This window comes from Lutibacter litoralis (assembly GCF_014646675.1).
GTDB lineage: Bacteria > Bacteroidota > Bacteroidia > Flavobacteriales > Flavobacteriaceae > Lutibacter > Lutibacter litoralis.
The window spans coordinates 588,240-634,169 of record NZ_BMNS01000001.1 but is presented as its reverse complement, the minus strand read 5'-3'; the positions used below and the strand labels follow the sequence as shown (position 1 = coordinate 634,169).

Annotated in this window: 40 protein-coding genes (1 of these 40 cut by a window edge); 12 read left to right on the top strand and 28 right to left on the bottom strand. The window is 30.4% G+C overall.

From position 1 onward, the window contains the following. The first annotated feature begins 92 nt into the window (after window positions 1–92). Window positions 93–320: a hypothetical protein gene (locus tag IEW75_RS02820; protein ID WP_134248521.1), complete on the top strand. Its 228-nt coding sequence runs from the start codon at window positions 93–95 to the stop codon at window positions 318–320. A gap of 837 nt (window positions 321–1,157) precedes the next feature. Here the strand turns inward: IEW75_RS02820 and IEW75_RS02815 are convergent. The 5 genes from IEW75_RS02815 to IEW75_RS02795 all read right to left on the bottom strand — a co-directional run bounded on the left by IEW75_RS02815 (window position 1,158) and on the right by IEW75_RS02795 (window position 7,535). Continuing rightward, a complete protein-coding gene (locus IEW75_RS02815; protein ID WP_134248520.1) occupies window positions 1,158–3,626 on the bottom strand; it encodes a DEAD/DEAH box helicase in 2,469 nt (822 codons plus the stop codon). Further along, window positions 3,623–5,386, bottom strand: coding sequence for a site-specific DNA-methyltransferase (locus IEW75_RS02810; protein WP_134248519.1), 1,764 nt, complete (start codon window positions 5,384–5,386; stop codon window positions 3,623–3,625). Before IEW75_RS02810 ends, IEW75_RS02815 begins: the two co-directional genes overlap by 4 nt. After that, window positions 5,386–5,586, bottom strand: coding sequence for a helix-turn-helix transcriptional regulator (locus tag IEW75_RS02805; protein ID WP_134248518.1), 201 nt, complete (start codon window positions 5,584–5,586; stop codon window positions 5,386–5,388). The genes IEW75_RS02810 and IEW75_RS02805 overlap by 1 nt, the downstream gene beginning before the upstream one ends. A 332-nt stretch (window positions 5,587–5,918) precedes the next feature. Then, complete coding sequence (locus tag IEW75_RS02800; protein WP_134248517.1) at window positions 5,919–6,896, bottom strand: DUF3644 domain-containing protein; 978 nt, start codon at window positions 6,894–6,896, stop codon at window positions 5,919–5,921. 138 nt (window positions 6,897–7,034) lie between these two features. Continuing rightward, entirely contained in the window at window positions 7,035–7,535 is a 501-nt protein-coding gene (locus IEW75_RS02795) for a hypothetical protein (RefSeq protein WP_134248516.1), read from the bottom strand. A gap of 168 nt (window positions 7,536–7,703) precedes the next feature. Here IEW75_RS02795 and IEW75_RS02790 point away from each other — a divergent pair, with 168 nt between their 5' ends. Beyond that, complete coding sequence (locus IEW75_RS02790; protein ID WP_134248515.1) at window positions 7,704–7,922, top strand: hypothetical protein; 219 nt, start codon at window positions 7,704–7,706, stop codon at window positions 7,920–7,922. Between the two features lie 133 nt (window positions 7,923–8,055). Here IEW75_RS02790 and IEW75_RS02785 read toward each other — a convergent pair whose 3' ends face one another. The 7 genes from IEW75_RS02785 to IEW75_RS02755 form a co-directional block, all read right to left on the bottom strand. Beyond that, window positions 8,056–8,421 (bottom strand): hypothetical protein, encoded by a 366-nt coding sequence (locus IEW75_RS02785; RefSeq protein ID WP_134248514.1) that lies wholly within the window; start codon window positions 8,419–8,421, stop codon window positions 8,056–8,058. Between the two features lie 336 nt (window positions 8,422–8,757). Then, a complete protein-coding gene (locus tag IEW75_RS02780) occupies window positions 8,758–9,210 on the bottom strand; it encodes a DUF3800 domain-containing protein (protein ID WP_134248513.1) in 453 nt (150 codons plus the stop codon). Between the two features lie 150 nt (window positions 9,211–9,360). Next, complete coding sequence (locus tag IEW75_RS02775; RefSeq protein WP_134248512.1) at window positions 9,361–10,272, bottom strand: exonuclease domain-containing protein; 912 nt, start codon at window positions 10,270–10,272, stop codon at window positions 9,361–9,363. A gap of 158 nt (window positions 10,273–10,430) precedes the next feature. Continuing rightward, window positions 10,431–10,976: a hypothetical protein gene (locus IEW75_RS02770; protein WP_134248511.1), complete on the bottom strand. Its 546-nt coding sequence runs from the start codon at window positions 10,974–10,976 to the stop codon at window positions 10,431–10,433. Between the two features lie 143 nt (window positions 10,977–11,119). After that, window positions 11,120–11,647: a hypothetical protein gene (locus IEW75_RS02765; protein WP_134248510.1), complete on the bottom strand. Its 528-nt coding sequence runs from the start codon at window positions 11,645–11,647 to the stop codon at window positions 11,120–11,122. A 153-nt stretch (window positions 11,648–11,800) separates the two neighbouring features. Then, window positions 11,801–12,373 carry a hypothetical protein gene (locus IEW75_RS02760; protein ID WP_134248509.1) on the bottom strand — a complete coding sequence of 191 codons (573 nt, stop codon included), beginning with the start codon at window positions 12,371–12,373 and terminating at the stop codon, window positions 11,801–11,803. 143 nt (window positions 12,374–12,516) lie between these two features. Beyond that, a complete protein-coding gene (locus IEW75_RS02755; RefSeq protein WP_134248508.1) occupies window positions 12,517–13,434 on the bottom strand; it encodes a hypothetical protein in 918 nt (305 codons plus the stop codon). Between the two features lie 772 nt (window positions 13,435–14,206). Here IEW75_RS02755 and IEW75_RS02750 point away from each other — a divergent pair. Continuing rightward, window positions 14,207–14,518, top strand: coding sequence for a hypothetical protein (locus IEW75_RS02750; protein WP_134248507.1), 312 nt, complete (start codon window positions 14,207–14,209; stop codon window positions 14,516–14,518). Between the two features lies 1 nt (window position 14,519). On the opposite strand, the gene IEW75_RS02745 is transcribed toward IEW75_RS02750, so the two are convergent. Both IEW75_RS02745 and IEW75_RS02740 read right to left on the bottom strand, forming a co-directional pair. Then, window positions 14,520–14,861 (bottom strand): hypothetical protein, encoded by a 342-nt coding sequence (locus IEW75_RS02745; RefSeq protein WP_134248506.1) that lies wholly within the window; start codon window positions 14,859–14,861, stop codon window positions 14,520–14,522. Between the two features lie 183 nt (window positions 14,862–15,044). Further along, on the bottom strand, window positions 15,045–16,226 hold the full coding sequence (locus tag IEW75_RS02740; RefSeq protein ID WP_134248505.1) for a tyrosine-type recombinase/integrase: 1,182 nt from the start codon (window positions 16,224–16,226) through the stop codon (window positions 15,045–15,047). A gap of 420 nt (window positions 16,227–16,646) precedes the next feature. On the opposite strand from IEW75_RS02740, the gene IEW75_RS02735 reads away from it, so the two are divergent. After that, window positions 16,647–17,048, top strand: coding sequence for an HU family DNA-binding protein (locus IEW75_RS02735; protein ID WP_134248504.1), 402 nt, complete (start codon window positions 16,647–16,649; stop codon window positions 17,046–17,048). 66 nt (window positions 17,049–17,114) lie between these two features. Here the strand turns inward: IEW75_RS02735 and IEW75_RS02730 are convergent, their stop codons facing one another. The 5 genes from IEW75_RS02730 to IEW75_RS02710 all read right to left on the bottom strand — a co-directional run bounded on the left by IEW75_RS02730 (window position 17,115) and on the right by IEW75_RS02710 (window position 20,347). Next, complete coding sequence (locus tag IEW75_RS02730) at window positions 17,115–17,918, bottom strand: TPM domain-containing protein (protein ID WP_134248503.1); 804 nt, start codon at window positions 17,916–17,918, stop codon at window positions 17,115–17,117. Next, entirely contained in the window at window positions 17,919–18,356 is a 438-nt protein-coding gene (locus IEW75_RS02725; protein WP_134248502.1) for a TPM domain-containing protein, read from the bottom strand. Further along, entirely contained in the window at window positions 18,356–18,964 is a 609-nt protein-coding gene (locus IEW75_RS02720) for a LemA family protein (RefSeq protein WP_134248501.1), read from the bottom strand. The genes IEW75_RS02725 and IEW75_RS02720 overlap by 1 nt, the downstream gene beginning before the upstream one ends. 79 nt (window positions 18,965–19,043) lie before the next feature. Beyond that, window positions 19,044–19,376 (bottom strand): MerR family transcriptional regulator, encoded by a 333-nt coding sequence (locus tag IEW75_RS02715; protein ID WP_134248500.1) that lies wholly within the window; start codon window positions 19,374–19,376, stop codon window positions 19,044–19,046. Beyond that, window positions 19,376–20,347, bottom strand: a complete 972-nt coding sequence (locus tag IEW75_RS02710) for a M23 family metallopeptidase (protein WP_134248499.1) — start codon at window positions 20,345–20,347, stop codon at window positions 19,376–19,378. Before IEW75_RS02710 ends, IEW75_RS02715 begins: the two co-directional genes overlap by 1 nt. A 402-nt stretch (window positions 20,348–20,749) precedes the next feature. On the opposite strand from IEW75_RS02710, the gene alaS reads away from it, so the two are divergent. Beyond that, a complete protein-coding gene (gene alaS, locus IEW75_RS02705) occupies window positions 20,750–23,365 on the top strand; it encodes an alanine--tRNA ligase (RefSeq protein WP_134248498.1) in 2,616 nt (871 codons plus the stop codon). A gap of 222 nt (window positions 23,366–23,587) precedes the next feature. Continuing rightward, window positions 23,588–24,559 (top strand): GSCFA domain-containing protein, encoded by a 972-nt coding sequence (locus IEW75_RS02700; RefSeq protein WP_134248497.1) that lies wholly within the window; start codon window positions 23,588–23,590, stop codon window positions 24,557–24,559. A 78-nt stretch (window positions 24,560–24,637) separates the two neighbouring features. Here the strand turns inward: IEW75_RS02700 and IEW75_RS02695 are convergent, their stop codons facing one another. From IEW75_RS02695 to IEW75_RS02680, 4 genes are all read right to left on the bottom strand, one after another. Next, the gene (locus IEW75_RS02695; RefSeq protein ID WP_134248496.1) at window positions 24,638–26,008 is read right to left on the bottom strand and encodes an efflux transporter outer membrane subunit; all 1,371 of its coding nucleotides are present in this window, start codon (window positions 26,006–26,008) and stop codon (window positions 24,638–24,640) included. 96 nt (window positions 26,009–26,104) lie between these two features. After that, window positions 26,105–29,245, bottom strand: a complete 3,141-nt coding sequence (locus IEW75_RS02690; RefSeq protein ID WP_134248495.1) for an efflux RND transporter permease subunit — start codon at window positions 29,243–29,245, stop codon at window positions 26,105–26,107. 24 nt (window positions 29,246–29,269) lie between these two features. Next, entirely contained in the window at window positions 29,270–30,346 is a 1,077-nt protein-coding gene (locus tag IEW75_RS02685) for an efflux RND transporter periplasmic adaptor subunit (protein WP_134248494.1), read from the bottom strand. Continuing rightward, window positions 30,330–30,857 carry a GbsR/MarR family transcriptional regulator gene (locus IEW75_RS02680; protein ID WP_134248493.1) on the bottom strand — a complete coding sequence of 176 codons (528 nt, stop codon included), beginning with the start codon at window positions 30,855–30,857 and terminating at the stop codon, window positions 30,330–30,332. Before IEW75_RS02680 ends, IEW75_RS02685 begins: the two co-directional genes overlap by 17 nt. A gap of 188 nt (window positions 30,858–31,045) precedes the next feature. Here IEW75_RS02680 and IEW75_RS02675 point away from each other — a divergent pair, with 188 nt between their 5' ends. Further along, window positions 31,046–31,405, top strand: a complete 360-nt coding sequence (locus IEW75_RS02675; RefSeq protein WP_134248492.1) for a hypothetical protein — start codon at window positions 31,046–31,048, stop codon at window positions 31,403–31,405. Window positions 31,406–31,523: 118 nt separating this feature from the next. Here the strand turns inward: IEW75_RS02675 and IEW75_RS02670 are convergent, their stop codons facing one another. Together IEW75_RS02670 and IEW75_RS02665 are read right to left on the bottom strand one after the other, a co-directional pair. Then, complete coding sequence (locus IEW75_RS02670; protein WP_134248491.1) at window positions 31,524–32,345, bottom strand: ZIP family metal transporter; 822 nt, start codon at window positions 32,343–32,345, stop codon at window positions 31,524–31,526. Window positions 32,346–32,348: 3 nt separating this feature from the next. Further along, the gene (locus tag IEW75_RS02665; protein WP_134248490.1) at window positions 32,349–33,014 is read right to left on the bottom strand and encodes a metal-dependent transcriptional regulator; all 666 of its coding nucleotides are present in this window, start codon (window positions 33,012–33,014) and stop codon (window positions 32,349–32,351) included. A gap of 89 nt (window positions 33,015–33,103) precedes the next feature. Here IEW75_RS02665 and IEW75_RS02660 point away from each other — a divergent pair, with 89 nt between their 5' ends. After that, a complete protein-coding gene (locus IEW75_RS02660; protein ID WP_229714377.1) occupies window positions 33,104–35,407 on the top strand; it encodes a TonB-dependent receptor in 2,304 nt (767 codons plus the stop codon). A 117-nt stretch (window positions 35,408–35,524) separates the two neighbouring features. Here IEW75_RS02660 and IEW75_RS02655 read toward each other — a convergent pair whose 3' ends face one another. Together IEW75_RS02655 and IEW75_RS02650 are read right to left on the bottom strand one after the other, a co-directional pair. Continuing rightward, a complete protein-coding gene (locus tag IEW75_RS02655; protein WP_134248489.1) occupies window positions 35,525–36,445 on the bottom strand; it encodes a DMT family transporter in 921 nt (306 codons plus the stop codon). A gap of 114 nt (window positions 36,446–36,559) precedes the next feature. Beyond that, complete coding sequence (locus tag IEW75_RS02650) at window positions 36,560–37,330, bottom strand: patatin-like phospholipase family protein (protein WP_134248488.1); 771 nt, start codon at window positions 37,328–37,330, stop codon at window positions 36,560–36,562. A gap of 118 nt (window positions 37,331–37,448) precedes the next feature. Here IEW75_RS02650 and IEW75_RS02645 point away from each other — a divergent pair, with 118 nt between their 5' ends. The 4 genes from IEW75_RS02645 to IEW75_RS02630 all read left to right on the top strand — a co-directional run bounded on the left by IEW75_RS02645 (window position 37,449) and on the right by IEW75_RS02630 (window position 43,523). Then, window positions 37,449–40,664: a class I tRNA ligase family protein gene (locus IEW75_RS02645; RefSeq protein ID WP_134248487.1), complete on the top strand. Its 3,216-nt coding sequence runs from the start codon at window positions 37,449–37,451 to the stop codon at window positions 40,662–40,664. A gap of 188 nt (window positions 40,665–40,852) precedes the next feature. Beyond that, window positions 40,853–41,110 carry a SemiSWEET family sugar transporter gene (locus IEW75_RS02640; RefSeq protein WP_134248486.1) on the top strand — a complete coding sequence of 86 codons (258 nt, stop codon included), beginning with the start codon at window positions 40,853–40,855 and terminating at the stop codon, window positions 41,108–41,110. Between the two features lie 174 nt (window positions 41,111–41,284). Further along, complete coding sequence (locus IEW75_RS02635) at window positions 41,285–42,745, top strand: sensor histidine kinase (RefSeq protein ID WP_134248485.1); 1,461 nt, start codon at window positions 41,285–41,287, stop codon at window positions 42,743–42,745. Window positions 42,746–42,749: 4 nt separating this feature from the next. Next, window positions 42,750–43,523 carry an enoyl-CoA hydratase/isomerase family protein gene (locus IEW75_RS02630; RefSeq protein ID WP_134248484.1) on the top strand — a complete coding sequence of 258 codons (774 nt, stop codon included), beginning with the start codon at window positions 42,750–42,752 and terminating at the stop codon, window positions 43,521–43,523. A gap of 67 nt (window positions 43,524–43,590) precedes the next feature. Here the strand turns inward: IEW75_RS02630 and IEW75_RS02625 are convergent, their stop codons facing one another. Beyond that, window positions 43,591–45,930, bottom strand: partial view of a S9 family peptidase gene (locus IEW75_RS02625; protein WP_134248483.1) — the 3' portion only. It continues 192 nt past the right edge of the window; only the last 2,340 of its 2,532 coding nucleotides appear in the window; the start codon falls outside the window, past its right edge; it ends in the stop codon at window positions 43,591–43,593.

Sequence of the window (45,930 nt, the reverse complement as noted above, 5' to 3'; positions counted from 1 at the left end):
ACAAAAATTTAAGCTTAGAATACTAGTGAACAAAATTAATGAAGAAAAAACTTGTTTTTTAGCTCAGTTCTTTGTTGTGTGCAGTTTTTATTATGATGACAGCAAACGAAAAAGCAAATGACTTAGTAAATCAGTATAGAATGATATTAATGAATGAAGATACTGATTGTGGTAACGAAATTCTTTGTAGCCTTATAGCAATAAAGTCAGCAAAAATAACCGCTAATGAAATGATTAAGTATATTTCAGAAAGTGCTGATTATGATGGATACAAAGTAAGATATTGGAAAGATGTAATTAATGAGTTAGATGCTCTTTAAATTGCACACAACGGCTTAGTATTATGATTTCGTTGCGATTAGTCGTAAGACTTATCGTAAAGAAAATCGATGTTTAAATTTAGTGTTTTTTGTCGTAAAACGGCAAAACTAGCAATGAATTATATACATTGTTGCCATTTAGCTGTTTTTTATCATTATGTTTAAATCGTTTTTCAGAGTTACAATCTTTATCATTATTGAATTTTAATCATTCTTATATTCCTTAACGTTTTTCTTACGTTCCTTATAGTCATTATTGTACTCCTTAACGTTCATCATGCGTTCCTCCGAGTCATTCTTGTATTCCTCCACGTTCATCATGGGTTTTCGCACGTCACTTTTCCATTTTCGTACGTTCATCATGCGTTCCTTACAGTCATTGTTGTATTCCTCCACGTTGTTTTTCCATTTTCGCACGTTCATTATGGGTTTCCGCACGTTATTTTCCTCTTTTCACGATTCATTGCTAAAATCTGACCGATTCAATTGTCAATCCGATAGAGTGGAAGTCAATTTAAAATTTATCGGAAGAGTAAAATTTTACTTTTAAAGAACTTTATTATCTGGAAAATCGAAATTTCGCAGTTAATGGCAACGTTTAGTATATGAAAAGTAGGCGATTTCGAAGCACGAAACTTTCGTTTAAACACAAACTTTGAAACGAGCCAAAAACCTTGAATTTATTACTATTCCGCCTATTTTTTATATACATTGTTACCTGCTGGCTTTATTTTTTCGTTCGTCTTTCAGCGTTGGCAAAGACATACTCTTTTGCAATTTTGGGCTTGTGTGTCGGCTGGTGCGAATTGCAAATGTGTATGGCTTTAAGCGTGGGCATTAGTCAAACAGTTTATTAAATGGTTTCCAATTTTCTGTCAATTTCCCTGGCGTATAATCGTAGTCAAATTTCGCTCCGTATTCCGCTTTCGGTTCTTCAACTCCGTTTAATCTCGGTTCTAACAAATATTTTTCGTTATTGAAATAATACCATTGGTTATTCTCTAACACTACAAGTCCGCCAACATATTTTCCGCCATTTTCATTTAATTCTTTCAGTTTGTTAGCAAGTCCTTCAGCACGTCCTTCTGGGTTTTGTGCTGTCTGTCCACTTTTCGTGTCAAATATTCCAATTCTACCATCTTTGAATTTTAAAATCCAATCAGGATAAAAGAGTGCTTCTTCTTTTTTGGCTGTGTTGTAGTATTTCAAGCAATAAAATTCTTTACCTGAATCTCCATTTTTAAACCACCAATCCAACTTATCTTTTTTCTGTTCGAGGTAATTCAAGAATTTCAGTTCGTTATCTCTTCCTTTATATTCCTTTTTTAAGTAGAACGGTTGAATTGCACTTAATTCTGAAATTCCTTCTTGAGCGGTTAATTCAGCATAATCTTCTGTAAATGTATATTCTTCCTTAATTTCAAAAAGTGGTGCTTCTCGTTTTTCTATGTCTTTTTTACGCTTTTCAAGATATTCTTTTTTAACAGGATAATATTCTTTCAAAGTTTTGGTCAAGGCTTGTCTGAAAATACTTGACTGCTCTTCGTTTAAATCATTAATTAAAATGCGATAGTACAAATTACTGTCTTGGTCAAAAATACTCTTAAACCAAACTCTAAATGCTGATTTCAAAGGTGACCAAGAACGAGAAACGTTTGAAACCTTGGCTTCTGCTTCCGTTTGTTCAGATAATAGTTGAAAGCAATACCAATTAAATATCTTCTCGACATCATTTCTTGATATTTCGTAATCTTCTTCGTGTCCTTTTTTTGCAAAGTCTAAATTGATTTTGTCGTAGTCCGTAAATTCTGCATCAACAATTAGCTTGTTTGTTAAAGTCGGATTTATATCAATTCCCTTTGCTTCAATTTTTTCACGCATTATGGCTGGATGGTCTTGCTCGTCAAAGCCGAAGTAATTGTCAAATGATTTTAAAAAACCATTTTGAAATTTTACTGCGTGACCTAAATCTCCATAATCCACACGAGAAACAAAGTCAGAAAATAATCCTTGTATATTTTCTAAATCTTCTTTTCGTTTTGAAGTGTAGATAAACGGTTTGTTTTTAGCTCCTTGGTCTGGAATTTCTACATCATTTCGTTTGTAGTTTGTGTATAAATATCCTGTTCTTAAATTCGGATTGTTTTTGAAATCATCTTTACGATTAGGTTCTGCCATTCGTAATATTCTACCAATAGTTTGAACATAAAAAGAAGCCGAATTTATCTCTCTGAACATTACTAAAATATGTGCTCTTGGACAGTCCCAACCTGTTCCTGCTGCTTGTTTGAATAGCATAAAATCTACATCACTTTCATTGTGGGTAATGAAGTCCATATTTTTTTGCTTTCCGTCAAACCATAAAGCAACTTTTCTATCAATGTCTATTTTCTTTTTTCGTAGGTAGTCCGTGACAATTTCCTCTTTGGTTTTTTGTCCTGCATCTTTCAAACGACTATCGTCATTAGGTAATTGGATTAAAACTAAAGGATTTATGTCTTTACCTAAAGTTTTATACTCTGCTTTGAGTTCTTGTTGACGTTCAATTGCTAAATCTAAAAGCAACTCGTCTAAATCTTTATTCTTGTATTTAGCTAAATCTTCCTCTGTTTGAACTGCAATTTTTTCTTTGATTAAACCTTCTTCTACAACTTCCTCACGTTTTACGCCAACATATCCTGCTGTTCCGTCTTCTATTTCATCAATTCCGGGAACGTTTTTTGGTGTAGCCGAAACATTGAGAATTACTTTTGGATTTATAACGTCTATAACCTCTTGTGCTAAATTCGTGTCTCGATTTTTGTGGCTTTCATCTATGATTAATACAAACTCTCTATTTTCTTTATGCGTGTTTTCAATTAAATCATCAAAGTAATATCCTTGCTCTTTTAAATTCACTTCTTCGTCTGGTCGTCTCAATAATCGGTTGTCTTTTTTTGAAGCAACCAATTTTTGCCAATTGATAAAAAGAATATCGTTTTTGTATAATTTTCCTTGCTTAAAATCATTTACGGTTAGTAAACCGTTTTCAAGATTAGTATCAAAATATTCTTGAAACTTGTCTTTGCTTTGCATTGCCAAATCTTCTGAAAATGTAATCCAAATAAAGGCTTTGTCATAATCCCAAGTTGGCATACCGTTCAAACTATGCACAAAGTTGGCAACCATAAATGTCTTACCACTTCCTGTGGGCGATTTAAACGCCAAAAGTCTTTGCGATTCTGAATTTCCCCACAATTTTGTGAATGTGGAAACTAATTTATCTATGGCTTTCGTTTGAAAGTTTAATGGACTATATCTGCTCATACGGTTACTATATTGTATATCCTCTTGTATATTTCTAAAATGGGTTGCGGAATGGTTTTAATGGTAATGTGTTCCAAATGGTCAAACAAAGCCTCAAACTCACTTCTATTTCCCCAACTAAAAAGATACAATGCGATTGGTTTTTTTATATTTTCTACTTTCTCTAAAAAAGCTTCCATTTCAGTCATTTCTTCTTTAAAATAAATAGCAGTTACTTTTTTATCATTTTCAAACAGTTGATAGCAACTGCTTAATTCTATTTCTTCTAATGTGTTTTCTGCAATGGAAAGCAAATAGCCTGCTTTATGAGCCAATGAAGATTTATCTTCATCTGTTGCTGAAAGAATATTGTTTGAACCAACAAAATCAGTCTTGTAGTATTTTAAAGAGTTACCAAGACCTTGTATAACTTCTTCCTTTCTATTGGTATAACCTGAAATAACTTTTGAAACTCTCGGATAACATACATCATCAATGATTTTGCCGTCTCCATTATTGTTTTCATTGTTTGTTGCAATGATAAATTTGATTTGCTTTTTATCTTCTTCATTAAGTTCTAAAACTGCCTGTGCAGTTGTTCCTGAACCCGCAAAAAAGTCAAGTACAGTAAAACTATCTTTAAAAAATGAAATAGATTTGATTAGCTTTTTTATTAAATTCACAGGTTTTGAATAACTAAAAGGTCTGTCTTTATCAAAAATATCTTTTAGTAAACCATAAGCGTCTTCATTTGTAGCTTTAAAATCTCTACCGTCAAGAAATGAAGGCATTGCTTTAAATGAATTATTATTTGTTCTAATAACTCGTGGTTGGAAACTGGAAGTATTTATCAATACTTTAGTTTCATCCTTAATTTCTTCGTCTAAAAATTCTTGACTCCAAGTAAAAGGTGCTTCTAAAGAGAATCCTGTCTTGATAATATTGTCTTTTACGACAATATCGTTTTGCAATATTGTGGAAGTAGTTCCTTTTCCATATTTTCCTGCTTTGTAAACTCCATCTTTTAATTTTGTCTGAACAAAATTTTCAGGAAACACAAGGGTTTTTACAGCATTTGTTCTTTTTACAATAGGTTGAGATTCTGTTTTGTCTGTTTCTCCACCAAATAGTTTCACTCCATCTTTTTTGCAATAGACCAAAACATACTCGGTTAAACTTACAAGTTTGTTTGAGAGAAAAGAACCTTTTCTTTTTTTAAACCAAACTATGTTTCCGATAAAGTTTTTTTCTCCAAATATTTTATCACAAAGAAGTTTTAATTGTGCTAATTCATTGTCATCAATTGATATAAAAATTAAGCCTGAATCAGATAATAAATCTTTCGCTAATTCCAATCTTTTATTCATAAATGAAAGCCAATAACTATGTCGTAAAGGATGGTCTTTTGGAACTTCTGAACCATCAGGATATTTATCTAATACGCGTTTGTCTTTATATGTAAAACCGTCAGAACCTGTGTTGTAAGGTGGGTCAATATAAATAAGGTCAATTTTACTTTTGTGCGTGTAGTTTAAACAAGTAAGTGAATGGTAGTTGTCGCCCTCAATTAATATGTGAGTTGGTTTTCCGTCCTCATTTTTTATGGCTTTTTCTTTTACCTCTGTCAAAATAGGAAGTTGGTTTTCACTTTCTTCCTCAAATGCTTCGGGAACGTCTAACCAAGTAATACCGTATTTTTCTGTTTTAATTCGGTTGTTGGCAATTTCTAATTTCTTTTTTAGTGCCTCTATTTCAGCATATAGTTCCTTTTCTGTTGCCATTAGTTATTCTCTTTGTTAGATATTATCAAATCTTTCACGTCAATGTCCAAAATGTTTGCAATGTCCATTAAGGTTTCCAATCGTGGTTGTTGTCGGTTTTGTGCATAAGCATTTACCATATTGTAACTCTTTCCAAGTTTTTCAGCCAACCAAGTTTGCTTTATCCCTTTCTGTTCCAACACTTCCTTAATTCTGTTCATTTCAGACGTTGTTTATGTAGCCGCTAATTTAATACGATTATTTTAATTATCTCAAAAAGTTGTGTATAAAGTGTAAATATTCTGTTTGGGTGGCGGTGGGGAAGGGCAAGCTCTTTTGGTTTTTCAGCGTTGGGTTTAGCGTTGGCAAAAACCAAATGTGCTTGACCGTGCGGTGGCTCTTTTTTCAGCTTGCAGGTAACGGTTTAAGGTATGGAAAGTTGCGATATTGTAATCGTATTTTTCCGATGTTTAAATTTAAGTTATTTATGTTTTAGAAACATTCTATTTTATTGAATTTAGCAATTTTTTATACCTATTGTTAGGGCACGTTTTTAATTCAATTGTTCTTTATTTTCAATACAATAATTTTCAACAAATTTCACCCAATTATCATACCAATACCATTGGTCTTCCACGTTAACACCAAAATTCTTTTTAGGATCTTTCGCATCGTTTTCTTTCCATAACAATGTGTTTTTGTGAATTGAAAATTTAGAAAATCCTTTTTCAATCATTAGTTCTTTAATATGCTTTGGTAGAAATTTTTTTCTTTCTTTTTCTTTAATTAAAACATACTCTTTATTTAATCCTTTTGCCTCTGGAGAATTTGCAGGAATAAATTCAATTACTTTATCAGCTTGACCTTTTCTATTTGCTGATTTCGGAACATATAGTACTCGATATGAAAATCGGATATCATTATATAATTCATCTGATAGGTTTTCATCGAAATCGTTAATATATGTTGCAATATTTTTCGGTAAATCTGTAAACTCTTTTAATTTTTTTGTTTGTTCTTCGTTTATCGTTGAAAATTGTAATGAAATTGATAAGTGTTTATCAATTGCAAATTGTTCTCCAAATAACTTTTTTATGTATAAATTATAATTTAAACAACAAGATTGAAATCGAGCACTTAAATATTCATCGATTCTATCAGTCATTTGATGTTCAATTTCGTGCCTTAAACCAATTAAAAATTTTAAGTTGCTACTTGTGACTTTATCAATAGGACTCAGTTTATCGGTTAAACATCTTTCTAATTCCCAATATTTATATGCTCCACGTTTTGTTCTGTCAAATCTTCTTCTTGTTTTTATTTTTTTAAAATATCGATATTCAATACTTTTTTCTCTATAGTAAGCGTGTAATAAATACATCCAAGCAATATTCGATAGAATTATAAAATTTTCGGATTTAAAATTTATGTTTGGGTTATTAAAAATCTGAACAGCAGAAAGCATAGCTTCTCTTGACTTAATCAAAAGTTCAGATTTTATAGATTTTAATCTTCTTTTTCTTTCTGGCATAGCTTTTTTTCGTAATGTGCCCTAACGTTTTATAATATGAAAAGTTGAGGGGTGGTTTCCGCAATTTTTCGGTGTTTAAATGTATGTATTTTAAGGTTTAGAAACATTCCATATTATTGGATTTAGCAATTTTTTATATTAATTGTTAGGTGTAGTTTTTATCTTCTTAATCAACTCGTTCAATTCTGGTATTGGAACTTTAATTACTGATTTTAAAGAATCCGTTTCATTTTTAATCGATAAAACTCCAAGATTATCCTCAATATATCCAATATTTTCAAGTTCTATTTTTAAATCAACATTATCGATTTCCTTAAAACTGTCTTTGAAATATTTAAAGTCAGAGTAATATTTAATTTTGTCTTTCTCGATTGTGAAAATTTCTTTTCCAAATTGATTCCAAGCTATTACTCGAAACATATAATATGCAAATCCCCATAATAATGTGAATGAGAAAAATATTCCTATTTTCAATTCTGCTCGCTCAATAATCATATCAATCAAAAATATTACTGGCATTATTAAAAAAATCAGAAATGTAAAAATCAGGATTATTCTAGCAAATTTTGATTTTTTCTTGATAGATATTGTAAATGAAATTTCTCTGTCGTTAGAAAAGTTAATCTGTTGATTTTGCATTATTCAATTTTTTTCAAGCTATTACACCTAACGGTTTGTGTATGGCAAGTAGCCGATAGAAAGCACAAACCTTTGATATAGAAAACTAAATTTATAAACACGCAAATAGTTTAATTACAGCCCAATAACGGCTATTTGCTATACACTTTGTTATAGGGCGTTTTTATTATGAAACTTACAAGAGAAATACTTACAAAATTAGGCTTTGATAAAAAAGGCAAAATATGGACTAAATGGAAACTTGACCTACACGAAGATGACCCGCACTATTTTTCATTTGATGAAGGTAGAATTTATTTTGATGTAGAAACGGTCGAAGAACTGCATACACTTTGGAAAGTAATAAAAGCCGAAGATGAAATGCCACTTCCTTTAAATGCCCTATAACGGGTTATAATATGAAAAGTTGCGCTTTGGTAACCGCAATTTTCCGATGTTTAAATTTAGGGTAATTGGTTTTAAGAATCATTCTATATTGTTGGGTTTAGCAATTTTTTATATTAATTGTTGGCATTAGTATTTATTCTATTTTTTCGAATTCCATTATGTTTATAAATCTTTGAATCAATTGTAAGTTTTCATTCTCATTGAATATATCTATTTCGAAATATTCTTTTTTAATTATCTCGTTAGCAATATTCATTCTGTTGAGCATTGGAATTATACTTTTCAAATATCTATTATAAAATCCAATCAAATCATTTTTTTTATTTGGAATTTTATATCCATATTTTCCCTCAATACTGACTATAATTACGCCTTTATCTCTTAACGTTGAAATTAAATCTCGAATGTGTTCTTTTGAGGATTTACTATTTATTCTTTTGATAATTTCAACTAATTCATATGTTTCTGATAATCTATTGGGGTCAGTTCTGAAAATCAATAATAAATGTTTTAATAACTCAATTTCCTCAATCGTTGCTTTTCCGCTATTTAGATAATCTAAAACAACATTTAGACATAATTCGCCAACTTTTTTATCTGAAACATCTAGTTCATTATTGTATTTGCCTAAATAACTGGAACTTGAATAAGGATAAAAATCAATAAATAATCTACTATTTATTTTGTTAAATATTTTTTCTGCATCAATATCTTTGTGACTTACACAAAATATTTTACCAACGCATCCAGAATAGAAATCTGCAATTTGAATTAAAGGTTCTTCAAATTTGTCGTCAGCTATTTTGTATAATCTATCAGGATTGAATAAAGTCGGCTAAAATACTTTTCTTGAAATATAATTGGTCAAACTAGTTCTAAAATCTTCGCTTCCTATTTTGTCAAAATATATTTCGAAACTCTCATATCTCTCAACAAATTGAGTTAAAAATAATCTTTGAAAAAATTTATAAAATACAGTTTTGTCTTCTAGATTTTTATTGTCAATTTTCCTTTTGTCAATTATAAAACTAAATATTCCAAAATCGATGCTACTAAATTCCTCAATAATATTTAATCGCTTATTAATATCTAATTTACTTGATTTTAAAGGAGAGCCTTGTCTATATTTATTAGAAATAAATGTTCTTAATTCCTTTGCCTTGTTTAAATCATTTTCGTTGATTACAACTGCAGTATAAATGAAGTGAGAAAATGTTCCTTTTTTAGATTCTGTATCTAAATGGCTATTTCCAAATTCATCAAAATATATGTAAGCTTTTTTTTTCATCGCATATTAATGCCAACGAGTTTTTATATGATTTGTGCGACAGGAAAATCGGAGATTTTTCTGCCGTAGCAAAACGTTAGTTGAATGTTTGTCGTTTGTGTTAGTTTAAATGTAAGCATAAATTATATGAGGTGTTACCACCTGGCGTTTTTATATGTTTCTTGTAAAATCATTTTCGGATAGAATTTCTATTTCTGAACCTTTCTCAATATATTTAATTGCAGTTTCTTGTTTGTTACTCATTCCGTCTTCTCCAACAACTCTATAATCTTGTTGTCCAACTATCAAAAAATCTGTAGATTTAGTCACTCCTCTTAAATTTACTCCTCCAATATCAGCTATAATTTGTTGAGCCTCTTTTCTTACCATTGAAGAAAGTGTTCCTGTGAAAACAACAGTTTTTCCATAAAAAAGACTTTCTTTATTATGTTTAGTCGGGTCTCCAACCATTTTTGCTAAATCTTTAGCTTTGTAAATTCTCTTTGTTTCAGATGGTTTATACCCTCCGTTAAAAACCTTTCCAATATTTGTCTTTAATTTTTCTGGAAAATCATCTTTTGAGAAAACATCAGATTTTCTAAATGCTTTAATTGCTAGTTCTGCCGTAGCTCTACTGTCAGATTTTGCTCGGTGATGTTTGAATTTGATTTCGTTATGATTACACAATGTTTTCAAATCATAAGCGGGTAAATTTTTCCAAACTTTTTTTGAAAAAATATAACTACAAGAATATTCTAATTCAGGAAAAGGAATATCATAAGTCTCTAAAGTTTTTCTTAAAACACTAAAATCAAATCCTGCGTTATGAGCAATTAAAAATTTGTTTTCGATTAATGGTTTAACTTCTTTCCATACTTCGTCAAATTCAGGCTCATTTTCAACATCTTCTGGTGTTATTCCGTGAATCATAATGTTGAAATAATCAAACTCATTGTTGATTGGTTTAATTAGCCAAGATTTACTCTCTTTAATTTTAAAATTTTCAACGAAAGTTAATCCAATTTCGCAAGGACTATTTCTTTGTGCTGTTGCAGTTTCAAAGTCAATTGTTATAAAATTCATAGCATTTATTTTTTTTCGTAGCTTGGTGGTAACGGTTTAGGATATGGAAAGTTGCGATTTGATAACCGTATTTTTCCGATGTTTAAATTTAAGTTTTTTATGTTTTAGAAACATTCTATTTTATTGAATTTAGCAATTTTTTATAACCATTGTTGTAGCTAGTATTTTTTTATCACACTCATTAAACCATTATAGCTTTTCTCAGATTCCAAATATCCTTTCTCTCCAATTTCAATAATTTCATATTCTTTCTTTAATAATTCTAATTTGAGATTTGGAATATCATCAAAGTTATAAAAAGGAATTTTTCTCGTTTTCTGAACTCCACTTTTCTTGTTTTTGTAATAAATATTTTTTTCGATAATTTCCCCTATTGGTTCGTCATCATTTCTTTTTCTCTTGTCCTTTAGAGCTTCAATTGAATATGAATTTTCTGCAAAAATAAATGAATCATTTTTATATAGTTTGAGGTCCAATTTCACAACATTTCCTAAACCTGTTTTAAATTCAATCTTTGATTTGTCATCTGTTTCAAGAAATTGAATTTTCAAGTTTATAAAATTTTCTATTGTGTCAATTTTTTTGACTAGTTTAGAATTTCGCTCAATATTCTCAATTAACTTTTCATTCTTTTCAATCCAATCAACTTGGCAACTTAAAATAAATCCTAAAAAAATAATGAGGAATAATTTTGTCTTTTTCATATTAGCTACAACGGGATTTTATAAGATTTGTGCGACTGGAAAATCGGAGATTTTTCGGTTGTAGCAAATCGTTAGTTGAATGTTTGTCGTTTGTTCTAGTTCAAATTTAAGCATAAATTTTATGAGTTGTTAGGCACTGTTTTTTATTCTATTAAACTCATCTGTTCGTTCATCTTATTTCTAAAGTAAAAATATAATATAAAATATAGTGATATTCCTAAAACTAAAAAAATCAGCATAAACTCTGAATCGTTCTTTTTCCCGATAGCCTTGTGAAATTGACTCTGATTAATCATTGATTTAATCAAAAAGATAATAAATAGTCCAATCAAGATTAAATTAATAATCAGCATTGCTGAACTCAAAAAAATCAATTTATCGCTTGAAATAATTGCAGTCAAAATACTCATTAGTAGTACGACTCCGTAAAGTATTAAAGCCTTTTTTGAATTCCGATTAAACGATTCGTAAATGTCTTTTGCGGAATCATAATTTTGATTTTTATAATTCCCAGTCAAAATTAGTTGCTCTTTATCAATTCCTCTTTTTTTTAGAATTTCTAATGTGTCATTTCTCAAATTTTCATCATAACCGTATTGACGATAATTTTTAACAATATCTATTAATTTCTCAGAATCAAAGGATTTTAATCGTTCTATTTTATCTGTCATTTTTTTCAATCGTAATAGTGCCTAACGGTTGTTTATAAGATTTGTGCGTTTGGAAAATTGGAGATTTTTCGGACGTAGCAAATTGTTAGTTGAATGTTTGTCGTTTGTACTAAATCAAATTTAAGCATAAATTTTATGAGTTGTTGTAAATAGTTATTTTTCCAATATTATTTTTTCTCCGTCCCAAAAATATGTCTTTATAATTTCTACACTTTCAACTTTATAATCTTTATTAAGCGTAGATTTAGTCAATAATATTTGATTTTTCTTTCCGAACTTTTGATTCGGGAATCTCAATTCTTTTATTGGTGTTGGTCCATCACAATGAAGATATTCAACTTCAGGAAGTTCAATTAATTTCCCGTTTTCTGTTTTTAAAAAGTAGTTTGAATAGTAATTAGTGCAACAGGCATCGTATGAAGATTGCAAATGAATTATTTGAGTTATATTTTTCAAGTTATCAATACTCAAAACCTTAATTGAACTCCCACTATAAAATTCTAATTCTGAGATGTCAAACTTGGTAATTATTTTCCCATCTTGATCTTTTAAGTATCTTAAAATAGGTTCTGTTTTATTAGTATTATTGTTCCAATAATTTTCGGCAACAATAGAGTCTATTTCCGTTAAATAATACTCATTTGATTCTTTGAAGTCATTATTTGTCTGACTAAATGATTCCAGTAGAGGAAGTAATATTAATATTCCTAGAAGTATCTTTTTCATAATTATTTACAACGGTTTAGGACAAGGAAAGTTGCGATTGGTAAATCGTAATTTTCCGATGTTTGTCGTTTGTTTGTAAAGTAAATCGTATTTCTCTAATCATAATAATTTAGCAATTTTTTTTGTGCATTGTTGGGCAATCGTTAACTATCAATCATAAAAAAATGATGATTTCTTTTTTCTTTGGATTTTATATAATCGGGTAATGAAAACTGCTCTTCATTTATAAAACTATTAAATTCATTAGAGTAGTAAATTTTATCATTAGTTAAAAGTTTCACTCTTGATATTGTTTTAAATTGACCTCCATATTTATAAATTTTGGATATTGCATAATGATTTGGTAACAAAATATCAGACCAAAAACTATTCCCGCAAATTACAAAAGGTTCATAGTATTCAATTGGTTTCCATTCCCCTTCTTTATCTTTAGCTTCTTGAATCATCATTACCCAACCCTCTTTTAAATTTATTGGAATTGTCAAACGTGATTGATTGAAGATTAATATAGGATATGCTTGTTTCAAATCATTAGATTCTCTGTAATATTTTGAATATGAGTTTTTAACTAAATTTGAATATTCAAGAATATCGCTAGATTTAGTTTGTAAATTTTCGTTTAATTCTAGGTTATCCTTATAGTTTGGCATATTTAGAATTTGGGTAGTATCAACATAAATTCTTAAATCATTATTTCCTAATTCATAACTTGTTTCATTTGGATTAGACTCTATTGGTTTCTCAATGTCAGCTAATTCTAAATCATCAATTTCAATTATTTCTTCTTCATACTCAAGAACTGACTGAGTTGAATCATTGTAAATTATAGTTTTTATAAGGTAATCATCATTTTTTTTCTTTAAATTTTTTATTTCAAAAGGCTTACCAATTTCCTCAATTCCTATCAAATCATAACCTCCTTCTAACATTTTCTGTGTTTTCAAAACAGAAATTGTTGTTGGAATAGAATCTTTTATATTCGGAATACTGTATTTTGTATTCACTCTTGTACAAGAAATAAAGAGGGAAAGTAAAATTATATTTTGGAGTAGAAATTTCATCTTAAATGTTGCCCAACGGGCTTTTATAAGATTTGTGCGACTGGAAAATCGGAGATTTTTCGGACGTAACAAATCGTTTGTTGAATGTTTGTCGTTTGTACTAAATCAGATTTAAGCATAAATTTTATGAGTTGTTGCAAGTTTTTACGACACGCTATGCTGATAATTGAATTTTAGTACTTTCCGCGATTTGTCATTCTTGTTCTTTATAAAAATCCTTTTTTTTTGTTATTAATTTATCTTTTTACTTGTTTTAGCGTTCTGCAATTTTTCTCCGTTTCAATGTTCAAATCCGCTCTGATTTTAAATTTCTCCGTTTCATTGAGCTTTTTGCGTTTCAATTCTCAAAAATCAGTAGAGTAGAAGTGAACTCAAATTTATCATTTTTATTTAATTTGTCATTAAACTAATTTAAAAAAAACAATTTTCTCATTTTACTAAATTTGTCATTGAAAGAATTTTTAATCAACTAAAATTCATCTTTTTAGCTTAATTTGTCATTTTACTAATTTTAAATAAAATCATTTCTCAGCCAGTTTTTTTTGTTTTAAATGAACTTATTAAAAACGAATTAATCTGTTTTACATCCAACCAAAACTCCGCCGAGTAATTACTTGCAACGATTTAGAGTATGAAAAGTAGCGTAAAAACAACAGTAAATTTCGGATTAGTAAACTGGTTTAAAAACACAAAACTGTACAAATGGCTTGGCAAAAAGAAGCTATTTTTTATACGCAGTGTTGCCCACAGTAATAATCCACCGTTATTAAGATTGTCAGATAAAGAAAAATCAGAGGTCTTTGAGGAATTTAAACTACACTCAAAATATTTTAAATTATTCATAGAATCAGGTCATTTCATTGTTATGTTCAAACAGTTAATGGTTTCAGAGTATTTTTTATTTAAAAATGAAATAATACAAATTTTAAAAGTTGACGAGAAATATTCAAGAGGTGAATATAAAGACATTGAAGAATATAATTTGGCTTTAGAAAAAGCAAAAAAATCATACGATAATGCTTGTAAGTTATTTCTTGAAAATCATCCTAAAAAAACAGGTATTATTCAAACTAAATTGAATTAATCTATTTTAATTTCAAATAATCTCGCTTAAACTTTATTGAATATAACTCAATAAACGAATTAAGGCACTTTTCATAAACAGTTCTATTGTTCTCGTCTATGGTTAGTGTCTTTTCGCAAATATTTACTACATCTATCTTAAACCTATTAATCAGACTTTCAATATCATTTGATTTAGTAATAGTTGGAGATAAGAAATCATACTTATCTTTAGATTCTCTTTCTATCACTCTAAATTCATATTCGGTAAATGTTTCAGAAAACTTTCCTTTTTTACTAAACTCATTAACATCGTCTAATAAGTCTTTTTCTTGTTTGTCTAGTCTTGTTTCTTGTTCTTCCATTTCCATAGTGTTCGTTATTGTGGGCAACTCTGTTATATGTTCATATTATATACGTTTATCCCCAAAATCTGTCGGGATAAGGTGAATAAATGTATGTGTTATTAATTTTAAAATTCATAGCATTAGGGACTGACATTCAAATATAAAAGATCTCATTAATTATTAATATGACTATTATCATTTTTAAATATTTCGATTTATTTTCAAATATTCATCTTTGTTCTTATTAATTTTAAACTTCTTTACAGCTTCATCTAAAGGATTGCTTATTGTTTCTAAACTTCTTGTAGAAACATGCGTGTAAATCATAGTGGTTTCTGGTTTATTATGTCCTAATAAAGTTTGAATCAATCGTATATCAGTTCCATTTTCTAATAAATGTGTAGCATAGCTATGTCTTAAAGTGTGCGGTGTTACTGTTTTTGTAATCCCTGCAAGTTTACAAGATTTTCGTAAAAAAGCTCTAACGCTACTTGCCGTGTACTTATTACTTGGTGCGCCTTCGGCAAAATATATAACAGGATTATAAGTTCGAATATAATTGTTTATTAATGGAGTTAAACTAACAGCCATATTAACATATCTGTCCTTTCTTCCTTTACTATTCTTAATAGCTACCTGAAGTCGGTGCACATCAATATGTTTTAATTCCAAGTTAATAAGTTCCCCAACCCTTAATCCACATGAATAAATTAATGCCAAAATAGCTCTGTGCTTTAGGTTTTTTGTAACTCTAAGAATTTCCAATAGTTCTTGCTGAGATAATACAATTGGCAAAAATTTCGATTTCTTAGGTCTTATTAAATTCAGAGCTTCTATCTTAGATTCAGGATAAAATAATTTAAAAAGCTTTAAAGCACTAATAAATTGTCTGTGTGTGCTGATACTATATTTTTTTGGGATAAATACATCTTCAACAAACAGCTCCACATCTCTATTCGTTAATGTATTTAGTGGTTTATCTTTAATGTAATCTAAAAAATCAGCAATAAAAACGGAATACGTTTCAACGGTACTTTTTCCATACATTCTTCCATCTAGGTACTTTATAAAAGCTTCTAAGATTTTTTTATTGTCATTACTTAAAATTCTTGGTGACCTTATAATATTGTATTTGGGAACGCTGTATAAAGAGGCATCTTCTTTTATAGTTGTTAAATTACCAAAAGAATTTCTTACCAACTTTAAATTTTCTTGGTTAAATTTTCCGTGCCAACATCTTCTGGATTTGCTCCATTTAAATTTTCCAATAGTTCTAATTATTGAAAGCAATTGATTATTATACTTAAAAAACAGCAATATTGAATCAATATTATGTATTGCTTCTCTTTTAAGAATAATAGTGGGAAGTAACTGATTTTTCATAGCATTTCAAATATATCAAAATTTAATGAAAAATTAAAATTAACAAGGATTATAATTCCTAATCTAATATTACTTAATTAAATGAAACTAAAATATCAATATTTTAACCTAACATATTACAAGGAATACAATGTATAAAAATATTTATACCTATACTTTTTGTCAACTATACGTATAAATAATGTCATAGATACTAAGAAACTTCGTCAAAGTTAGTATACTTATTACTAAAAATACTAGTATTTTTATATTAAATATACTAGTTTATTTTTGCAAGAATACTAATTTAATTTTTTGAAAATATTACAATAAATTTGTAACTTTGAGAAATGTACCTTTTAAAGGTTATATCAAAGATATAAAATAATTGTAGTTAAAAAGGTATTCATCCATTTTTTTATTAACAACTAATAGTTAAATATGCCTATACGATACCGCATTACAAAACGAAGTAATACCATTGCCAATAATAAAGAACCTCAGTATATTATGCAAGCTGTAAGCACTGGAGTAGTAGATTTAGACCAAATTAGTCACCAAATTAGTAATGAATGTACGTTGAGTGTAGTGGATATTAAAATGGTGCTTTATGCCTTAGGTGAAAAACTGCAGTTTCATTTAGAAGACGGGAAAATGGTAGATTTAGAGAATATAGGAAAATTTAAAGTCGGCTTTAAATGCAAAGCCGATCCAGACGCCTCAAAACTAACGCCTAAACGAAATATTCAAAAATACCATTTAAACTTTCAGCCTTCTGTAGTCTTAAAACGATGGTTAAAAAAAGGAATTAAAACCTACAAAGAAGGTAGTAGAAGTAAATAAACTAATTATAGAGAGTTGAGATTATTTTTTAAAATGCTATTTTTTTCTTTAAACCTTAAAAAGCAACTACCAGTTTCCTCCTGCTCCACCACCAGAGAATCCTCCACCGCCAAAACCTCCGCCAAAACCGCCACTAGATCCAACGCCAAAGCCTCCGCTTCCAAAACCACCTCTTCCTGCTCTACTTAATATTATAGCAGTTAATATATCTGCTGCGGTTGACTTATCTCTAAAGCCTCTACCTCCGTTTCCTCCTCCTCGGTTTTTCTTCGAAAAAATAATTAATAAAATAAAAATGATTATTATGATAATAATAAATGAAGGAAAGCCTCCACTTTCGCTTTTAGCAGGCGCATTGTTTTTATAAGTACCGTTTAAAACTTCAAAAACAGCATAAGTTCCTTTATCTAAACCCGCATAAAAATCGCCTTGTTTAAATTCTGGAATAATAATAGTTCTAACAATGGTTCCTGTAATACCTGCCGTAAGCTTATGCTCTACTCCATAACCAGGAGAAATCCATATTTTACGTTCTTTATTGGCTAATAAAATAAAAACACCATTGTCTTCCTTTGCTTGTCCAATACCCCATTGGTGCGCCCATTTTGGCGTTAAAATACCAATATCTTCTCCTTTTATAGTTTCAACAGTTGCAATTACAATTTGGGTTGAAGTAGAATCGGAATAACTGATTAGCTTTTGTTCTAAAGTGCTTTTTTGAGAAGCAGAGAGCAAGTTAGCATAATCGTACACACTAGTTTGTAGCTTCGGTTTATCTGGAATTGTAAATTGCCCAAAAGCAACCTGAACAACTAAAATTGCTATAAAAAAAGCTATATTTTTTTTTAATATGTTGTATCTAGAAATCATTTATCCTTTAGAAATTTCGTCAGATAACTCATTCGAATCATCTTTTTGATAAGGGAAAAACTCTTTTAGTTTTTCACCAATTTTTAGAATTGTAAGTTCAAGTCCTTTCGTAAAATTTGAAGCTTTAAAATAGCTAATTAACATGGCTAGTTCTTCATCCCAGAAATTTTTAGGAACTAAATTATTAATGCCTTCATCGCCAATAATAGCTATTTTTTTACTTTCTACGGCTACATAAATAAGTATGCCGTTTCTTAGCTCAGTTTTGTCCATTTCTAACATATAAAAAACCTCCAATGCTCTATCCATTGGAGATTTTTCTGTAGATTTTTCTATATGAACACGGATTTCTCCTGAAGTATTTTTTTCTGAAACTTTAATCGTTTCAATTAATGCTTGCTCTTGCGTTGCCGTTAAAAAATCTTCAACTTTATACATTATTCTTTTTTTCCAAAATCAAATTCAACATCTGGTGCATTTTCAGTACCAGCTTCAGCTTCAAAATACGGTTTCCCGTCAAAGTCAAAAAATCCTGCCAAAATATTATTTGGAAATGTTTTAACGTGGTTATTAAACGGTTTAATAGCTTCATTAAAACGTGTACGTGCAGTTAAAATCTGATTTTCTGTACTCGCCAATTCGTCTTGTAATTTTAAAAAGTTCTGATTTGCTTTTAAGTCTGGATAACGTTCTACGGTAACCAATAAACTTTTTAAAGCACCACTTAAACCACCTTGTACTTGGTTAAATTGTGATAATTGCTCTGGTGTAATGTTTGAAGGGTCAATGTTTACAGATGTTGCTTTTGCACGTGCTTCAATAACCGATGTTAAAGTTTCTTTTTCGAAATCTGCCGCACCTTGTACTGTTTTTACCAAATTACCTATTAAATCACCTCTACGTTGGTAGGCTGTTTCTACATTTCCCCAACTTTCTGCAACATTTTCATTTAATTGTATTCCTGTATTGTAAAATCCTTTTACCCAGGTATATCCACCAAAAGCAAGTAATGCAATTATAATTACTGGTATTAGCCACTTTTTCATGTTCGTTGTATTTAAAGTTTATGTTATTATTTAATTAGTTGTTTTTATTTCAACAATGTTACTAAATTACTTAAAAAAATTATGTAAGCTGATTTTTAATCTGAATCAATTCAGCTTTTATAGTTTCTAGTCGCATAATAATAGCGTGGTTTTCTTTAACAGCGTTTGGCTCTTGCTTCATTTTAATTTTAGCACCTTCTAACGTAAATCCTTTTTCTTTAACTAAATGATAAATTAATTGCAAGTTTTTAAGATCCTCGGCTGTAAACAAACGATTTCCTTTCTTATTTTTTTTTGGTTTTAGTATCTCAAATTCTTTTTCCCAAAAACGTATATGCGACGTGTTTAAGCCGAAAGCTTTTGCAACCTCCCCAATTTTATAATAGCGTTTTTCTGGTAAGTCTATATACATTAATCTAGAGATTGACCTTCTTTCTGAGCTTCTTTTTGCATAGCTTCAAATTCTTCTGGAGATAAATTACCGTAATAGAAGTTAATTGGATTTATTTTTCTACCATTTTTATGAATTTCATAATGCAAATGCGGTGCTTGTGAGCGTCCTGTATTACCAACAAAACCAATTAAATCGCCACGTTTTACTTTTTGTCCTTTTCTAACATTGTACCTACTCATATGTGCGTACAACGAAATATATCCAAAACCATGATCTATTCTTATATGTTTTCCATAACCCGCAGAACCTTGATCGGCTCTAATTATTACACCATCGCCTGTTGCGTAAATAGGTGTGCCTCTTGGTGCTGTAAAATCCATTCCCCAATGGCGTTTTCTTGCCTTTGTAAACGGATCCGATCGCCATCCATAGCCAGATGCCATACGTGTTAAATCTTCCTTTTTTACAGGTTGAATTGCTGGAATTGCCGCCAATAACTTTTCTTTGTTTTCAGCCAATTTTACAATTTCATCCAACGATTTTGATTGCACATATAACTGTTTAGATAAAATATCCATGTTTTTAGTAACATCCATTATCATTTGAGAATTATCAAAACCTTCTAATGCTTTATAACGGTTAACTCCTCCAAAACCTGCAGTTCGTTGTTCTTCTGGAATTGGGTTTACTTCAAAATACAGTCTATAAATATTGTTATCCCTATCTTGAATTTCTTTTAATATTTTATCTAATTGCGCTATTTTTTTAGCGTGTAATTCTTCGTTTAACTTAACAAATTCTAATTCGCGTTTTAATTCCTTTTCTTTAGGAGATTCAAAAATTGGAGTAAATACTACAAAACCTAGTATCATAAACACAAAACCAGCCACCAAGGTTAACAATAAACCTTTAATTTTCTGACCTTTTTTTGGTTTTATCTTTTGATACGAGAGCGTCTCAGAATCGTAATAATATTTTACCTTCGCCATTGTCTATAATTTATCTTATTTTTGCACAACAAAACGCCGCTATAGTAAAATTTATTGTAGTGCAGATTTAAGCAAAATTACAAAATGTTTTGCAAAATAATTAAAACAGGTATGTTTTAGTATATAATTAACATTGAAATTGTCTTGAATAATGCTTTAAATACAACAAAAATTAATGTATTTTTAAATTATTAGAGACCTATAAAAAACAATAAAATAGATTCATGAAACGAGCATATTAAAAAGTTTATTACCAAACGAACTGATTAATAGCGAACAGCATGTAACCTATAAAAAACAATAAAATAGACTCATGAAACGAGCATATTAAAAAGTTTATTGCCAAACGAACTGATTAATAGCGAACAGCATGTAACCTATAAAAAACAATAAGATAGACTCATGAAATCACAAGAAATACGTCAGCAATTTTTAGACTTTTTTGCATCAAAAAAACATGCTATTGTACCATCAGCTCCCATGGTTTTAAAAAACGATCCAACATTAATGTTTACCAATGCTGGAATGGTACCTTTTAAAGAATATTTTTTAGGTCAGAAAAATGCTACCAATAAACGTGTTACAGATTCGCAAAAATGTTTGCGTGTTTCTGGAAAACATAACGATTTAGAAGAAGTTGGTAAAGATACGTACCACCACACTATGTTCGAAATGTTAGGAAACTGGAGTTTTGGCGATTACTTTAAAAAAGAAGCCATTGATTGGGCTTGGGAGTTTTTAGTAGATATCTTAAAAATTGATAAAGATTGTTTATATGTTTCTGTTTTTGAAGGTGCAAAAGAAGATGGGTTAGGCTTTGATCAAGAAGCATTTGACTATTGGAAAAAACATATTAGCGAAGACCGCATTATAAACGGAAATAAAAAGGATAATTTCTGGGAAATGGGTGCGCAGGGACCTTGTGGACCTTGTTCCGAAATTCATGTAGATATTCGTTCTGCTGAAGAAAAAGCAAAGGTTTCTGGAAAAAGCTTAGTGAATATGGACCATCCGCAAGTTGTGGAAATTTGGAATTTAGTTTTTATGGAATTCAACCGTAAAGCTGATGGTTCTCTAGAAAAATTACCAGCACAACACGTAGATACAGGAATGGGATTTGAGCGTTTGTGTATGGTTTTACAAAACAAACAATCTAATTACGATACCGATGTTTTTACTCCACTTATTAGAGAAGTTGAAACCATTACAGATAACGATTACGGTAAAAATGAGGAAATAGATATTGCAATTCGTGTAATTTCAGACCATGTGAGAGCCGTGGCTTTTGCAATAGCAGACGGACAATTGCCTTCTAACAATGGTGCTGGATATGTAATTAGACGTATTTTAAGAAGAGCCATTCGTTATGGATTTACATTTTTAAATACCAACGAACCATTTATTTATAAACTGATAAATACATTGAGCAAACAAATGGGACCTTATTTCCCTGAATTAAAAGCTCAAAAACAGTTAATTACCAATGTAATTAAAGAAGAAGAAAATTCATTTTTAAGAACTTTAGACCAAGGATTGGTGTTGTTAGATGGTATTATTGCCAATACAAAAGGAGCTGAAGTTTCAGGTAAAAAAGCTTTTGAATTATACGATACTTACGGTTTCCCTATAGATTTAACGGCTTTAATTCTTTCTGAAAAAGGAATGACTTTAAATGAAGAAGGGTTTAAAAGCGAATTAGAAAAACAAAAAAATAGGTCTAGAGCCGCTGCAGTTGTTGAAACAGACGATTGGGTTGTTTTATATGATGATGACGATGAAGAGGAATTTATTGGATACGATACTTTAAAAGCAAAAGTTAAAATTACACGCTACCGTAAAGTTTCATCAAAAAAAGATGGAGATTTATACCAATTAGTGTTTAATATGACTCCTTTTTATCCAGAAGGTGGTGGTCAAGTTGGAGACAAAGGATATATTGAAGTTGCTAACGGTAACATTATTTATATTGTAAATACCAAAAAAGAGAATAATTTAATTATTCATTTTGCCGAAAATTTACCAAAAGACCCAACACAAACTTTTAACGTAATTGTAGATGAAAAGCAACGTTTTAGAACAGCTTGTAACCATACCGCTACACATTTATTACATCAGGCGTTACGAGAAGTTTTAGGAACTCATGTAGAACAAAAAGGTTCGGCAGTGCACTCAAAAAACTTACGTTTTGATTTTTCTCACTTTTCAAAATTATCTGTTGATGAATTACGTGAAGTAGAAGATTTTGTAAATGCACGTATTGATAGTAAAATTCCGTTAAAAGAATTTAGAAATATCCCAATGGAAACAGCTCTCGAAAAAGGCGCAATGGCATTGTTTGGAGAGAAATATGGCGATACGGTTCGTGCCATTCAATTTGGACAATCGGTGGAGCTTTGTGGTGGAACACATGTACAAAACACAAGCGATATTTGGCATTTTAAAATCACTTCAGAAAGCGCCATCGCTGCGGGTGTAAGACGTATTGAAGCCATTACAAGTGATGCTACAAAAGATTTTTATTTTGAAAACAATAGGGCGTTTTTTGAAATAAAAGACTATTTAAAAAATTCTAAAAATCCGCTAAAAACAATTATAGATTTACAAGATGAAAATACAAGTCTTAAAAAGCAAATTGAAAACTTGCTAAAAGACAAAGCTAAAAATTTAAAAGGCGATTTAATACATGAAGTAGAAGCTATAAATGGTGTTAACTTTTTAGCTAAAAAACTAGATTTAGATCAAAATAGTATTAAAGATTTGTGTTTTGATTTAGGAAACGCAATTGATAATTTATTTTTATTGGTTGGAACAGAAAGTGAAGGTAAAGCATTTTTAACCTGCTTTATTTCTAAAAATTTAGTTGCTGAAAAAAACTTAAACGCAGGAACAGTTGTTCGTGAATTAGGAAAATTAATCCAAGGTGGCGGAGGCGGACAACCATTTTACGCAACTGCTGGAGGAAGAAATCCTGAAGGTATAGAAAAAGCGTTAAGCGAAGCAAAAAGGTATATTGTCTAGTTAAAAATCAAAGTTTACTATTTTGAATTTGCGGTGGCTGAGTGGAGTCGAAGCCACTTTAAAATACTTTAATCGATAATATTCGACTCCGTTCAATCACCTAAAAATGAATTTTATGTTGTCATTCCTGCATAGGTAGAAATCTATTTTAATAACGTATGGATTCCTGTTTTCACAGGAATGACAGAAAACGTAAACAGTGTAACCTTTAAAAAAGAATACATGAATTTTAGAACCAATATATTATTAAAACCTGAAAATAATCAATTAGATTACAATTCAAATTTAGTGTTAATAGGTTCTTGTTTTTCAGAAAATATTAGTAAAAAACTACACTATTTTAAATTCAATACTTTTAGCAATCCGTTCGGTATTTTATTCAATCCAATTGCTATTGAAACCTTAATAACCAATGCAATTTATAAAAAAGAATACGCTGAAAAAGATATTTTTTACCTTAACGAACGTTGGCATTGTTTTGATGCGCATTCCGATTTAAGTGCAATTTCAAAAAATGAATTATTAAACAATTTAAATACTTCAATAAAAGCAACAAATAAAAAGTTAACAACAGCTTCGCATATACTAATTACGTTAGGCACTTCTTGGGTTTATAGAAATAATGAAACAGCAAAAATTGTTGGAAATTGTCATAAAATTCCTCAAAAACAATTTTCAAAAGCACTACTTTCTGTTGATGAGATTGTTGCTTCATTAACTGCTATTTGTACACTTATTAAAAATATAAATCCTAAAGTTACTATTATTTTTACGGTAAGTCCGGTGCGGCATTTAAAAGATGGTTTTGTAGAAAACATGCAAAGTAAAGCGCATTTATTAACTGCAATTCATCAATTAATTGAAATTCAAAAACAAGACTTCGACTCTGCTCTGCTTCCAGAATTATCTTATTTTCCTTCTTATGAAATTATGCTAGATGATTTACGTGATTATCGCTTTTACAATGGCGATATGCTGCATCCAAATGAAACTGCAATCAACTACATTTGGGATCAATTTAAACAAGTTTGGATTGATAAAAAAACATTTCCAATATTAAAAGAAGTGGACACTATTCAAAAAGGCTTGGCTCATAAACCATTTAATCCAACTTCTGCGCAACATCAATTATTTTTAAAGAATCTTCATCAAAAAATAATTGAGTTAGAAAACCAGTTAGGTATTAAATTTTAAAAACATAAAAAAGAGGAAATTAAATAAATAACTTCCCCTTTTTCAACAATCAAACTAACTTACTTTTTTTAGTATAACTTAATAACCTCCACCTAATGCTCTATATAAAGCGATTACAGCATCCAATTGGTTGTATTTATTAGTTATATATGCCAACTCAGTATTTAACGCATTGTCTTTAGCGGTTAACACCTCTAAATAATTTACCATTCCATATTGTAATAACTCATCAGAATAATTAGCTGCTTGTGTTAACACCTCTAACTGATTTTTTCTAATAGACAACTTTTCGGTTTCATTTTCATAATCGGCCAAAACATCCGAAACTTCTTTTCCTGCTAACAACAATGTTTGCTTAAACTCTAAATATGCTTTTTGTTGATTTGCTTGCGCAATTTCGAAATTGGTTTTAATTTTTCTTTGATTAAAAATAGGTTGTGTTAAACCCGTTAATACAGATGCGAATAGCGATTTTGTATTAAACCAATCTTCTAATTCAATAGTTTGAAAACCACCTGATGCACTAACCCTTAGCGAAGGGTAAAAATTACTTCTAGCAATATTGGTAAGTTCAAAACTTCTTCTAAAATTAAACTCCGCTGCAACTACATCTGGTCTATTACTTAATAAGGCAGCTGGCACACCCACTGCAATATTTGCAGTAATTTCTTGAGAATTAAAAGTACCTCTTTCTATCTCTCCTGCTGTTCTACCCAGTAAGATACTCAATGTATTTTCAATAATTTTTACATTGTATTTTAAATCTTTTAAAATAATTTTTGTAGCATATTGTTGAGCTTCCGTTTGTTTAACCGATACCTCATTTACATTTCCTGCTTCTTTAAGAGCTTTTATGGTTTCTACACTTTCAACTCTATTAATCAATGTTTTTTCTGCTACTTTTACTTGAGCATCTAAAGCTAATAATTGATAATAGGTTGAAGCAATACTTGCTACAATTTGTGTTTGAATAGCTTGTTGAACAGCAACAGTTTGTAAATATGAAGCCACTGACGCTCTTTTATTACTTCTAATTTTACCCCAAATATCAGCTTCCCAAGACAATGCTCCAGACAATTCATATTGATTAAAATCATCACTATCTTTATATGTTTGGTGTACCCAAGATGCATTCCCGGTTAAAGTAGGTATATTTCCTTGCTTACTTTGCTTCATGGTTGCTTCAGCAGCCTTTAAACTTTCTAAAGCAATTTGTACGTCATAATTATTCGCTAAACCTTCATTTATATACTGTTGTAAAAAAGAATCTGTAAATAATTTATCCCAAGAAATAGATGCTATTGATGTACTATCTAATACTTGATCTGTTCTATATAAATTAGCTGTTTTAACCTCCGGACTTTTATAGTCTTTAGCTACAAAACACGATTGCAATTGTACGCTCGCAATTAAAACAATTAGTAGTTTTGATATATTTTGTTTTTTCATGTGTCTATTTTGTTTTTTTAACGATTACATGCTGTTCGCTATTAATCATTTCGTTGAGTAATCAACTTTTTAGCATGCTCGTTTCATTTCTTTATTTTATAAGATTTCAGGATCATTTTCCGTTGGTTTATGCCCAACTTTTTCCTGTAATCCTTGGAAGATTACAAACAATACCGGAATTACTAAAACCCCAACCAAGGTTCCTATTAACATACCTCCGGCAGCACCTGTTCCAATAGATTTATTTCCTACAGCACCTACACCACCTGCTAAAGCCAATGGGAGCATCCCAAAAATAAATGCAAAGGATGTCATAATTATTGGTCGTAAACGCGCTTTTGCTCCTTGAATTGCCGATTCGTATAAAGACAAGCCTTGGCGTCTTCGCTGTAAAGCAAATTCAACAATTAAAATGGCATTTTTAGCCAATAAACCTATCAGCATAATTAATGTTACCTGAAAATAAATGTTATTTTCTAAACCAGCTAAATTTATAAACCATATTGCTCCGGCTACACCTACAGGCAATGAAAACAACACAGACAACGGTAGTATATAACTTTCGTATTGTGCTGCTAACAAAAAATAAACAAAGACTAAACTTAATAAGAATACCCAAATAGATTGACCTCCAGCAAGAATTTCTTCACGAGTCATTCCTGAAAATTCATAACTATATCCTTTTGGTAATTGTTGTGCCGCAACTTCATTTATTGCATTAATTGCATCTCCTGTACTATAACCCGGATTGGCTTTACCTGTAACACTTATAGATTTTAAAAGATTATAACGAGATACAAACTCTGGACCGTAAATTCTTTTTAAACTTACAAATTGACTAATTGCAACCGATTCATTTTCATTATTTCTAACAAAAATACTGTTTAACGTTTCAGGTGTTGCCCTATCTTCTGGCTTTGCTTGAACCATTACACGGTATTGCTTTCCAAATTTGTTAAAATCTGTTGTATATAATCCACCATAATATCCTTGTAGTGTATTAAAAATTTCACTAACCGTTAACCCTGCATCTTTAATTTTTTCAAGATTAATGTCTATTTGATATTGTGGGAAATTAGGATTAAAACTTGTCATGGCATATTGAATTTCAGGTCTTGCATTTAATGCCCCAAGAAATGCATTAGATGTTTTACTCATTGTTAACCAATCTCCATCTCCACTATTTTGCAACTTAAATTCGAAACCATCTGCAGTACCAAAACCTTGAACACTAGGAGGTGTAAAAAATATTAATTTAGCATTTTTTATACTCGCTGTTCTTCCAAAAAGTTGCCCAACTACTGCATTTACCGATTCATTTGCTTCCTTTCTTTCACTCCAATCTTTTAATTCTATAATAGAAAATGCATAAGACCCTCCACTAACGCCATTTAATAAACTAAACCCAACTACATTCATTCTTGCTTTAACAATATCCATTGAATTTAGAATAGAATCGTAACTATTTACAATTTTTTGAGTTTCTTCTAATGTTGATCCAGGAGGTAAAGAAATATCTGCCATAATAACACCTCTATCTTCTGAAGGAATAAACCCCGTAGGTGTTGTTTTAAATAAATAAAGTGCAGTTGCTACGGTTAATATTAATATTACTCCTGTAATCCATTTTCTTTTTATTAATGTTTTTAATATCCTATTATACCTTCCTTGCATAATATCAAACCCAGTATTAAAAGCAACATCAAAACGTTCTACAAGTGTTAATTTACCTTCTTTTTCTTTATGAGGTTTTAAAAATAAAGCACATAAAGCAGGACTCAAGGTTAATGCATTTACTGCAGAGATAATAATTGCTATTGCTAAAGTAATGGCAAACTGTTGGTAAAATATCCCTGAAGATCCTTTAATAAAAGTAACAGGCACAAACACCGCAGATATTACTAAGGTAATTGATACAATAGCTCCTGTAATTTCACTCATTGCAGAAACGGTTGCTTCTTTAGCTGAGGCTGCTCCTTGATCTAATTTTGCATGCACGGCCTCAACAACAACAATTGCATCATCCACTACAATACCAATGGAAAGTACAATTGCAAAAAGTGTTAACATATTAATTGAATACCCAAATAGATTCATAAAGAAAAATGTTCCAATAAGTGCTACTGGCACAGCAATCATAGGAATTAATGTTGATCGAAAATCTTGAAGAAATACAAATACAACAATAAATACTAAGATAAAAGCTTCTAAGATTGTTGAAATTACTTTTTCTATTGAGGCATCTAAAAATGTTTTAACATTAAAAGGAACTATATAATGCATCCCTTCTGGAAAATCTCTAGATGCTTCTTCTAGAATTTCCATTACTTCTGAAGTAACATCTCTTGCATTTGATCCTGAAGTTTGAAAAACACCACCTGCAACACCTGGATTACCCATCCCCATATTTCGAGATGTATAACTAAGCGCTCCTAATTCTATTGTTGCAACATCTTTTAATCTTAAAAATTGACCATTGCCAAGAGATTTTATAATAATATTTTCGTATTCTGAAGTTTCAGATAAACGACCTTTATATCGAATTGTATACTCATAAATTCCATCAGCATTTTCACCAAATTTACCTGGAGCGGCTTCTATGTTTTGTTCACGTAAAGCAGTTTGCACATCAGATGGTATAACATTGTACATCGCCATTTTATGAGGATCAATCCAAATACGCATTGAATAATCTTTACCTCCAAAAATAGTTACCTGACCTACTCCGTTTACCCTTTGTAATTTAGGAACAATATTAATTTTTGCATAATTCTGAACAAAAGTATCATCGTACTCTTTATTCTCTGAAAATAATGAGAAAAACAGTAATGCACTTGTTTGACTTTTTACGGTAGTTACACCTGTTTGAACCACAACAGAAGGCAATTTACTGGTAGCTCTAGAAACCCTATTTTGAACATTAACTGCTGCTATATCAGGGTTTATACCCTGTTCAAAAAAGACTCTTATACTTGCTGCCCCATTATTACTTGCTGTTGAAGACATATAAGTCATACCTTCTACACCATTTATTTCTTCTTCTAAAGGGATAATAACACTATTTAATACTGTTTCAGCATTTGCTCCAGTATAATTTGCACTAACTTGAACTGTAGGTGGAGCAATTTCTGGATATTGCTCAACTGGCAACGACATCAATCCTAAAACACCTAAAATTGTTATTATTATAGATATTACAGTTGAAAGAACTGGTCTTTCAATAAACATTTTTATCATAATTTAAACTTTATTGGTATCTTATTATTTTTTAGGAGAAATTTCTTGACCTTGAGCTAATTTTGAAACACCCTCAATTACAACTAACTCACCTTCTTTTAAACCACTAGAAACTATGTAATTTAATTCTGAAGTTCCTTTAACTTCAACAACTCTTGAACTTACCTTATTGTTATCTCCTACAACATATACATGATATTTTCCTTGTATTTCAAAAACAGCAATTTGTGGAATCAGAATAATATTTTTTTCTATAAATGGAATTTTAATAGTACCACTACCTCCGCTTCTTAAAACACCTTCAGGATTTGAAAAAATAGCTCTACACTCTGTACTTCCTGTTCGTTGGTTAATTAAACCACTAATAGTTTCAATTTTTCCCTTATGCTGGTAATTAGAATCATCAATTAAAACAAGAGAAACTTCAGGTATCTTATTTATTTTTTCTTGCATAGTTTGCCCCGTAAATGTTCTACTAAAATTCAAAAGTTCTTTTTCATTCATTGAAAAATAAGCTCTAACCTTTTTTGTATCAGATACTGTAGTTAAAGGGGCTGCAATTGTACTACCAACAAGACTCCCTTCTCTATAAGGTAGACCTCCTATAACACCATTAACAGGACTTGTAATGGTTGCATAATTAATAGTAGCAATTATACTACTATAATTACTTTTGGCTTGTGTTAAATTGGCTTTCGCTGTTTCTAACTGTACCTTACTTATTATATTTCTTTCTACTAATGGAATTAAACGATCAACTTCTACTTGAGCAACATTAATTCTGGCTTTTGCAGCTGCAGCATCTTGGCTTAACGATTGTGTTTCTAATTTAAAAAGAAGTTGTCCTTTTTTAACTAACTGACCTTCATCCACATAAATTTTTTGAATAAAACCATTTACTTTTGGCCTTATTTCTACATTTTGTTGTCCTTCTAAATTAACTGAATACTCTTGATTTACAACAGCGTCTTCTATTTCTACCGCTTTTACAGCAAAAGGTATTGGACCTCTTGCCTGCTGTTGTTGAGGTTTATTGTCTTTACAGCTTATAAAAAAAACAACAGACAACGTTGCTATTGTATATTTAAATATTTTTTTCATTTTCTTCTTTGTTTATTATCGTTAATAGATTTTGCTTTAGTTCTGTTAAATTATTTATCATCTTGTTAATAAATTCTATAATCTGCATGTTAAATTGGAGACTTAAGTGATTTTCGTGATATGCATTGTTTACTTGTAACATTTTTTCCTTGTAATTATATATTTTCTGGTGATTGTTTTTTTCTTCTTCCCATAAAGAAATTTTCTCATCCATTCTAGATATCATATAATTTGGAGATATTCTAAAATGTCGTTTTCTATCACCACTCTTTGTAAAATAAGTAATTCTATTTATTGATTGTAATAGCTGCAAATTTGTAGAAATTGAGCTTTTACTTGCTTCTAATTTCTCTACAAGTTCCTCAAAAGTTGCTCCCTCAACTCCATTTAAAATTAGATAAACTATAATTCTAGAAGCTAAAGGAGGTAAATTATCATTACACTCAAAATGAATTCCAAGCTCTTCTACTAAAGCTAATTTTTCTTTTACTAATTGTTCCTTTTTTTCCATTGTAAAAAAATTTTTGGCAAATATACATTTTTAGTTCGGAAACAAACGAACTAAAAAAATAATTTTAATATAATATTAACATCTATAAAAACCTACGTCATTAGCTATATTGATTAAAGTTTAAAAAAATGTGACTTTTGAAGAACTAACCTTTAATATTAACATATTATGAAGACTTAAAAAAAATTATGGCATTAACAATGTCTTTGTTATTAGTTCAATTTTCATCTTGCTCAAAAAGTGATGATGAAGGAGGATATGGAAGCACCTCTTCGGGAACTTTAAAAGCCAAAGTTGACGACACATCATATAAATCTATGAAAATTTCATCTTCAGCAAATGTTGCAGATGCTAGGCCTGGAGAAAATTTAATAATTATTACATTAAATAATAATGGAAAAGCTTTTGCAATTAAACTATTCGGATATAGAGGAACGGGCACTTATGAAATAACTGGAGCAAATATGGCTGCGACAAATTCAGCTTCCTACACTGAGCTAAATGTTAACTTAGACAACCCTGCAGCCTCTACAACAGAAATTTGGTAGGCTCCTTATGTAGACTTCCTATATTAGACTAGACATTAAGTTGCGAGATTTAGAGTTGAGTAATTTAACTTTGAATTATGAAAAAACGAAACAGGAATTAGAGTTTTAAGTTAAAATTTTACCCTAAACCAACATCTAAAGTCATCATAACAATAAAACCTCCAATAAAACCAAGAGTCGCTATATCTGTATATTTATCGCGTTGCGTTTCTGGAATTACTTCTTCCACAACCACAAAAATCATAGCACCTGCAGCAAAAGAAAGCGCATAAGGTAATATTGGTTGAAATGTCATTACAGCCCAAGCACCAATAACCGCAGCAATAGGTTCTACAATAGCAGAAGATTGTCCATACATAAAACTTTTCCATCTACTTGCTCCTTGCCTTCTAATTGGCATAGAAACCGCAAATCCTTCAGGAAAATTTTGCAAACCAATACCAATTGCCAATGCCACCGCTCCACCAATTGTTGCTCCATCAAAACCAGCCGCCACACCACCAAATAATACACCAACAGCCAAACCTTCTGGAATATTATGTAGTGTAATTGCCAATACTAATAAGGTGGTTTTATGCCAAGGCGTTTTAACACCTTCTTTTTCAGATTCTTTAAAGTTTACGTGTAAATGTGGTAGTACTTTGTCTAAACCAAATAAAAATAATGCTCCTAACCCAAAGCCTACAACAGCAGGAATCACTTTTACAAAACCTTCACCAGGACTCATTTCAATTCCAGGAGCTAGTAAGCTCCAAAAACTTGCAGCTACCATTACACCACCAGTAAACCCTAACATTCCGTCAAATACAGCTCTGTTATATCCTTTAAAAAAGAACACTAATGAAGCTCCTAAAGCTGTTAAACCCCAAGTGAAAAGTGTTGCATACAAAGCTGCTAATATGGGATTAATGCTTTCAAAATAACTAATAATTTGTTCCATTCTCTATAATATTTTAACAAATAAATTTTTTGATATTTGGTGTGATATTGATAATAATTGTTTATTAATTTCTATAGTAATTGAATTATCAAATACTTCTTTTGAAATTACTTTTACTATGCTTCCTAAATGAATATTTTTTGAATCTAAATATTTTAAAAATTCTGAAGAAGAGTCTTTTACACCGATTATTTTACATGAATTTTCAACTTTAACAGAAGAAAGCATTATATTTTTATGATGTTCAATATTCCCCTCTTTATCTGGAATAGGATCTCCATGAGGATCGTGTGTTGGAAATTCTAAAAATTCTTCAAGTTTATCGATTAAAGTATCCGATTTAATGTGTTCTAACTGTTCTGCGATCTCATGAACTTCATCCCAACTATACTCTAACTTATTCACTAAAAAAACTTCCCATAATCTATGTTTTCTTACAATTTTTACCGCAATAGTATTACCGCCTTTTGTAAGTGAAACCCCCCTGTATTTCTTATAATCTACAAAATCTTTATCCGCTAATTTTTTAATCATATCGGTTACTGAAGATGCTTTTGTTTTCATCTTCTTAGCCAATAAAGTAGTACTCACATTCTTAGAACTTGAAAGTTCTAAACTATAGATAGATTTTAGGTAATTTTCTTCGGTTTGAGTAAGTTGAATTTCCATAAGGTACAAATATACATTTTTATTGGTTAAAATAAAAATTTAGACTAATCTAATAATTATGTTTAACTTTGCGTAAAAATCAAAAACAAGTGAATAAATTAATCTTTATGGTAATTGTGCTACTAACACAATTAACTCAGGCAAATGAAAATGGCATAATAAAAGGAATTGTAAGCAGCGGATCTGAAACAATTCTAGGGGCATCCATTTATATGAAAAATACGAAAATTGGAACTTCAACAGATAGAAATGGGACCTACTCATTTGAAGTTGAAGCTGGAAATTTTGTAGTGGTTGTAAGTGCAGTTGGATACAAATCAAAAGAAGTTAGAATTAAACTTAAAAAACATGAAGAAAAAATATTAAATTTTGAATTAGAAGAAGATGTTTTTGGATTGGATCAGGTAGTTGTTACCGGTACAAAAACGTTTAAGAGACGAACAGATTCTCCAGTAATTGTTGGTATAATTGATAGTAATATGTTAACCAATGTGCAGGCTTGTAATTTATCGGAAGGATTGAAATTTCAACCTGGCTTACGAGTTGAAACTGATTGCCAAACCTGTAATTATACCCAATTAAGAATGAATGGATTGACAGGTGGCTATTCTCAAATATTAATTAATGGAAGACCCGTTTTTAGTCCGCTAACAGGTTTGTACGGTTTGGAACAAATTCCTGCAAATATGATTGAACGAATTGAAGTTGTACGTGGTGGAGGATCGGCCTTATACGGCTCAAGTGCCATTGGAGGAACAGTGAATGTAATTACTAAAATACCCAAAGAAAGTGGTTATAATTTAGAATATACTTATCAGAATATTGACAAAGGAACTTCGGATAATATTTTTAATGGTAACGGAACTATTTTAACCCATAAAGGAAATGCAGGGGCAACTTTTTTTGTGAGTAAAAGAGAACGAGATTATTACGATAATAATGGAGATAATTTTTCTGAATTACCAAAATTGAAAAACAATTCATTTGGAGTGAATTTATTTTTTCTTCCAACAGAGAATCAGAAAATTGAGTTGAGTTTAAGTAGTATGAACGAGTATAGATATGGAGGAGAAATGGTTGATAAAGAACCTTATTTAACTTTACAATCTGAAGAACGTATACACGATGTTTTTATTGGAAGCTTGGATTATCAAATCAATTTCAACAATGATAATAGTTCTTTTATCTCTTATTTTTCTGGACAAAAAACAGCTAGAGATCATTATACCGGAATTTTTCCTGATAGTGATGAAGACATTCAAAACCATATAGAAAATCCGCCTTATGGAATATCTGAAGTTTCAACTGTTCAGGGTGGAATGCAACTAAATCATCGTTTAGAAAAATTTATAAAAGGTGTAAATGTAATAACCACAGGAACTGAATATGTTGTAGATAAAGTTTATGATGAAATTGAAGCGTATAATTATTTAATAAATCAGAAGACAACCAATTTAGGTGTGTTTTTTCAAAGTGATTGGGAAATTACACCTTCAATAAATTTATTAACTGGGGTTAGGGCTGATAAGCATAATTTGTTAAATAAGTTTATTTTTAATCCTAGAGCATCATTTTTATATAAAATGAAAGAAAGTACTCAGTTTAGGTTGACATGGGGAACTGGTTTTAGAGCTCCACAAGCATTTGATGCCGATTTACATATTGCCTTTGCAGGTGGTGGTGTGTCTAGAATTTCATTGTCACCAGATTTAAAAGAAGAAAGATCTACTAGCATTAGTGGATCTGTTAATTATGATAAAGCTTTAGAAAAATTTATAAGCGGATTTACTTTAGAAGGGTTTTATACCTATTTAAAAGATGCTTTTTACCAACATCCTTTAGGAGAAGATGATTTGGGTGAATTATTTGAAAAAAGAAATGGTGATGGTGCTACTGTAAAAGGAGTTACTTTGGAGTTGAGAGCAAATTATGATAAGAGAATTCAGTTAGAAACAGGTTTAACAATACAGTCTAGTACTTATGATACTGCCGTAAGCTATTCTGATGCCCTAGCACCAACACGAAATTTTTTAAGAAGTCCTGATGTTTATGGTTTTGCAACTCTATCAATAACACCAAACAAAAAATTTAAAACATCGGTTAATTTAGTGTATACGGGTGCAATGGATTTAGTGCATTTAGCTGGAGCACCTGAGCAATTAGCAGATGCTTATTTAAAATCTCCAACGTTTACAGAGCTAAGTTTTAAAACTGGTTATACTTTTAATTTAAATGAATTAGATACTAGTTTTGAGTTGTTTGGAGGAGTAAAAAATGTTTTAAATGAATATCAGGAAGATTTTGATTCGGGAAAAAATAGAGACAGCAATTATATTTATGGTCCCGGAGCGCCAAGAACAGTTTTTATTGGTGTAAAGTTGAACTCAATCTAAAATAAGCAGTCAATTGTAAGGCTGGGGAAAGAATTAGCAATACCAATGAATGAATTCATTATACCTTACTTCCACAGAAAAAGAAGCTAGAATTAATTAATACAATTAAGATTTTAATTAGGGTTTCGGCAACCCTTTTTTAGGCTTTTTACTAATCATATAAACACCTAAAATTACCAAAAAACAACTTAAAATTTTCACTAAATTTATGTCTTGAGCGTATTCTTTATGATCCATTAGATAAGCATAAACACTTACAATTATAAAACTAAGCACCGGTTGCAAATAAATATAACTTCCATTAACAGAAGGCGGTACGTGACTTAACGCATAAATATTAAATAAGTAAGTTAAAAAAGTAGTACCAATAATTACAAAAGCTAAAGCAAGATATGTATTGGTTGTAAAAATGCTAAAATCTGTTGTAAATAAATCTTTAACTCCAAATGGAATTATAAAAATAAATCCAAATAAAAACACCCAACTTATTACAGTTATTGCTTTGTATTTTTTCATTAATGGTTTTACTAAAACCAAATACAAGCCATAAGAACATGCATTAAAGAATACCAATAGATTTCCTGAAAAAGAACTAGTTCCTTCTGCAGTTTTACCATATAAAATTAGAAGAATAGCACCAATTCCACCAATTATAATTCCCAAATACTTATTAATAGTAATTCTTTCTTTTAAAATAAGAGCGCTTAAAACTAAAACAATTACTGGTGTAGTTGTCATAATTATAGAAGCATCAATAGGAGAAGTTAAACTCAGCCCATGAAAAAAGAACAACATATTAATTGAAATTCCGAATAAACCACAAAATGCTAGAAGTATTAAATCTTTCTTTTCAATTTTTTCTTTTATAAATTGCTTTACTATCCAAAACAACATTCCGGCAGCAAAAACTCTTAACAACACTAAACCAGATGGTTTAAAATAATTTGGCATTAAACCTTTAGCAATTAAAAAATTTGCTCCGTAAATTAAATTTGCTCCAAGTAATGCCAGATGTGCTTTATAATTTTTATTTTCCAAGTTAATATTTATAAATATTCATGGCTGAAAATTACCAATTATGAAACTAAAAATAATGTATTATCTTAACCTCTTATAAATAATTTCATGTAATACCTGTAACCCGCATATAAACTATTGAATAGATTTTAAAATAGTTTCAATTTCTTTTTGTGCACTTTCATACCCAATTTTATAGGCTTTATCTATTCCATTAGCATCTAAAACACCCACCTTATCAATTTCTTTTGGAGAAAAAACATAATCGCATTCCGAGAATTTCTTAATATTACTTGCGTCTAAACCAATATGGTAGACTCTATACATTAATTTCATAGATGAATTTATCTCTGATTTATCTATTTCTTCAATAGGATTTACAAAGCTTCCTAAAATTCTTGAACAGGTATCTTTTAAAGGTTCAATAGGAAAATTATTTAAAACCCCTCCATCAGAATATAAATTTTCATCAATTTCAATAGGAGAAAAAACTGGAGGCAAAGCACAAGAAGCTATCAAAGGTTTAATTAACTGACCAGAATTAAAATAATCTAATTTCCCATTTAATAAATTAGTAGCAGTTATAGTTAATGGCATTTTTAAACTTTCAAAAGTGTCTTCAGGAAAATATTTTTTAAAAAAACCAATATACTTTTCACTATCCATAATACCTGGTTTATTTAAGGCGTATAGAGATAATTTTAACAAAGGTGTTTCTCTAAAAAAAGACATCATTTCGTCAGTTTTATACCCAGCAGCATATAGCGCACAGACCAAAGCGCCAGCACTAGTTCCAGAAACCCTTGTTAGTTTAATGTTATTTTCTAACAATACTTGTAAAAAACCTACATGTGCAATAGCCCTAACACCTCCACCAGAAAGCACCAATCCAATTTCTTTATTCATTATAATTTTAAAAATAGTTTATTTTACAATATTTTAATAAATTTTCTAGGCTAAAAATACGCTTTATAATTCTATTTATAAAACGTAACTTTGCGCTTTTAAAAATGGAATAATAAGGATGGAATACAATTTTAGAGAAATTGAAGCTAACTGGCAACAATATTGGGCAGAAAATCAAACTTTTAAAGCAGAGAATATATCTAACAAACCAAAGTTTTATGTTTTGGATATGTTTCCATATCCGTCAGGAGCAGGTTTGCACGTTGGGCATCCGCTCGGATATATTGCGTCTGATATTTATGCGCGCTACAAACGCCATAAAGGGTTTAATGTGTTACATCCGCAAGGATACGATTCTTTTGGTTTACCTGCAGAACAATATGCAATTCAAACAGGGCAACATCCAGCAATTACCACCGAAGCTAATATTAAAACCTACAGAAAACAATTAGATAAAATTGGTTTTTCGTTTGATTGGTCGCGCGAAGTAAGAACTTCAGATCCTAATTATTACAAATGGACGCAGTGGATTTTTATTCAACTATTTGAGTCTTATTATTGTAAAGATACCGACCAAGCAAGAGCCATTTCTGAATTAGAAAAAGTTTTTTCTGAAGAAGGAAATAAAAATATTAATGCAGTTTGCGATGAAGAAACAGCTATCTTTTCTGCGCAAGAATGGAAAAATTATTCAGAAGAAGAAAAACAAAAAGTATTATTAAAATATAGATTAACATTTTTATCTGAAACCGAAGTAAATTGGTGTCCTGGATTAGGAACCGTATTGGCAAATGATGAAATTGTAAACGGTGTTTCAGAACGTGGCGGACATACCGTAGTACGTAAAAAAATGATGCAATGGAGTATGCGAATTACTGCGTATGCACAACGTTTATTAGATGGATTAGATAAAATAGATTGGCCACAACCTTTAAAAGATTCCCAAACCTATTGGATTGGACGTTCGGAAGGTGCAATGGTTTCGTTTAAAGTAGCTCCTAATACTATTTCTGAAAGTAAAGACGTAAAATTATCTTACAAAGAATTTGAAACGCTTAAAGAAAATAGATCAAACCCATCTAAAGCGGAAACTTTATTGTGGGATGAATTAAAAAAGAAAAAAGGATCTTCAAAATTTAGAGCTAAATATATGGTTGGCGTTTTTCTTGTTGATTATGTATGTTTTGTTAAAAAAACAATTGTTGAATTTTCTGGAAAAGAAGATGAAGCTTCAAGAACTAAATATTTTGAAAGTCAAGGTTTTAATGTCTTACGTTTTTCTATAAATGAAGTTGTTGATGCTCCCTACAGCGTTGTTTCAAAAATTGAAACAGCATTGCAATTTCCTGTATATCCTCAAGAAAATTTAACTAAAGAAGCTACTGTTTTAGAGCAGGATTCAGGTTGGGAAATTTCTGTTTTTACAACCCGTCCCGATACTATTTACGGAGTAAGTTTTATGACACTTGCTCCAGAGCACGAATTGGTTTCAAAAATTACAACTGCTGAACAAAAAGAAGCTGTTGAAGCTTACCAAAAAGCAACTGCAAAACGAAGTGAATTGGATCGAATGGCAGATGTAAAAACCATTTCTGGTGTATTTACTGGTGCCTATGCTTTGCATCCTTTTACAGGCAAAAAAGTGCAAATATGGATCGGAGATTATGTGTTGGCAAGTTACGGAACAGGTGCTGTAATGGCAGTTCCTTGTGGAGATGAACGCGATTACGCATTTGCAAAACATTTTGGTTTAGAAATACCAAATATTTTTGAAGGTGTAGATATTTCAGAAGAAGCATGTGCTACAAAAGAAGGAATTAAAATTGCTAATTCAGATTTCTTAAATGGCTTAACGTATAAAAAAGCCATGAAACGCATTATTTACGAAATTGAACAAAAGGGTTTTGGTTACGGAAAAATAAATTATCGTTTACGTGATGCTGTTTTTAGCCGTCAACGTTATTGGGGAGAACCGTTTCCAGTATATTATAAAAATGGATTACCACAAATGATTGACAAACAACATTTGCCAATTGTGTTACCAGAAGTTGAAAAGTATTTACCAACTGAAGATGGAAAACCACCATTAGGAAATGCAACTGTTTGGGCTTGGAACTCTGTTAAAAATGAAGTTGTTTCAAACGACTTAATTGATAATGTAACTATTTTTCCATTAGAATTAAATACCATGCCAGGTTGGGCCGGAAGTTCGCAGTATTTCAATCGTTATATGGATGCTCAAAATAATGAGGAAATGTTTTCGAAAGAAGCGATTAATTACTGGCAAGATGTAGATTTATATATTGGTGGAAGCGAACACGCAACCGGACATTTATTATATTCTCGTTTTTGGCAAAAATTTATGTTCGACAGAGGTTTTGTTCCAACAGATGAATACGCCAAAAAGCTAATCAACCAAGGAATGATAACAGGGACGAGTGCTTTTGTATATAGAGTTGAAGGTGAAAATAAATTTGTTTCAAAAGGTTTAATTGGAGATTTGAAAGTACAACAAATTCATTCAGATGTTGCCTTTGTAAATACTCATGATGAATTAGATATTGAAGCTTTTAAAAATTGGAGAGAAGAATTTAAAGGTGCTGAATTTGTTTTAGAAGATGATGGAACATTCAAAGTTAAGCGCGAGGTTGAAAAAATGTCGAAATCTAAATACAATGTTGTAAATCCAGATGAAATTTGTGAAGAATACGGAGCAGATAGTTTGCGTTTGTTCGAAATGTTTTTAGGTCCTTTAGAGCAATCTAAACCTTGGAAAACTTCAGGGATTTCTGGTGTTTATAGTTTCTTGAAAAAATTATGGAAATTATATATTGTTAATGGTGAGTTTTCAGTTTCAGATGACGCGCCAACAAAAGACGAACTAAAAACATTGCATAAAACCATTAAGAAGGTTGAAGAAGATATCGCTAATTTTTCTTTTAATACGTCGGTTTCAACATTTATGATTGCTGTAAACGAGTTAACAGCCTTAAAATGTAACAAACGTTCAATTTTAGAACCTTTAGCAATTATTATTGAGCCATATGCGCCACATATTGCAGAAGAATTATGGAGTAAATTAGGACATACAACATCAATTTCAACCGTAGATTTTCCAATATTTGAAGCCAAATATTTAGTAGAAAGCAGTAAGGAATATCCTATTTCTTTCAACGGAAAAATGCGTTTTACTATGGAACTTTCATTAGATTTAAATAAAGATGAAATTGAAGCCGCAGTTATGGCGCACGAAAAAACACAAGCGCAATTACAAGGCAGAACACCTAAAAAAGTAATAGTTGTACCAGGTAAAATTGTAAATATTGTTGGGTAGTATTTAGTCTAAAAGTTAGAAAGCCTTAAAGTTGAGTGGCGGAGCATAGTTGAAGCTATTTTTTCTGTTTTTTACAATCATTTTATTCTTAAAATATAGAATTTTTACATACAAAAAAGTCAGGTCATTAAAATACATAACCTTTTAATCTTTAAATCCTTAAATAGTTTAACACATAAACAAAGATAATGATAGATGCTTACGAGATTATTGGTTTAGTTGCTGCGGTTTTAACTACGACAGCATTTGTACCACAAGTGGTAAAAGCTTGGAAATCGAAAAATACAGAAAGTTTATCGTTACCTATGTTTATTATTTTTTTTGTTGGTATTATATTATGGTTGCTATATGGTATTCATTTAAATAGTTTTGCAATGATACTTGCTAATACTATCACAGCTTTTCTAGCATTAATATTAATAATTCTAAAACTTAAATATAAATAACTTTCTTGGTACATTTGTTGTAGGTTAGGTTGTATTATCCATTTAATTATGATTATTCATACAAAAAAAGATAGTAATTAATCTGTATATTTACTTTAAATAATTTAATAAAAACAACCAACAACAATCCTTCTAAAGGATTAAAAATAAATAAGTTGGCGAAAATAAATTTAAATGAAAATTAGACTTCTTTCTCTACGTATTCGAATATTTTTAGCAATGATATTGTTAATTTTATTTGCTTCTATTTTAATTGCTGCTGTTACCATTTATCAATACAAAGAACAAACCGACGAGTATAATGAAGGAAGGTTAGAAAGAAAAGAAGAAGCTGTAAAAGCCTCTATAAACTATTGGTTAAATAGCGGTAGTGGAAATACATTTCCAATTGTAGAAGAAAATTTAAAACTTATTTTTAGAGAAAAAGTACACGAAATTTCAGATATTGAAAAATTGGAAATTAACATCTATGATTTGGCTGGAAATATTGCGAAAAGTTCAGAAGCTGGATTTGTTAAAAGCGATACCCCTACAAAACTTAGTGACACTATCTTAAAAGGAATTAACAATACTATCCAACATCGCTTTGTTGACACTAAAGCTCTTAAAGGCAAAAATTTACAATCTTCCTACTCTTATATTACAGATAATAAATTTAAACCAATTGGTATTTTAAATTTACAATACATACAAGATAACACAGCACAAAATAAGGACTTAGAAGAGTTTTTAATTAGGATGGCATACGTGTACATTCTCATGTTTTTATTGGCTATTGGGTTGGCTTATTTTATATCAAGTTATATTACTAGGTCTATCAAAACTGTAACCGATAAAATGAGCTTAACTCGCTTAAATAGACGTAATGAAAAAATTATTTTAAAAGATGCGAGTGCCGAAATGTTTACTTTGGTAAATGCATTTAATGAAATGATTGATGAATTAGAAGAAAGTGCTGTAAAATTAGCAAAAGGAGAACGAGAACAGGCCTGGCGAGAAATGGCTAAACAGGTTGCCCATGAAATTAAAAATCCGTTAACCCCAATGCGTTTAACGGTGCAAAGTTTTCAACAAAAATTTGACCCAACCGACCCTAATATTAACCAGAAAATTAATGAATTTAGCAAAACATTAATTCAGCAAATTGATACTATGAGTTCAATTGCTTCGGCTTTCTCTAACTTTGCTAAAATGCCAACTCAAAACAGAGAAGAGCTAAATGTTGTTAAAGTAGTTAAATATGCCTTAGATATTTTTACAGAAGATTATATCTCCTATTTTTCTGAAAAAGAAGTAATTACAGCTGAATTAGATAAAACCCAATTAATAAGAGTAGTAACTAATTTGGTTAAAAATGCAACACAAGCTTTAGAAGAAGTTGAAAATAAAAAGATTGAAGTTACAGTTTCAGATAACGAAAAAAATGTTATAATTACTGTAGCAGATAATGGTAAAGGAATTTTAATTGAAGATAAAGAAAAGATTTTTGAACCAAAATTCACTACTAAATCCAGCGGAATGGGCTTAGGTTTAGGAATGGTAAAAAATATAGTTGAAGCTTATAATGGCTCTATTACGTTTACATCAAAACTTAATAAAGGAACCGTTTTTAAAATAATAGTACCTAAAAAATAATAATATGAATTTCGAAAATATAGTAGTTGAGCAAAACGAAAATAGTGCCATAATTACAATAAATCGTCCAACCAAATTAAATGCTTTAAATAAAAATACTATAGCAGAATTGCATGAGGCATTTAAATTATTAGAAACCGACAAATCTGTAAAAGTTATTATTATTACTGGAAGCGGAGAAAAAGCGTTTGTTGCTGGTGCAGATATTTCTGAATTTGCAAATTTTTCTGTTGAAGAAGGTACAGAGCTTGCAAGAAAAGGACACGAAATATTATTCGATTTTGTTCAAAACTTAAGTACACCTGTAATTGCTGCAGTTAACGGGTTTGCACTAGGTGGTGGTTTAGAATTAGCTATGGCAGCACATTTTAGAGTTGCAAGTTCTAATGCAAAAATGGGATTACCAGAAGTTAGTTTGGGTGTAATTCCAGGTTATGGCGGTACGCAACGTTTACCGCAATTAGTTGGTAAAGGAAAAGCTATGGAAATGATTATGACCGCAGCTATGATTTCTGCTGAGGAAGCCAAACAATATGGTTTGGTAAATTATGTTGTTGAACAAGAAGAACTATTACCTTTATGCGAAAAATTAGCTAGTAAAATAATACGTAATTCTTCAGTAGCAATAGGAGCAGCAATTAAAGCAGTAAATGCTAATTACACTAATTGCGTTAATGGGTACAGTGTTGAAATTGAACAATTTGGAGTTAGTTTCGAAACAGATGATTTTAAAGAAGGAACAACTGCATTTTTAGAAAAAAGAAAGCCCAACTTTTAAAAAAATTATATAACAAAAAAGCTGTTTGAAAATTATTTTCAAACAGCTTTTTTATGTATTTATAATATTAACCCTTAGGTTTGTCTCTATTCATTTCAAGAATATCAACGTTTGAGGCTTCAACTCCTAAAAAGTATTTACTGAAGTGATCTGCACGCAACCAAAAAGAATATTCTGTCATTTTACCAAAACCATGACGTTGCCCAGGCATTATCATAAATTTAAAACGCTTATTTGCTTTTATTAAAGCATCTGCCATTCTAATGGTTCCTCCAGGATGCACATTATTATCTACATCTCCGTGAATCAACATTAAATTCCCTTTTAAATTTGCTGCTAACGATTGATTCTTATCAATATCATACTTATATTTAATACTACCATCAGCTTCAATTTCTTCTTTAACACCATGGTGTGTCTCACTCCACCAACTATTGTACATAGAATTATCATGATTTCCTGCTGAAGAAACTGCTGCTTTAAAGAAATCTGGATATACTAACATTGCAGCAGTTGACATAAATCCACCACCAGAATGACCGTAAATTCCAACTTTATTAATATCAATATATGGATGTTTATCTGCTAATTGTTCTGCAATATATTTTTTATCTGCCAAACCATAATCTCTTAAATTTCCGTAGCCATAATTATGATACCATTTAGAACGATCTGGATGCCCTCCTCTGTTTCCCACAGTAACAACAATAAAACCAACCTGAGCCATACGATCTAAACGATCCATACGTACAGAAAATGCTTTATTTACAGCCTCTGTTTGAGGTCCTGGATACACATATTCTAATAACGGATAACTTTTTGTTTCATCAAAATCATACGGTTTGTACATAACGCCATATAAATCTGTAATTCCATCGTTAGCCTTCATTTTAAAAGTTTCTGGAAATTTATAACCTGTAGCAAGTAATTGAGATAAATCCGCTTCTTCTAAATTCATAATTAAAGCACCTGTATTGCTTCTTAATTCTGATTTTGGCGTACTATCTACTCTAGAATAGTTACTTACAAAGTATTTATTAGAATCTGAAAGGCTAACATTTGTAGTAAAATCTCCAGAATTAATACCTCTTAAGCCTGTTCCATTTAAATTAATTCTGTACAAATGCTCGTAATAAGGATCGATATTTCTATTAACTCCATTTGCTGTAAAATACATTACACGCTCTTTTTCATCAATATTTTCAATACCAGCAACGTGGTAAGGTCCGTTTGTAATTTGATTTTTTAAGTTTCCTTTGGTATCATATAAATAAATATGTGCCCAACCGTCTCTTTCTGCCCAATGCAACATTTCGGTTTCATTATTTAATAACACTAAAGGTCTTGTTTCTATATACGTATTAAAACGCTCTTCTATTAAAACTTCAACCTCTCCCGTATTAATATCCGCAACACAAATATCTAATTTTTTACGATCTCTACTTATAGTACTAAAATAAATTTTTCCTTTTTTTGAAAGTAATAATGAAGGTTTAAACTCGTCACTAGCTTCCGATTTTTTATATTGATGTCTGTAAACAGAAAGACTTTGTTGTTTAACAGTATCTAATTTTACATTTAGTATTTCTTTTGACGGAATATCAAATATTTGTAATTCTGATTTATAATATTCTTGTTCTCCTGGCATATGGTATTTATAGGTTTCTAAGGTTGGTCTTTTTTTAGAAACCGAATTAATTACCCACAAATCTTTAATATGTCTAGAATCTGTTTTTTGATAGATAAACTTTTTAGAATCTCTAGTCCAAATTCCCCAAACGCCCTTTCTATCGTCTTTCTTCTCTTCTTTAGTTTCATTATTTTCTCCTCGAGAACCACCACCATATCCATAATTTTCAACACCATCCTTTGTCCATTGGTTTTCAACAATTGTAGTGTCTTTTTCATCTTTAAGAGCTTTCAAAAAATTCTCTTTATCCATCCAATATAGGTTGTGATTTTTTGAAAATAAGACAACGGTACTATCAGGGGAAATATTTGCCCAACGTTTTCTTTTATCATCTTTTTTAGAATTATCTATAATTGTTAAGCCATTACCTCCTAATTTATATTCGAGAAAATATACTTTTTTCTCCATTTTAGGTTTTTTCTTTTTGACTTTTTTAATTTCGGTTGAGTCTTTTTTAATAGTATCTTTTACCTCATCAATTTTATCTTTTTCATCATCTTTAACTTCCACCTCTTCTGTTGCAGTAACTCGAAATTGTATTGCTGTTTCATTTTTTACAAATTTGAAACTAAATCTAGGTAAATTCTGCCCATCGTATGGATCTTTGGTTATTTCGGTTAACCATTTAGCCATTTTATCGTTGTCAAATAATTTAGTTCTAGTTTTTCTATCTGCATCAACTAAATAGTAATTAGAACCATCTGTAGTTTTGTATTG

Excerpts from the sequence above, each read along its gene's own strand:
- IEW75_RS02820 (WP_134248521.1), top strand. The coding sequence starts at position 93 with ATGATGACAGCAAACGAAAAAGCAAATGACTTAGTAAATCAGTATAGA.
- IEW75_RS02815 (WP_134248520.1), bottom strand. The coding sequence starts at position 3,626 with ATGAGCAGATATAGTCCATTAAACTTTCAAACGAAAGCCATAGATAAA.
- IEW75_RS02810 (WP_134248519.1), bottom strand. The coding sequence starts at position 5,386 with ATGGCAACAGAAAAGGAACTATATGCTGAAATAGAGGCACTAAAAAAG.
- IEW75_RS02805 (WP_134248518.1), bottom strand. The coding sequence starts at position 5,586 with ATGAACAGAATTAAGGAAGTGTTGGAACAGAAAGGGATAAAGCAAACT.
- IEW75_RS02800 (WP_134248517.1), bottom strand. The coding sequence starts at position 6,896 with ATGCCAGAAAGAAAAAGAAGATTAAAATCTATAAAATCTGAACTTTTG.
- IEW75_RS02795 (WP_134248516.1), bottom strand. The coding sequence starts at position 7,535 with ATGCAAAATCAACAGATTAACTTTTCTAACGACAGAGAAATTTCATTT.
- IEW75_RS02790 (WP_134248515.1), top strand. The coding sequence starts at position 7,704 with ATGAAACTTACAAGAGAAATACTTACAAAATTAGGCTTTGATAAAAAA.
- IEW75_RS02780 (WP_134248513.1), bottom strand. The coding sequence starts at position 9,210 with ATGAAAAAAAAAGCTTACATATATTTTGATGAATTTGGAAATAGCCAT.
- IEW75_RS02775 (WP_134248512.1), bottom strand. The coding sequence starts at position 10,272 with ATGAATTTTATAACAATTGACTTTGAAACTGCAACAGCACAAAGAAAT.
- IEW75_RS02770 (WP_134248511.1), bottom strand. The coding sequence starts at position 10,976 with ATGAAAAAGACAAAATTATTCCTCATTATTTTTTTAGGATTTATTTTA.
- IEW75_RS02765 (WP_134248510.1), bottom strand. The coding sequence starts at position 11,647 with ATGACAGATAAAATAGAACGATTAAAATCCTTTGATTCTGAGAAATTA.
- IEW75_RS02760 (WP_134248509.1), bottom strand. The coding sequence starts at position 12,373 with ATGAAAAAGATACTTCTAGGAATATTAATATTACTTCCTCTACTGGAA.
- IEW75_RS02755 (WP_134248508.1), bottom strand. The coding sequence starts at position 13,434 with ATGAAATTTCTACTCCAAAATATAATTTTACTTTCCCTCTTTATTTCT.
- IEW75_RS02745 (WP_134248506.1), bottom strand. The coding sequence starts at position 14,861 with ATGGAAGAACAAGAAACAAGACTAGACAAACAAGAAAAAGACTTATTA.
- IEW75_RS02740 (WP_134248505.1), bottom strand. The coding sequence starts at position 16,226 with ATGAAAAATCAGTTACTTCCCACTATTATTCTTAAAAGAGAAGCAATA.
- IEW75_RS02735 (WP_134248504.1), top strand. The coding sequence starts at position 16,647 with ATGCCTATACGATACCGCATTACAAAACGAAGTAATACCATTGCCAAT.
- IEW75_RS02730 (WP_134248503.1), bottom strand. The coding sequence starts at position 17,918 with ATGATTTCTAGATACAACATATTAAAAAAAAATATAGCTTTTTTTATA.
- IEW75_RS02725 (WP_134248502.1), bottom strand. The coding sequence starts at position 18,356 with ATGTATAAAGTTGAAGATTTTTTAACGGCAACGCAAGAGCAAGCATTA.
- IEW75_RS02720 (WP_134248501.1), bottom strand. The coding sequence starts at position 18,964 with ATGAAAAAGTGGCTAATACCAGTAATTATAATTGCATTACTTGCTTTT.
- IEW75_RS02715 (WP_134248500.1), bottom strand. The coding sequence starts at position 19,376 with ATGTATATAGACTTACCAGAAAAACGCTATTATAAAATTGGGGAGGTT.
- IEW75_RS02710 (WP_134248499.1), bottom strand. The coding sequence starts at position 20,347 with ATGGCGAAGGTAAAATATTATTACGATTCTGAGACGCTCTCGTATCAA.
- alaS (WP_134248498.1), top strand. The coding sequence starts at position 20,750 with ATGAAATCACAAGAAATACGTCAGCAATTTTTAGACTTTTTTGCATCA.
- IEW75_RS02700 (WP_134248497.1), top strand. The coding sequence starts at position 23,588 with ATGAATTTTAGAACCAATATATTATTAAAACCTGAAAATAATCAATTA.
- IEW75_RS02695 (WP_134248496.1), bottom strand. The coding sequence starts at position 26,008 with ATGAAAAAACAAAATATATCAAAACTACTAATTGTTTTAATTGCGAGC.
- IEW75_RS02690 (WP_134248495.1), bottom strand. The coding sequence starts at position 29,245 with ATGATAAAAATGTTTATTGAAAGACCAGTTCTTTCAACTGTAATATCT.
- IEW75_RS02685 (WP_134248494.1), bottom strand. The coding sequence starts at position 30,346 with ATGAAAAAAATATTTAAATATACAATAGCAACGTTGTCTGTTGTTTTT.
- IEW75_RS02680 (WP_134248493.1), bottom strand. The coding sequence starts at position 30,857 with ATGGAAAAAAAGGAACAATTAGTAAAAGAAAAATTAGCTTTAGTAGAA.
- IEW75_RS02675 (WP_134248492.1), top strand. The coding sequence starts at position 31,046 with ATGGCATTAACAATGTCTTTGTTATTAGTTCAATTTTCATCTTGCTCA.
- IEW75_RS02670 (WP_134248491.1), bottom strand. The coding sequence starts at position 32,345 with ATGGAACAAATTATTAGTTATTTTGAAAGCATTAATCCCATATTAGCA.
- IEW75_RS02665 (WP_134248490.1), bottom strand. The coding sequence starts at position 33,014 with ATGGAAATTCAACTTACTCAAACCGAAGAAAATTACCTAAAATCTATC.
- IEW75_RS02650 (WP_134248488.1), bottom strand. The coding sequence starts at position 37,330 with ATGAATAAAGAAATTGGATTGGTGCTTTCTGGTGGAGGTGTTAGGGCT.
- IEW75_RS02645 (WP_134248487.1), top strand. The coding sequence starts at position 37,449 with ATGGAATACAATTTTAGAGAAATTGAAGCTAACTGGCAACAATATTGG.
- IEW75_RS02640 (WP_134248486.1), top strand. The coding sequence starts at position 40,853 with ATGATAGATGCTTACGAGATTATTGGTTTAGTTGCTGCGGTTTTAACT.
- IEW75_RS02635 (WP_134248485.1), top strand. The coding sequence starts at position 41,285 with ATGAAAATTAGACTTCTTTCTCTACGTATTCGAATATTTTTAGCAATG.
- IEW75_RS02630 (WP_134248484.1), top strand. The coding sequence starts at position 42,750 with ATGAATTTCGAAAATATAGTAGTTGAGCAAAACGAAAATAGTGCCATA.